Genomic DNA, 56989 nt, shown 5'->3' with positions numbered 1-56989 from the left:
TACGCACGCGGCTGAGCGCGCCGGCGACGGGTGGGGGCGGGCGATGACTCGGCCTGCGGCCGGCGCTGCGGGCCCTGACGCGCGGGCCTTCGCGGTGGCGCTCGCGGCCGTGTTCGCCGTTGCCGTTGTTGCGACCGTGGCGCAGCACGCGTCGATGGCCGCGATGGGCGGCGCACCGATGTCCGGCGGCTGGATGATGTCGGCGGCCCGGCAGCGGCCGTGCGGATGGGGCGCCGGCCGCACGTTCGCGGCGTTTGCCGGCATGTGGGGCGCGATGACGGTGACGATGATGCTGCCCGTGCTGGCGCCGGTGCTGTGGCGGTTCCGGCAGCGCGTTGGCTCGCCGCCGGCGGCGCGTTCGGTCGGGCTCGTCGTCGTCGCGGGCGCCGGGTATTTCGCCGTGTGGATGGCAGTCGGAGCGCTCGTGTTTCCGGCCGGCGCCGCGCTGACGAGCGCCGCCGCGCGGCTGCCGGCGCTCGCTCGCGCAATGCCGTTCGTGGCCGGCACGGTCGTACTGGCTGCCGGCGTCCTGCAATTCTCCAGATGGAAGGCGCGCCGGCTGACGTGCTGCCGGCGCGCGGCGACCTGCGTGCATCCGCCGCACGCGCAGGCCGGTGCGGCATGGCGGCACGGCGTGCGAGCCGCCATTCGATGCGGGGCGTGTTGCGGGAACCTGATGGCGGTCGCGCTGGCGGCCGGCATGATGGATCTGCGCGTGATGGCGGTCGTGACGGTTGCGATCGCCGCCGAGCGCCTCGTGCCGGCCGGCGGGCGGGTTGCGCGGATCGTCGGCTGCGTCGCGGTCGGCGGCGGCGTGGTGATGATCGTCCGCGCGGCCGGGCTGCCGTGAGGCGGCGCGGTAGGCCCGTTCGGCCCGTTGCCGGGCCGCGCTTCACCGTCGCCGCTACCGCCGCGTGGCCCGTCCGCAACAGGCGGAAGGGCCGTTTCGCGGCCGGCTGCGCGAATGGCTCGATGCGGCGGTGAAACGAAAGGCGATCGAAAACGAACCGAACGGCGATCCGAACGATTCGGCCCCCGAACGGCCGAAACCGGCTAAGCCGTTGTTCGTGTTGTGAAAATTCACGGCGCTTCGCGTATAATTCGCTTTTGCGCCCATAGGATTTGCCATGCGTCTGATCCAAAAAGCACTCACTTTCGATGACGTGCTCCTCGTTCCCGCCTTCTCCGACGTTCTCCCGCGCGACACCAGCCTCAAGACCAAGCTGACCCGCAACATCTCCCTGAACATGCCGCTCGTGTCCGCCGCGATGGACACGGTCACCGAAGGTCGCCTTGCGATCGCGATGGCACAGCAGGGTGGCGTCGGTATCGTCCACAAGAACCTCACGCCGGCCGAGCAGGCCCGCGAGGTCGCGAAGGTCAAGCGTTTCGAATCGGGCGTCGTCCGTGATCCGATCACGGTGCCGCCGCAAATGAAGGTGCGCGACGTGATCGCGCTGTCGCGCCAGCATGGCATCTCGGGCTTCCCGGTCGTCGAAGGCCCGCAGCTCGTCGGCATCGTCACGAACCGCGACCTGCGTTTCGAAACCCGCCTCGATGAACCGGTCAAGTCGATCATGACGCCGCGCGAGCGCCTCGTCACGGTCAAGGAAGGCACGCCGCTCGCCGAAGCGAAGGCGCTGATGCACAGCCACCGCCTCGAGCGCGTGCTGGTCGTCAACGACGCGTTCGAACTGCGCGGCCTGATGACCGTCAAGGACATCACGAAGCAGACCGAGCACCCGGACGCGTGCAAGGACGAACACGGCAAGCTGCGCGCAGGCGCGGCGGTCGGCGTCGGTCCCGACAACGAAGAGCGTGTCGAGCTGCTGGTGCAGGCCGGCGTCGACGTGATCGTCGTCGATACCGCGCACGGCCACAGCAAGGGCGTGCTCGAGCGCGTGCGCTGGGTCAAGCAGAACTTCCCGCACGTCGAAGTGATCGGCGGCAACATCGCGACGGCCGCCGCCGCGAAGGCGCTCGTCGAATACGGCGCGGATGCGGTCAAGGTCGGTATCGGCCCGGGCTCGATCTGCACGACGCGGATCGTCGCCGGTGTCGGCGTGCCGCAGATCAGCGCGATCGCGAACGTCGCGGAAGCGCTGAAGGGCACAGGCGTGCCGTGCATCGCCGACGGCGGCGTGCGCTTCTCGGGCGACGTGTCGAAGGCCCTCGCGGCCGGCGCGAACGCGGTGATGATGGGCAGCATGTTCGCGGGCACCGAAGAGGCGCCGGGCGACGTGTTCCTGTACCAGGGCCGCCAGTACAAGTCGTATCGCGGCATGGGTTCCGTCGGTGCGATGAAGGACGGCGCGGCAGACCGCTACTTCCAGGACAACTCGGCGAACATCGACAAGCTCGTGCCGGAAGGCATCGAAGGCCGTGTCGCGTACAAGGGCTCGGTCAACGCGATCCTGTTCCAGCTGGTCGGCGGCGTGCGCGCGAGCATGGGCTACTGCGGCTGCAAGACGATCGACGAGTTGCACGACAAGGCCGAATTCGTCCAGATCACCGCGGCGGGCATGCGCGAGTCGCACGTGCACGACGTGCAGATCACGAAGGAAGCGCCGAACTATCACGTGGACTGATCGCCGATGAAACCGCTGCTGCGAGCCGTGCTGGTCATCGATGCCGTACTGCTGCTGGCGTTCGGCGTGCTGTTCGTGCTGACGCCCTGGCAGTCGCTCTTCAACGCGCTGCAGCTTGCGAACGTCCAGCCGGCGATGCTCGGCCAGGCGTTCGGCATCGCGTTGCTCGGGCTCGCGTGGCTCGCGTTTCATGCAGCGTTCAACGGGGATCTCACGGCGCCGGTCGCGCGTTCGGTCGGCCATGTGTATTGGCTGACCGGCGCGCTGACGATCGTCTGGTCGATCGGCACCGGCAGCGGTCCCGCGCTCGCGGCCGCCGGCCGCGTGCTGTCGGCCGTGGCCGGCGTCGCGCTGATCGTGCTCGGCCTCGGCGGCGTGCGACTCGCATCGGCGGTGCGCCGGCGCGAAAAGTGCAGGCGCTCGAGGCGCGGGAGCAGGCGCTCGAGGCGCGCGCGCCTGCGCAGCGTCCGGCCGAGCCGGCGATGGCGCCCGCGTCGTCGGCCGCCCCGCAACGTGTCGAACCCGTCGTCAGCCGTCCCGCGGCATCTGCCGCACCGTCACCGGCTTCATCCGGCTCCAGTCAATCGTCAGGCGGCGTCGCACTCGACGAGCGCCCGCCGATGCAGGATTGACCGGCCATGCGTCGAGCGTGCTGCCTTCCGCCCGACGCCGCTGTCCATGCTATTGACGCAGCGCATGATGAAAATGATGCGCTGCTTTTCTTATTCTCTTCATCCCGTCCGCAGCCATGCACGACAAAATCCTGATTCTCGACTTCGGTTCGCAAGTCACCCAACTGATTGCGCGACGCGTGCGCGAAGCGCACGTCTACTGCGAAATCCATCCGAACGATGTGTCCGACGACTTCGTCCGCGAGTTCGCGCCGAAGGCGGTGATCCTGTCGGGCAGCCACGCGAGCACGTACGAAGACCATCAGCTGCGCGCGCCGCAGGCCGTGTGGGATCTCGGCGTGCCGGTGCTCGGCATTTGCTACGGCATGCAGACGATGGCCGTGCAGCTCGGCGGCAAGGTCGAGTGGAGCGACCACCGCGAATTCGGTTACGCGGAAATGCGCGCCCACGGCCATACGCGCCTGCTCGACGGCATCGAGGACTTCAAGACGGACGAAGGCCACGGGATGCTGAAGGTCTGGATGAGCCACGGCGACAAGGTTGCCGAGCTGCCGCCGGGCTTCGCGCTGATGGCGTCGACGCCGAGCTGCCCGATCGCCGGCATGGCCGACGAGGCGCGCGGCTACTACGCGGTGCAGTTCCATCCGGAAGTCACGCACACGGTGAAGGGCCGCCAGATCATCGAGCGCTTCGTGCTGCAGATCGCCGGCGCGAAGCCCGACTGGATCATGAAGAACCACATCGAGGAAGCCGTCGCGAAGATCCGCGAGCAGGTCGGTGACGAGGAAGTGATTCTCGGCCTGTCGGGTGGTGTCGATTCGAGCGTCGCGGCTGCGCTGATCCATCGCGCGATCGGCGACCAGCTCACCTGTGTGTTCGTCGACCACGGCCTGCTGCGCCTGAACGAAGGCAAGATGGTGCTCGACATGTTCGAGGGCCGCCTGCATGCGAAGGTCGTGCACGTCGACGCGTCCGACCAGTTCCTCGGCCACCTGGCCGGCGTGACCGATCCGGAAGCGAAGCGCAAGATCATCGGCCGCGAATTCGTCGAGGTATTCCAGGCCGAGGCGAAGAAGCTGTCGAAGGCGAAGTGGCTCGCGCAGGGCACGATCTATCCGGACGTGGTGGAATCGGGCGGTACGAAGACGAAGAAGGCGACGACGATCAAGAGCCACCACAACGTCGGCGGCCTGCCGGAAACGCTCGGTCTCAAGCTGCTCGAACCGCTGCGCGACCTGTTCAAGGACGAAGTGCGCGAGCTGGGCGTCGCGCTCGGTCTGCCGCCGGAGATGGTGTACCGCCATCCGTTCCCGGGCCCGGGCCTCGGCGTGCGGATTCTCGGCGAAGTGAAGCGCGAGTTCGCGGACCTGCTGCGCCGCGCGGACGCGATCTTCATCGAGGAGCTGCGCAACACGACCGCGACCGCGCAGGATGCGGCCGCCGGCCTGTGCGGCGAAGCCGATGTCGGCAAGAGCTGGTACGACCTGACGAGCCAGGCGTTCGCGGTGTTCCTGCCGGTGAAGTCGGTGGGCGTGATGGGCGATGGCCGCACGTACGACTACGTGACGTCGCTGCGCGCCGTGCAGACGACCGATTTCATGACCGCACACTGGGCGCACCTGCCGTACGCGCTGCTCGGCCGCGCGTCGAACCGGATCATCAACGAGGTGCGCGGGATCAACCGTGTGGTGTACGACATCTCGGGCAAGCCGCCGGCGACGATCGAGTGGGAGTGAATTGACGTCCTTCGGGGACTATCGCCAGTTATCGAAAAATCGCTGTAAGTCGTTGATTCATAAGAATTTACGTCTCGGCGGCTATCGGTGGCTATCGCCGGCCAGCAAAATGGGTTGACGGTAGAGCTGACGGTAAGAACCGGAGGTCGGATTAAGACCCTCCCGTTTACTATTGAGACCAAATCGGTCTTTGACGGTAAAAGGCTCCCCTGGAAAGCTTGTTTCATGCGGCTTTCCGGGCATCAGCAGGTCTCCTGACCCCTGACGGTAAAAGCCGTCACGAAACAGGAGGAAAACCTCGATGCTTACCGACACAGCACTGCGCAATCTGAAGCCTAAGTCGTTGACTTATAAGGCTTCTGACCGGGATGGGATGTACGTGACGGTATCGACCGCCGGTACCGTCACCTTCCGCTACGATTACCGTCTCAACGGGCGCCGTGAGACCCTGACCATCGGCCGCTATGGACCCGGTGGCATTTCGCTGGGGCTGGCCCGCGAAAAGCTGCTCGACGCCAAGAAGGCCGTCGCTGCCGGCCGTTCCCCTGCACTGGAAAAGCAGCGCGAGAAGCGCCGGCTGACCGCGGCCAAGAACTTCGGCGACGTCGCCCTCAAGTGGCTAGCGGAGGCCCGGATGGCCGAGAGCACGCGTGCGATGCGCAAGCATGTCGTCGACCGCGACATCCTGCCGGTGTTCCAGAACCGGCTGCTCAACGAAATCACCGCTGATGACCTGCGGGCCTTGTGCAACAAGGTGAAGGCGCGCGGGGCGCCTGCCACGGCAGTGCATGTCCGCGACATCGTGAAGCAGGTCTATGCCTTCGCCATCCTGCATGGTGAGAAGGTGGACAACCCGGCAAATGACGTGGCGGCCGCCTCGATCGCGACCTTTGTGCCTAAAGACCGGGCGCTGTCGCCAGTCGAGATTCGGCTGGCGTTCCATCAGTTGGAGTCCATCGCGACCTACCCGACGATCCGCTTGGCCCTTCGCATGGTTCTGCTGACCCTGGTGCGCAAGAGCGAATTGATTGAGGCCACCTGGAGCGAGATCGACTTCGAGAACGCTACCTGGACGATTCCGAAGCAGCGCATGAAGGGGCGTAACCCCCACGTGGTCTACCTATCGCGGCAGGCCCTGGACATCCTGGTGGCGCTGCACACCTGCGCGGCTGGCTCGAAGTTCGTGCTGCCCTCGCGCTACGAGCCGACTCGTTGCATGTCGCATGCGACCCTGAACCGGGTGACCCAACTCATCGTGGAGCGTGCCAAGGCGGCCGGACTGCCGCTGGAGCCTTTTACTGTGCATGACCTGCGCCGCACCGGCTCGACGCTGCTCAACGAAGTGGGCTTCAACGGCGACTGGATCGAGAAGTGCCTGGCGCACGAGGAAGGGCGCTCCTCGCGCTCGGTTTACAACAAGGCCGAATACGCAGAGCAGCGACGCCACATGCTGCAGGAGTGGGCAGACATGGTCGATGCCTGGATAGACGGGCGAACCCATGTGCCGAAGCTGCTGCCGGAGAACGTATCGGTCCCGGTGCTCAGTGCGGCGTTGTGAAGGAGGCACGTGATGACCCCATCGAGACTCTCTGTCGGCGGCCAGCACAAGGTTTGCACACATGGCGAAAGGATCACTTTGGGTGATCTTTTTCAGTTCGTATCAAACTGGTCGGCCTTGGCGAGGGTTTGTAAATCTGTTATTTTGAGCACCATGGATGCTCAAAATTCAGGAAAGCTGAACCGCTTGCTGGCCGAACTGGGCGATACGCGCTTGGTGTCCAGCCGCTGGCTACGGGCGCACGGCTACTCCAACAGCCTTGTGGCGCGCTACGTGGGCAGCTGCTGGCTGGTGTCGCCGGCGCGTGGCGTCTACATGCGTAGGGGTGGGCGGCTGCAATGGGATGGAGTGGTCCGCAGCCTGCAGGTCGGGGAGGGTATACCGCTGCACGTCGGGGGACGCTTCGCACTCGGCATGCAGGGTCACGAGCACTACCTGCGCCTGGGCGATGCCGGGACGATCACGCTGTATGGGCCACAGCAGCCGCCGGGCTGGGTGGGCAAGCTTTCACTGGAGCAGCGCTTCGAGTACCAGGGCAAGGGTCCGCTCGATCTCCCGGCCGTGCCCGTTACTGCGGAAGTCTCAGAGAAGGCGTTGTCGGGAGCGGGCCTTGCTTGGCATTCAGCGGCGCCTGGGACCGATGCGGTGGTTTGCTCGACGCCCGAGCGGGCCATGCTGGAACTTTGCGACAGCGTATCGGATGCGGCAGGGGTCTACGGGGTCGATGCGCTGATGCAGGCCATGACCACCCTGCGGCCGCAGCGTGTCGGCCTGCTGCTGCGGCAATGCCGCAGCATCAAGGCCAAGCGGCTGTTCCTGGCCCTGGCCGAGCGCCATCGGCATGCGTGGCTGTCGCACGTGCCCCTAGAGGGCGTTGATCTGGGCCGTGGCAAGCGCGCGTTGGTGCCCGGCGGACGCCTGCATCCGACCTACCAGATCACCTTGCCGGGAGACCTCGATGAGCACCTGGCTTGACCACTGGGACCGGCGCTACACGGACCGCGTGCGGCTGCTGGTCGAGATCCTGCCGGTGTTGGCCTCGGAGCCGGGCTTTGCACTCAAGGGCGGCACGGCCATCAACCTGTTCGAGCACGATCTGCCGCGCCTGTCGGTGGACATCGATCTGGCCTGGTTGCCGGTGCACGACTATGCCGAAGATGCGAAGCTGATCGCCGAAGCGTTGGGGCGACTGGCCGATGCGCTGCGCGCCCGGCCTCTGCAATTGCAGGTGCAGACGTCGGCGGGCGAGGGCGGGGTGGTCACCCGGTTGGTGGCCAGCCGGGGCCGTGCGCGTGTGCAGATCGAAACGACACCGGTGATGCGCGGCACGGTGCATCCGGTGCGAACCATGATCGTGCGGCCACGGGTGGAAGATGCGTTCGGCTTCGCTGAGGTGCAGATACTGGACTTCGCCGACCTCTATGCCGGCAAGCTGGCGGCGGCGTTATCGCGGCAGCACCCGCGCGATCTCTTCGACGTGGGCCTGCTGCTGAAGGATGAACGCGCGGATGCCGATCTCTGGCGAACCTTTCTCGTGTACCTAACGTGCAGTCCCAAGCCGGCCTGGGAAATGCTGGCGCCGCGCGAGCTGGCGGATTTCGAGGCCACTTTCGATGCCCACTTCAAGGGGATGACGTCCGAGCCTATCGGGGTAGGGGCCTTGCTGGAGAGCCGCGAGCGCCTGTTGGCGCGTGTGGCATCGTGGCTGGACGAGCCGTCCTGCGCCTTCCTGCGGTCCGTGGAGAGCGAGCAGCCAGATTTCGGCTTGATCGGGTTCGAGCATGCAGCAGAGCTGCCGGGTGTGCGGCGCAAGCTGCATAACCTGGGGCAGCGCACGGCCGCGAAGCGGGCGACAGATCGCCAACAGCTTGAAGAGACGCTGGCGCGAGTCGTCGGTGCCAGGTGAGCAGAGAGGCCGACGGCCGAAGCTGTCGGCACGGCGTGTCCATTGGGATTCCAAGAAGCGTGAGCGCGTCCATCCTCGCCATCGAGATGATCGCTCAATCTGCTGCTGAGGCCTTGGTCGAGGCGCTCACCGCAGGGTGCTATGCTCGCGCCTTAAGGTACGCAGTCAGCTTCGCATCGGTAGCGTAAACGTAGCACCCTTTCATTCCTCGCGTCATCAGCGTGCGGTAGGTGTTTTTGATGATCATGTCGGCCTGCCGAGCCGCCTCAGACGGCTGCTCTTTCGACATCTTCACGAACCCCTTCATGGTTTTGTCGTGCCGGTCACGGGCTCTGGGGGAGGACTTCAGGATCTCTCCGTCCATCACCAGGTCGGGGCCGATGATCACACCCACGTAGTCCACTTCTAGTCCTTGGCAGGTGTGGATGCAGCCCACCTGCTGGACTGAGTCGGGCGCCACGATCCAGAGGCTCCCATCCTGGTCAAGGTTCCATTGGCGCTCGTAGTCACCAATGACCACGTCCATCTGTTTCGGGTTCTTCTTGCTGTTCCAAGGCCAGCAGTAGCCGGCGACCACCCGCGCGCGGTTGTTGCCGTTTTTCGCCTCGATTGCCGCATGCAGCGCCGCCGGATTATCGAACACCTGAAAGTCAAACGGGATGTCGTCGAGGCTGTTGTTGGCCGTAGGGCGGATCTGCAGAACGTCGTCTACCCATGCAAGATAGCCGTCGGAACCCGCGCAGCGGAACTGCGAGGTCAGCGAGTACTCTTCAACCTCTGCTCCGCGGGCAGCTGCAAATTCACGGATGACTGCCTTGGACCCCACGTCCTTGAGCGTCACGCGCTGATCTTCGTCAATGAAGAAGATGCTGCACTTGGCAGAGTTGATCAGTTCTTTGACTTGGTGAGTGCCCAGATTTCCATAGAAGCCGCTCTTCTCAGTCAGGCGGTGGGCCTCATCGACCACGAGAACATCGAACGCATCTGTCTCCGTCTCAGTGAAGGAGCCGGATCCCCCGAACAGATTGACGAGATGCGCGTTCTTCGGCGTCTGGATGAGCTTGTCGCTGTAGACCGCACGAGGGGCAGCGTTCTTCGAGATGTACTTGACGGTCAGGCCTTCACGCAATGCCGCCAGCAGGTTGACTGCGACCACTGATTTTCCCGTTCCTGGCCCACCCTCGATGATCACGACACGAGGTTTTTTAGAGGCGTTGGCCTGACGACACGCCGCTTTGGCAGCCTCGAAGATTTCCTTCTGATCGTCGATCAGTGCGAATTCCTCGTTGCCCTTGAGCAGCTTGCCGACGACGTCCGCTAAGGCCTTGGAGGGGCGCAGACGACCGCTTTCCAGGTCGAACAGCACCTGACGACCGCGTCCATGGCGGATGTGCTGCTTGATGAACTCGCGGAGCCGCTTGCGGTCCTCGTCGCCCTTCAGGAACAACGGAGCGCGCTCGATGTAGGGTTGGTAGTGGGGCGCATCGATGACGCCATCAGCTGCATAGTTGTGCAGGTAGGCGCAGGGGCGCAACTGAAGTCCGCCGTCATAGACTGCCTCGTTGAAGCCCTCCAGGAACGCCGTGTATGACCACGCCTGATAGCTGGGATGGACACGCACCTGGTCTGCTCGGCCGCCGCCGGGCAATAGCACGATCGCATCCCGATCCGTTGCACCGACCGATGACCACTGCTTCAACTCGACGACGATCAGACGCCGCGAGCCATCGTCAGCATGTCCCGCGAGGATCACGTCGATGCGTTTGGCCGATTGGGGGAGGATGAACTCAATGGCGACCCCCACGTCATCGGCAATGTCCGGGTCACTTAGAACTCGGGCGACGTACCCCAGTGATTCACGCCAGGACCTCACTTCTGCCTGGGCGACCTTGCGGCTCGTCGCTGCTCGGTACTTGGCATGGATGACGTCCTCAATGTCGCGGTCGTTGTAGTCGAGCAGGAACTCCTTCTTGTCGGCTTGGTAGACGATCATGGCTTAGGCAGCTGGTCGTACTTGGTGCTGACGCCCCGGGAGGCCTCGATGGGGTATTTGGCGGCGTTGGATGCGAGCTTGCTGGCAACGGCCGCATTGAGGTCAACGCCGAGGACATCCGCGAGCCGAATCAGGTACAGAGCGACATCTGCGAGTTCATCACGCACGGCGTTGGCCGTCTTCGGGGAGGACGCCGCAGCGTGCGAGTCTGCTTCCGTCATCCACTGAAAGATTTCGGTGAGCTCGCCGACTTCGCCCGAGAGGGCCATGACCAAGTTCTTGGGGGAGTGAAACTGGTGCCAGTCTCGCTGTTCGGCAAACTGCCTGAGCGCCTGTGCCGCTCCGTCAATGTCAATCAGAATCTTTTCCACGTCTTGCGCCTTTCAAGACAGATTGTTAGCTAAGCTGCCCATGGCGGTCGAGCATCCGCATTAAGACGCCGTTCGCATGCCTGAAATTCTCTCGCTGGTCGCGAAGCTCGTAAGCCCATTTCGAACCGTGGAAGAGGTTGTTGCGCAGCCGCCAGACGATCATCAGAAGGGTCAACATCCGGTCGCGGGGAGCGTCGTTCGTGCTCTCGATAACCGCATGGACGAGAGCTGGGTGATCTGTGGGGCGAAGATTGAGATGAGGGAAGTGACAGGTCAATGCGCCATCGGCGAAGTAACGGTTCCGAAAGTAGGCCAGCTCTGCGTCGTATAGATGAGCTTCGAGCGTGCCGTTCGCCGCCCAAGCATCGACTTGCTCCCGAATCCCATCAGCACGGGCGAAATTGCCCATGATCTGTGCCTCGAAAAGACTCCAGAGAAAGGCGAAGTCAAATATTGCGCGGCGATCGGGTTCAGGAAGATCCACAAAGCCGGGCGCGCGCGCCTCGAGCCATTGCTCACTTGCACTCTGTTCTTTCTCATTCATCGCTCAGGAGTCCAGTTCTTCGTTGCGTCTTGATCAACTGGTTTGTGCCAAACGAGCCCGGCTTGCTGTACGCCAGGCGAAGCGCGTAAACCTGCGCTCTGCGTCCAATTCACTTAGGCAAATGTCCTGTGCGGTCGCATCAACGACGACGCTGAACCGCGGTGGGTTGGAATGGGGAAAATGCATTAGATCGCCGACCTTAATGCCTTCTCGGTCTAGGTAGGCCGTGGCAGGGGCCGTGGCGACTTCCAGACCCGTCATGATGTGATGCGTGAGCCAGCTTTCGCCATTGGCGCTTTCGTCAGCCGTTGGCGTATTGGTCATTCGCACGCTGGAAGCAAGTTGCGCTGTGTCCTCGTCATCGACGGCGATTGCCGGGAGCAGGTCGTAGAGATATGCGTAGGTCGCAACCAAATCGTCCTTTGTTGCTTTCGGCGCCATGGGCTCGATGCGTTTCATGAGGCTGTGACCGATGTCCCAGGCGAGCCAGGCAAGCAGTGCCCGCACTTGACCGAGTTCCACGACCTCGTCCTCTCCGTCGTGGGCGCGGATATCGCGCGCGATGCCCTGCGCACGCCCGAAAATGATGACCATCGACTGCGACAAGAGATCCTGACGGGTCTCCGAGTCGATGAACCCTCCCATGCGGCGCCATTGGGGCTGGTGCCGAAGGCGCCGGAACTCCCTTACCAGTGACAGCACGGCAACGAGCTGGACCACGCCGGTTCGTGCCTTGGCCGCACGCACGTCAGGCTTGGTCTCACTTTGGGCCGCTTTGAGCTGCTTGATCATGCGACGAACTACTTGTTTGAGCCGCTTTCTCACTGCTTCGACGGCCTGCAGGGTCAGCGCAGGGGGAGGTTCTTGGCTGGCCTCCTCGTTTTCAGTGCCGACAAGCTCCTCTTCCGAGAACGCCGGCGTCTCGGGGTTAGATGCGGCCGATCTTGGCAGTCCCTGGCCCAAGCGGTAGAGAAGGGCATCAAGCACATCCAGTAGGCTTCCCGCTTGGAGAAGGCGCTTCCTCTTGCTCTTCTTCGCGCGGGAACTATCGTCGATATGAACGGCGAGCGATGCCGGGCGTGCCGAGGCGATCGGGGTTTGTTCTCCCGCGCCAGACCGCACAGCGCTCGGCGGTGGCGACACCACCTGTTCCGGGTCGTCGAAGATGGCCCTTTCGATTTGCTGGATGAGCGATTCGATGTTGGCACCGCTGAAGTCCAAGCCGGCCAACGCATCCTGAAGCGCGGCTCTGTGCGAGCGCACCACTCCACGGCCCAGAGCCGAATCGTGGTGGATGATTACGCGAAGGAGCTTGCTACCGCGGCCACTCAGCTCCAGCCAGCGCACTTCAGACGCCCTCTCACCCAGCTCAACGATCACGTCCCCATCCTCTGAACGTCCAAGACTCACAAGTGCGGTGTGGGAACCATCCTGCAGGTGCATGACGAAATCCGCGAATCCCGCAGAGTCCGACGCGGGGATCGGGACTGCAGAAGTACCCGCAGCAAGAACGGCGATCCGCATCGGAGCGCTCGGTGCTTCAGCGTCGTTCTCGTCATCCTGATGTGTGATCGGAATCGAGCGCAGGTCGGCGTCATCCATTGCGCGGGCTGCAAAGCCCTGAGCAAGATCGCTGGCGAAGCTGGAGGTTGCCACTTCAACGTTTGGCCGAACAAGCATGGCCTCGAAGTTGGCGCGCGTGCCTCCAAGCCACGCTGGCCGGCTCGGGTTCGCGCTGCCTGCAACAAGCATGTGCGAGTCGCCGAAGTCGAGAAGGAGCGCCTTCGCGTGAAGGTAGTGCTCTGCCTTCTCCATCCAGAGCTTTCGCGAATCGACGAACTGCGAACGAATCCCCTTGGGGCGGCCACCGAGCTTGACGGTCTTGGGGTCGATGATCACCTTGATCGAGGCGCCGGGCCAACGGGCCTCCAGCGCTTTAAGGAAGGCGTGCTGGGTATCGAAGAACGCCCCCATGACCACCACGCGCCTGGGTGCAGCTGGGATCGCGTGGTCGAGTTGTTCGAGCAACGATGGCCCGCTGGTGGACTGTCCTAGCAGGCGGATGTCGGAGAGCTTCGATTGAGCGCCATCGGCCTCCGGAACGAGTTCGCCGATCCTATGCGCGGCCTCTAGTACGGACGGCGCCAGTGTCCCCTCTTGAGTTCGAAGCCACTCGCTCACCAGGCTCCAGACATGGCTCAGCACCAGCCTGTGAGCAGGGTCGCTGTCAGGACGCACGTCGATGCGCGTCGTTACCTCCCGGTTGAAACCGAAACCGGACAGCGTGAGGTTGTGGCTGCCGATGAATAGAACGCAGCGCTTCTTGCTAGCAAGTAGGCAAATTTTTGGGTGAAAGGCTCCAGGCACGGCCATAGGGATGAGCGCATACGCCGAACCGGCCAGGCGCGGCCTCAAGGATGGCGTGGCCCACGAACGCGCGCATTGGACGGCGTCCATGAGCACCACGTTGTGCCGCGAATCGGCCGCCTGCAGGCGCCTCAGTACGACCTCCTCATAAAACGGGAGCGTGGCATTGAAGGTCGTCACCAGAGACGCCTCGAATTTCGCACCTTTGAGGGCGGCCAGCAGCGAGATGTCGTCGTTGGCCTCACGCATGGGCGGCTTCGAAGAGCTGGATGCCAATCGCGGTAGCCCGCAGATCTCCGCTGCCATCAGGCTCACGGGCCAGGGCGCCGACATCCCACAGCATCTTGATCGCTTGCCGGATGCGTGGATTGGTCTTGGCGGGCACGGGCACGTCACCGTGAGCCTCGATTCCTCGCTCAGTGGGGTGGATTCGGAAGGTGGCGGTCGAGCTCTGTCGCAGCTTGCGCAGTGCGACTCGCAGATGGGTCTCCAGGATCCAGCCGACCAGGTCCGCGACGACGGCTGAAAGCGCCATGTCATTCCATTTCACGCAGCGCTCCCGAAACGATCTCAGGTTGATCGGGGAGTCCTGGAGCTGCGTCGGGTCCATGGCCAGATGGCCATAGGCGGGGGCACCCTGGTTCTCCCGCATCCGAAGAAGCGCGAGCACATTCACGACGGACGCCAGAAAGGCAGGCTCCCGGTCCAGTTGCTGGCGCTCCCTTGAAACGCGGGCAGCAGCCCAGGCCAGTTCGTGCCCATCGGCCATGAAGTCGCCGAGCGCCGGTGCGCCGGCTTCCAGAGAACTGCACAGCGCGCCAAAGGTCTTCGCCTTCAGCTTGTCCAGTGCCTTGACAAGTTCGGGGCGGCTCGCCATAGACTGGCTGAACTCTTCTATGGAGGTCGGCGGAGCTGGTTGTGTCGCCAGCGCGGTGAGCGAGATGGCGAAGGCCTTCTGCATCGCAACGGACATCAGGTCATTCCGAACGTAGTAGGCCCAGGCCGACCGAGTGTGGGCCAAGGGGGCTGGCGGGCGCCATGCCGTGCCGTCGGCGAGGCTTTCCGTGTAGACAGCTGCGCGGAAGGTCGGTTCGTCGATAGCTGAGAGTTCTGCCGCCTGCAAGGCGCCGGCCAGGTGCAGCAAGAGCGCCAGGCTCTTACGTCGCTGGACCCCTTCGGCCTCGAACTCTGACTTCCGGTCGAAGAGGATGTCGAGCAAGGCATCGCGTTCGCCTTGCCGGTTGGGCAGGCAACAGGGGCAGAAGTCTTGGAGCGCATCCAGCGTCTGCGCCGAAACGATATCGGCGTCCACGGCTTGCCAGAAGGACCGGCCGTCGACGCCCATGTCGAACGCCCGTGCGATCGGCTCGCCGCGCTCATGCGTGTAGCTCAGCCATGGCCTTTCGACTACGGCCAAGATGTCGAGCTGCGTCAGTGTTCCCGCATAGTACTGGCCGAGGCCGCCAAGCTTGTTGGCAAAGTAGCGCTCGCCGGATTCCTCTCGGGTCGCGTAGGTCGAGAGGCGGACAGACTTTCCTTCGCCGATCAACCTGACTGCATCGTTGAGCGTGTCTCGCCCGACCATCGCGGGCCCGTGGCGTGCTGCGTCGTCACCCATGACTTGCGCATGACGCTCGGCAATCATCGTGAATAGGCAATCGGCCTTTCGGTAGGCCTCCAGGAATGCGTTGAAGTTCTCGCGGTGGCTGTCACGCTCCGCGTAGGATCGGATCAGCCATGGATAAAAACTGTAGTACCGGGCTCTGTCGGTGACGTTTGTTATGCCGGGGAGCAGTTGCGAGTAGATCAGGATGCAGGGGCCTTGCGTACCAATGTGGTCTAGACCACCTATGGTGTGCGGAGGCAATACCCAGCTGGTTTTGATTGCCATGGATTCTCGGTTCAAATTCAACACTGATGGTCTAAAGAGAAGTCGCCTTCGCTACTGGCGACCAAGCGCCTGCAACTCGTCAACAGCCGACGTCGCGCTTGGATCTAGCCGGACTTCCGCAAGCGGCGTTTCCCAGTGATCCGCCTGTAGGCCTGGCCAGTACTCCTCGGGCGTCTGAGACCGCGTTCGCACCATGACCGCGACTACGGATGCAACCCCTCGTTGGAGATGCGTCGAATCTATGCTTGCGGCCAGCCGGCCAACGATTTGTCCAGAGGTCGAATGGACGAATCGTCCTTTCACCTCGACTACATCTCCGGTTTGCAAATCGGCGATCGCGCGATGAATTGGATGCGCCAACGACGTGCGTCCAGCAAATCCAATGTCCATGCTAGTTGGGCCTAGCATGATGTACCGACGCTCAATTTCTGGTCGGTACTGCGGTCGGATGCGAGGCAACTGATCCTGTACACCGTCTGTGGTCCCAAGGTCAACGAGGTAGGGGTTGCGTCCGCCCTCCGCGCGCATCAAGCTCAACGACTGACGGGCACGTGTCATCGCCACATAGAGGAGCCGCCGTTCATCTTCTTCGCCCCAACGCCAGTCGGCGCAGTCCATCACGATGACGTGGTCGAACTCCAAGCCCTTCGCAGCATGTGCGGTCATCAGCTTGATGGCATTGTCGCGACCATCCCGTCGCATTTCACTCGCAGCTTCATAGAACAGGTCCAGCGCTTCGGCGGCAGGAACGATGTCAGCCTGGAGCGTGGAAGCGACGTCATCCAAGATGTCTAGAAGATCCAGCAGCGCAGCGTTTCTGGGCTGAGTGCACTGCAGATAGGTCAGGGATCTGCGAAGGGCGCTGAGGCGCACCATACGCGACTGACGCCGCCGCAGTGCTTGCGCCAATGCCCAGCCTTCGCGGGTCCGCATCAGCGCGATCTGTCCTTTGGCTGCCTCTGGACCGGTGACTTCGCAGGGCAGTCCTTCGACATCGCAGATAGCCCTCATCTTTTCCAAGGGAGCGTGCGAGCGGCAAAGAACAGCGATCTCTGAAAGCCTGACCATTGGATCGATGCGTCGGATGCGCTCGATCTCTGCGTGGATCAGTTGGGCCTGAAGGTTAGGGGAAGCTGGGCTGGTGATCAACCGTACGGCGCCGCGGCCTTCCTTGTCGAGCGCTGCCCAGTGGCCGCCCGGCAGATCATCCTTGCGTCTCGCGTCGATCCGGATCGGGTGATCGACCTTCATGCGGTCGGCACCGCGCTGGATCACGTGGTTGGCGGCCGAGATGATGTTCTGGGTGGAACGGAAGTTCTCCACCAGGTAGGTGAGGTCGGCCTCATAGTCGACCCTGAAGCGCCGAATGAACTCGATGTTCGCGCCTTTGAAGGAGTAGATGTTCTGGTCATCGTCTCCCACGGCCATGATGCTCAGCTTGGTGTCGGCGTCCGCTCGCCGGCGACCAGCGAGGGCGCTGACCAGGGCGTACTGCTGCGCGTCGATGTCCTGGTACTCGTCAACGAAGATGTATTCGTAGCCCTGCAGCAGGCGATCGCGTACCTCGTCTGCGTCGATAAGTGCCGAACTCTTGCCTTCGAGCAAGTCGATGGCGTCTTGCAGCATCTTCTTGAAGTCGACATTGCTGGCGGCGCGTTCAGCGCCCGCCAAACTGGTCCCGGTCAAGCGCAGCGCCATGGCGTGGTAAGTCATGACCAACACGCCCCGTGCGTCGTCCCCGGCGAGCGTCAGAAGTCGGCGGCGCAGTTGGATGGCCGCGCTTCGGTTGTAGGCCAGCGCGATGATGCGTCCCGGATTCACGCGCTGCACCCGCAGCAAGTAGGCGATGCGGTGCACGATGACCCGTGTCTTTCCGGAGCCCGGCCCCGCCAAAACCAGATGGTTTCCCGTCCGCGGCTGTGTGACCAGGGCCTGCTGCACGGGGTGCTGCAGGTCATCAACAATGCGCTGGTAGGACTCGTCGGTGGTTTTGCGTTCCAGCAGGTCTGAGCGTCCGCGGAAGAATTCCTTGATGAACTGCTTATGGGGTAGTGTGAAGTACGCTTTGACCAGGGCGAGCGCTTTCGCCGGATCTTCCTCGCCCAGCTTGGCATACTCGTGCATGACGTGCGTCTGCAACGTCCGTTCCTTGTAGAACTCTTCTAGGGGCGCGAACGAGGCTTGGTTGAAGCGCCTGGACGTGTCCTCTTCCATCTGGATGGTCATTGCAGATCGGAAGACGGATCGACCTTTGTCCAGCTCAAGTACACGGGTCTGGTGGAGGTAGAGCAGCGCATTTTCCAGCGCCACGTCGGGCTCGCGCAGCTGGGTCTTAAGAAAGATGTCGTCGGAGAGTGCGTCGATCAGTGCCTGGGCCTTGCACTCCACCAGGCATGCGCCCTTGACGCCGTCGGGGACCTCCGTAAGTAGCCGCGTGAGCGTGACCTGGGCGACGGCACGGCGCAGTTCGCAGATTCTTCGAATCTGAGACCAAGGGCGACGCAAGGTCACTCGCAAGGTGTCATCGCCCAGGGACTGCAGCTGGATCATGCTGCGCTTGTCGTTACCGGAGCCGAATCCGTCGGCCATGGATCGCAAGCAGGCTCGGACCTGGGTGGGGTCGAGTTGCCCCTTCTCGTTATCAAGGTTTAGACGGCTGCGCAGTTCCGTGCAAACCGCTCGGAGATTCAGGTGCTGCTGGGTGTCGTCCTGGTCTGCGTCGGGCGCGTTCTCGGCCATGAGCTCGACGAGCTCTTTCTCCATCGCACTCAGATATTCCAGGCGGGATGCGGACGCGCCCCTGACGCCGCGCATCAGGCGCACAGTCAGTCCCAGGTCATTGACCAGGATGCCCAGCTTGGCCAACTGATGCACGATGCGGAAGCATTCCTCAGGCCGTATGCCCGCATCGAGCATGAGCTCGTCGGTGCTCAGTCCCTCAGGGGTGTCGGAGCGGAAAAGGGCGGTTGCGACGGCGAGGAATTTCTGTTGCACGCTGGCGGAGAAATCCGCCTTTTCGATGCGCTCCTTGGCTTCCTGTAGTGAGGTCACCCGAAGACTTGCTGGGAAGACTTTGGTGGCGTTCTCATTGCGTTTCAAGAAGCCATGGCGCTCCAGCCACGATAAGGCGGTGGTGACTTTGGTGGAGGCGTCAGGGGCATCGATTTCGATGCCCGTTCCGACGCTTTGCGCAAGCAGCTCTTTTGCAGAGATGACGATCTCACCTTTGCCCAGCTTCTTGGCTTGGAATCGCAAGGCGCGGAGCAGTCCGATGAAGTCTCGCTGGGACAACTGAGACGTGGAGGAGAGGCGGAATTGGGTCTCCACGTCCTTCGGGTCGAACAACAGGACGCATTTGGCTTCGTTCCCATCGCGCCCAGCTCTGCCGGCCTCTTGAAGGTAGTTCTCCAGCGAGCCGGGGATTTCGGCGTGGATCACCAGCCGGACATTGGGCTTGTCCACCCCCATGCCGAAGGCATTGGTGGCGGCGATCACCTGCAGTTCGCCGTCGAGAAAGCGACGCTGCGTCTCCTTGCGGAGATCGGCGGAAAGACCACCGTGATAACAGGCGCACGCCACGCCTTGTTGCGTGACGATCTGTGCGATGGTCTCCGCGCTCCTGCGTGTGGCGCAGAAGACCACGGCGGCATCTTCGCGCCGTAAGCCATCTCGCAGCAGTTCCACGATGCGCTGTGGCTTCTCGCCTCCCGAGGTGGGTACAACGGCATAGGACAGGTTCGTGCGCTCGTGGCCGCCGAGGAATGTCTTCAGTTCGACCTGAAGGCCTTCCTGAAAGTGGTCGCACAGGTCCTCGATGACGTCCGGCTTGGCCGTGGCGGTGAAGCAGGCGATCGGTGCCTGTCCGGGAAATTGTTCCCGGATGAAGCGCGAGACGTACAGATAGTCCGTGCGAAAGTCGTGGCCCCACTTGGAGAGACAGTGGGCTTCGTCGAAAACCCAGGCCGCGATCTCCCGAACACGGATGGCTTCAACAAAGGTTTTGCTTCGGAACTGCTCGGGTGAGACGAGCACGATGCCGACGTCACCGAGGCGAATGCGGTCCAGCACATCACGCCGTTCCAGTGGGGTCAGCATTCCGTTGACGGTCGCCGCGCACTGGATATCGGCCTTCGTCAGATTGTCCACCTGGTCGCGCATCAGCGACTGCAGCGGCGAGATGACGATGGTCAGCCGGCCTGAGCGGCGGTAGTGGACGAGGGCAGGGAGTTGGTAGCAAATGGATTTGCCGCCGCCGGTTGGCAGGACGGCCAACAGGCTCTCGCGCGTCAGCCCAGCACTGACGATTGCGCGTTGCAGCGATGAGCCGTCGGTGGTCGTCGGCTGTGCCCGGAAGCTTGGCTTGCCGAACAAGGAGGACAGCAGCGCTTCGGGGTTGTGGTTCTCGCGGCAGTAGGGACAGTTGGTCTGACCGCAGTCGATCTCTCGTAGCTCTGCGATCAATTGCCTCACGGCGGGAAGTTCGTGGAACACCCAGTGGGGGAGGATGGAGTTGCCTCCCGCAACGCGGATCCAGCCCAGGGCAAACGCGACCGACCAAGGGTCGTGGCCGTCGAAGGACGTCACGATTTCGGCACCCAGTGCCTGCAGACGGGTGGCGCAGCAACGATCCGCAAACCGGCTGGCAACGATGGGGCCGATCGCCTCGCGAGCGGGTGTGGTCTCCTCGCGCACCTGGGCCAGCAATGTCGCCATGCTTTCGTCGTTGCGCAGCAGGAAGTGCAGCACGGTGAGCCACCAGGGCTCTTGATCGTTCGTCTCCAGTAGGGCTTCGACAGCCTCTTCGAACACGTTGAGTGCGACCCGGGCGTCTTTGGTGGGGTTGTTGCGCTCGTCCGAGAGCAGCTTGTAGCCTTTCACCAGTCGGTGATAGGGGTTGCTAGGGAAGGCGAGGGCGGACAACTCGAGCGTGTCCAGCACGGGCCATTGCAGGCACTCCAACTGCGGCAGCTGGGCGCGCATCAGAGGAATGTCGTGGCGCTTGAGGTTATGGCCCAGCAGTACTTGACCGTCACGGGCAAAGCTGTTGAGGGCGGTCGCTACCGACGCCGCTTTGGCTGGGGAACAGGTGCTGCGGAAGGTGTCCTGTCCGTCGGACCTGACGGCGCCGACGGCGAAGATCTGGTCGTCCTTTTCAGGGTGGGCTTCGACGTCGACGGAAACAATTCGACCCTCGGCGGCGATGCGCCGAGCACGTGCGCGCAAGGAGTCGAGTACAGGCGTTTCCAATGAAGGCCAGGCGAACCGCAGCAAGTGTGACAGGAGGCCGTTGTAACATAAAGTGTTTCATGTGCGCGATTCGGTCATCTTTTACTGTGATCCCATTGCCTCTGCACTGATGTTTGTTCCGCTGAAACGGATGTTTTAAAACCCTGATGGCTGTTGAACTCTCGCGCCTCCAAAGTCCAGCGGCCATTCAGGCCGCATTGGATGAGTTTTCTCGGCTGGGCCGGACGACATTTCTGGCGCGATACGGGTTTGGAAAGTCCCGTGACTTTCTGGTGCGCGATGGAAAAACAGGGCAGCTGTGCGACTCCAAAGCCATCGTCGGGGCCGCGTTCGGTTATCAATTTCCTGACGAGGGGCCGCTCAAGCCGGCTGATTTTTCCGGTGGGGAGGCCACCGTCGTTCCCAAGTTGCAGCGTCTCGGCTTCGATGTCGTGCGTATCGGCGAGGACTGGACCTCGGACGAGGTGCAGGCCACGGTCGCTTCGTACTTCGAGATGCTCCAAATGGAGGCTGCGCAGCAGCGCTACACCAAGACGGAGTTCAATGCGCAGCTTCGCCAGCAGCTGCGCGGGCGCAGCAAAGGTTCGGTTGAGCTGAAGTACCAAAATATCAGCGCCGTTTTGCACGATCTGGAACTGCCTTTCATCCGTGGCTATAAGCCTCGTAGTAACGCTCAACTTCTGTTGCGGCAGGCGGTCCAGCAGTTCGTCCTGGATCGGCCGAGCCTGGTATCCCAGGTTGTGGACGCGATGGAGGAGGTCAAGACGCCTGACCAGCAGGCCTTTCATGCCTCCTTGGTCGAACCGCCTGCCGTCGAAACGGTGGTGCAGCTGGCGAAAGAGGGGTCTAAGGTCAGACTTCCCCGCAAAACGAACTGGGCCCAGCGTGATGAAGCCAACCGAAATCTTGGTCGCGCCGGTGAGCAGTGGGTGATCGGGTTCGAGCAGCGGCGACTCATCGACGCGGGGTATCCGGAGCTTTTCCAGCAGTTGGACTGGGTCTCAGATCGGCTTGGCGACGGGGTCGGCTATGACATCCTCTCGCACGAGCGGCCAGGCGAGCACCGTTTCATTGAGGTCAAGACCACGAACGGTGGCCATGCCTCCTCTTTCATCATCAGTCGCAACGAGCTGGATTTTGCGAACGAGGCAGAAGATGCCTTCCATCTCTATCGTGTGTTCCAGTTCCGCGAGGAGCCGAAGCTCTACATCCTCAAAGGGCGGCTGGCAGACCAGCTTCACCTGGAGCCCATCGACTATCGGGCGTCGTTTCGGCGCTTGATGGGGTGACCTGAAATGACGACCCAGCCTTGTCCATTCTGTTCACTGTCGAAGGAGCGTGTCTTGGGGCAGAACGCCCATGCGCTCTGGATCCGTGATGGCTTTCCCGTGTCGCCGGGGCACAGCCTGATCATTCCTAAACGACACGTTGGATCATTCTTCGAGACCAGCCTGCAGGAGCGCGCAGCGTTGTTGGAGTTGCTAGATCAAGCCCATGCGGCAGCAGGTGCTGAATTTCACCCGGACGGATTCAATGTCGGGATCAACGACGGCGCCGCCGCCGGCCAGACCGTGCCGCACCTTCACATCCATCTCATCCCTCGCTTCGGGGGTGATCAGTCGGACCCGCGGGGCGGTGTGCGATGGGTGATTCCGGCCAAGGCCGACTACTGGAGTTCGCGCGATTGATGGTGAACCCGCCCCCTTCGGCAGAGCAGCAACTGGCGTTCTTGACCAAGCTGCAGCGCCTCTTCGCCGAGGGTGACTTCACGGCGACGTACAAGTTTGCGCTGCTGATCGCGCTTTCGGACCTCGCCGTGGAGTTGGGAGCAGACGATGGGGCTGAACTGCCGTTGATGACTCGGCAGATTGCCGAGCAATTCGTGCAGCAGTATTGGCGGCATGCGGTGCCGTATGGTACGGACCAGATCCACGCGACGCCGGGAGTGCTGGCTCAGAATCTGGGAACGCAGGCGGCCGTGCTCACGGCTATCGAGGAATTTCGATCGACATTGAGTTCGACGACGCTACAGAAAGCGCGGGGTGAAGTTGGCTACGGGCCCCTGCTGTCGAAGGTTGCCGCAGTTGTTTCCGCGCAGCCTCTAACTTACCTACAGAATTTCGGTGGTATGACCGACCCGTTCCTCTATGAGAGGCCAGGTCGAGGCATCGTGGTCCTCAGGCCAGGTGTCGCGTACTGCTTGCGCCGGTTTCATCCCTTGGTCCAGCAATTGGCCCGCAATCACTGGGTCGAGCACATCAAGGCCAATCGTCGGAATCAGGGCATTTTGGGCGACGCAGGGGATTTGGAGGATTTCCTCTTTGGTACCTCTCGGCAGTCACTCGGCATCATCGGTGCTAGCCTGCGGAAGCTGGATGGTTCGCGGTGCTTCTACTGCGGGCAAGGGTTGCAGGAGGCTGATGTTGATCACTTCGTTCCGTTCGCTCTGTATCCGCGCGACCTCGCACACAACTTTGTGTTGGCGCACGTCCAGTGCAATCGGAGCAAGTCCGACTCTTTGGCAAGCAAAGGTCATCTGCAGCGATGGCTGGAGCGGTTGACGACGAAGGCGGGGCAGCTCGGCGAGATTGGGATGGCCGCAGGGGTGGCGACAGACGACAAAACCGCACATCGCGTCGCGGCCTGGGGATATGCCAATGCGCATGCGGCGCAGGGAAGGGCTTGGATCAAGGCCTCGGACTACGAAGTGGTTAGTGCCGACTATTTAGCGCAGTTGACTCCCGGATGATTTCTCTGGCTTGTCTTAATCAAGATTCAGTGGATTCAAGCCGACGCTGCCGCAGGGCTGCATGGTGTGTCTGGGCCGCAGCACAGGGCCTGAACGGATGCCCCAGGTTGCAGCCCCTCAAAAAAAAGGAAAAGAATGTCTCACATTCCGGTGACGGACACGATCGCCCACGCGCTCATGCAGCTCGTGGACGACTCGAACAACAACGGCGTCTACCGAGAGCCTTCACACGCCGACATCGAGTTTCACGTCAACCAGGCGGGCCTTGCGGAGCACGACCCCAAACAGCAGGGGCAGCTGATTGGAAAGGCGAAGCGCGTACGCGCTGTCCTCTACGCGGTTATGGACTCAAGTCCGGCGGCGGCAAGCCGGTTCGCGTCAGGTTTGCTCGCGAAGGTGCGTGCTTGCGGCGGATTCCGAGAGGCGTCTACCAACTTTGTGGGTCGCGAGGCGATTGACAACGCAAAGGCAGCCTTCGATGCGGAAGGCTTTGTTTTGACCGACGACGGCACGCTGTCACCCAAGGTGCTCTCTTCTTTGCGCGGTGTAGCGCTAACCGATGCGTTGGCCGCCTACGCCCGACGCGCGCAGAAAGGCGCCGAGGATGCAGCTCTGATCGCGGGCACCGGAAAGGACTTGATGGAGGCCACGGCCGCCCATGTCCTCGGAACGTTACAGGGAAGATATCCGAGCGGCGCCAACTTCCAGGCGCTGCTCGGCATGGCCTTCATTGCCCTCGACCTCGCCGTCCCAGAAATGCCCGAGCATCCCGGCGAGCCTGCGGTTAAGTCGATGGAGCGGGGGCTCTTCCTCTCGGCTTTGGGTGTCAATCGGGTTCGCAACAAGCAGGGCTCTGGCCACGGCCGGCCGTGGCTGCCGACACTTGCTGATGAGGAAGCGAAAGCCGCGATCGAGGTCGTGGGAACGGTGTCCGCCTACTTGTTGTCGAAGCTCGCCAAACGCGAGCGCCGCAATCCATAGTCCTGACAAACCTGCCCTATGTAAACTGGGCAAGTGGCGGCAATGTCCCACAGACAGTTGAAGGTTGGGACGGCGGGTGCGGCATAGATTATGCGACCTTGCGATCATGGTCAATGTTGGATTTCGAGGGCGAACGCTTCAGGGCGGCGGCGAGCACCCAGAGCTCGCTCACGCCGAGGATTTTCCGGAAGTGCTTCTCGGCTTCCAGGAACCCCGCTGCTGCCCAGCGCACCGCCATGTCGGCATCGCGATAGCGCTTCACACGCCCCGCGACGCGACGTACCGCGCCGTTGGGGTTCTCGATGAGGTTGGTCGTCGACAGCCCGCGCATGAGCGCCGGCGTCAGGCCCAGCTCGTTGACCGTGAACGTTTCCTCCAGCCCTTCGAGCAGCGCCGCCGAGGCATCCGGGTGCTCGGCCTTGAGCCACGCTGCGTGCGTCTCGAGCTTGGCCATGCCGTCCTTGGCCGGCAGCTTGTAGGCCGCTTTCATGATCGCTGCGGTTTGCGAGATGCATTCTTTGGGCAGGCGATCGAGGACATTGCGCAGCTTGTGCGTTCGACAGCGCTGCACGTGGGCACGCTCGCCGAAGAGTTCGTCGATCGCCGAACGCAGCGCCTTGGAACCGTCGATCACGAACAGATATTCCAGCTCCGTGGACAAGCCGCGATCGATCAACCCGCGCAACAGATCCTTGACGACCTGGGCGTTCTCGCTCGAACCGCTCACGAGCCCCATCAGATGTTTCTTGCCGGCGCTGTCCACGCCGATGGCCGCGATAACGTGCCGCGTGCCGACGATGATGCCGTCCGGGTAGATCGCCGGAAGTCGTGATCGTCGAAGCGCCGGCCCATCAGCTCGGTGAGCGCCCTCTGGCTGGCCTGGATGAACTCGCGCGAGACGCTGCTCTTGGAGATGCCCACCGTGCCGGCCATCTCGGGCAGCACCTTGGCATATTTGCGCGTGGACACGCCCGTGACCATGATGTCGTGCACGCGCTCGGCGAGCCGCGGATTCTGGTTCAACTGCTCGTAGGCGGGGATCGGCACTTCGCCGCCGCCTCGCCGCCGCAGGCGTGGCCGCTCGACGTTCAATTTGCGCTCGTCCATCACGATCTGGCCGCGTTGCGAGCCGTGCCAACGGACTTCGCCGCCTTTGCGGCCAGGGTGCTTCTCGCCGGCGACTTCCGTCGCCGAGATCACCAGCAACTGCTCGACCAGGCCGCGGCCAGCGTCGTACATCAGCTCGTCAATGCTCGCGCGGGTGTTCTGGATCAGATCGAGTATTGGCAGCAGGAGCTGACTGTTCTCGGCGAAACAGGCCCGCAGCCGGTCTTCGTTCTGCTTGGCGACGATGTTCAACGGCGCGCTGGCCTTCGGGGCCTTCTTCTTGCCAGGCTTCATGTGGCGGTTCTCCTTGGTTCCCTGTTCGGGAGGTTGGTCCTGGAAACCCGATTCTCTCGGATTCCACTGGCGAACCGCCGCCTTCAACCTTCAACTACGCCTGGGACATTGCCCAAGTGGCAGACGACCGAAACAGTGCTCTCGGCGCGACCCGATTCATGTCTTTCTCTGCACTATGACCTTTGAAGAGTTCCACTCCGCGCCTCGGGGGACCTACGGAAACTCCTTGCTGAACTGGAGCAAGCATGCGCCGAGCGATGTGGTTTCCTATGCGGTGAGTTACCGGAACGCAGCACATTGTTTGATCGCCGATTACGAGCGCAGGGGCGTCGGTGATATTGACTATGGTGCTTGTCCGGTCATCTTTCTCTTTCGCCACGCGATCGAGCTCTACCTGAAGGCGATGGTGTATCGCTTGGCCAGGCTCAGTGCCGATGACCAGGAGCTTCGGTGGGTATTGCCAAGGCTGTGGAGAGAGCATTCGCTCATGAAGCTGCTGCGCATGGCACAACCCGTCCTTACCGCCATGAGAGACAGGCTTCCCCTTGCCCTGCGAGTCATTGACGAGGATGAACTGCAGTTCCTGTCCGATCTGGATCGCGTCGACCCTGGCTCGTATTCATTTCGGTATCCCGTGGCATCCACGGGCGGGGCCGCGCTGAAGGGGATACTCATGATGCGTATTTCGGCGAGCGTGATCAGCGATTTCGGTTGAACGTGATCAGTGGTTCCGATTGATGGTGATCGGTCGTTTCGGTCGAAGGTGATCACTTATCACCGGTTTCCGAAACGAGCGATCATCTTGCCGAAGCGGGTGATCACGTTCCCGGAATGAGTGATCAGCGAACCGAAACAGCTGATCACGCGACCGAAACGGGATAGCCGTTCCGGCTCGGCGGTGGTGTTGCGCATGTGATCAACGACGGGCGTTAGCCTTGATCCTTTTTAGGGGACAGGTTGATGCCGGCACATCGGATGAGCATGCGCAAACTGAAGGAAGTACTGCGGCTGAAGTGGGCGTGCGGCCTGTCGCACCGCCAGATCAGCCGCGCGATCGGCATCAGCGTCGGCGCCATCTCGGCATACGCCGCCCGCGCGAGCGCGGCGGGCCTCGACTGGGCTACCGTCGAACCGCTCGCCGACGACGAGCTCGAGATCAGGTTGGACCTGCCGGAGGAAACCGCGGTCCCGACCCGCCGGGTCGAACCGGATTACGCGGCGATGCACCGCGACCTGCGCCGCAAGGGCGTGACGCTGCAACTGCTCTGGGAGGAGTACGTCGAGGCTCACCCAGGCCAACGCACCTATCGCTATACGCAGTTCTGCCAGCGGTACAAGGACTGGGCTGCGGCGCTGAAGCGCTCGATGCGCCAGCAACACCGCGCCGGCGAGAAGCTGTTCGCCGACTTCGCCGGGCAAACTGTGCCGATCCTCGGTCGCGACGGCGGCATCGCGTTCAAGGCTCACGTGTTCGTGGCCGTCCTCGGCGCCTCGAACTACACCTATGCATGTGCGACGCGTTCGGAGGCCATGCCCGACTGGATCGGCAGCCTGATCGACGCGTTGGAATTCTACGGCGGTGTCCCCGAGCTGCTGGTGCCCGACAACCCCAAGGCATTGATCGCCAAGGCGGACCGGTACGAACCGGTGCTGGGCAACACCACGCAGGACTTCGTGAACCACTACGCGACCGCCATGTTGCCGGCGCGGCCGCGCAAGCCGCAGGACAAGGCGAAGGTCGAGGTCGGCGTGCAGATCGTCGAGCGCTGGATCCTCGCACGGCTGCGCAACCACCGCTTCTACAGCCTGGCCGAGCTGAACAAGGCGATCGGCAAGCTGATCACCGACCTGAACCGGCGTCCGTTCAAGAAGCTCGACGGCAACCGCCGCGAATGGTTCGAGCGGCTAGACCGCCCGGCGCTGCGCCCGTTGCCGACACGCCGATACGAGATCGCGACCTTCGTGAAGTGCCGCGTCAACATCGACTACCACGTCGAAGTCGATCACCACTATTACAGCGTCCCGCACAGCCTCGTGCGCCAGGAAGTCTATGCCCGCGTGACGCGCCACGGCGTCGAGATCTTGCACCGCGGCAAGCGCGTTGCCGCCCACGCCCGCAGCCGACTCCGGAACAAGCATACGACGTTGCCTGAGCATATGCCGGCGGCGCACCGCGCCCACATGGAATGGACGCCAGGCCGGTTGTTGAACTGGGGCGCCTCGGTCGGTCCCGGTGCCGAGGCGATCGTCAAACATCTGTTGACCAACCGGCCCCATCCCGAGATGGGGTACCGTGCCTGTCTCGGACTGCTGTCGCTCTCGCGCAAGTACGGCAAGGAACGGCTGGAAGCCGCCTGCCAGCGGGCGCTCGTGATCGGCTCACCGACCCGCCGCTCCGTGCTGTCGATCCTCGAATCCGGCCTGGACCGACAGCCGATGCTCCCGATTCCGCCCGCCGAATGGCATTCGCCCGATCACGAGAACGTGCGCGGGCCCGAGTATTACCACTGACCCAAGGAGGTCGCAATGTTGATGCAGCAAACCTTAACCCAGCTCAAGTCCCTGAAGCTCGACGGCATGGCCCGCGCGTTCGAGGAACAAACGGCGTTGACCGCCAGCACCAGCCTGTCGTTCGAAGAGCGCTTCGGCATGGTCGTCGAGCGCGAGCTCGCCTGGCGCGATACCCGGCGGCTCGAACGGCTGCTGAAGTCTGCGAAACTCAAGAATCCCCAGGCCTGCATTGAGGACATCGAATACCGGCAGAGCCGCGGCATCGACAAGAGCGTCGTCGCCGCACTTGCCGGTTGCGACTGGATCCGTAACGCGCAGAACCTCATCCTGACGGGGCCGACCGGCGCAGGCAAGACGTGGATTGCGTGCGCGTTCGGTCAGCAGGCCTGCCGACAAGGCTTCTCCGTGATGTACGTCCGCGTTGCCCGGCTGTTCGAGGAATTGAAGATCGCTCACGGCGACGGCAGCTTCACGCGGCGGCTCGCGCAGCTCGCCAAGATGGACGTCCTGCTGCTCGACGACTGGGGGCTGCAGGATCTCGATCAGGGTGCCCGAAACGATCTGCTCGAAGTGCTCGACGATCGCGTTGGCACGCGCTCCACGATCATTACCAGCCAACTGCCATTGGAACACTGGCACGCTTGGCTTCAGGACCCGACGCTCGCCGACGCGATCCTCGACCGGCTCGTCCATCAGGCCCACAAGCTGCCGTTGAAGGGCGAGTCGATGCGAAAGACCAACGCCAAGCAGTCCTCCGCATCCTGATCGTGATCACCTTCGCTATAATCCATTGACCGCGCAACACCACCTTCCAAACTGATCACGTTCGCCGAAACGCCTGATCACCATCACCGAAATCCGCACTCATGACGAACATCTTCGTGTTTGGCCAGATGGCGGATCGGACTTTGGACTCGCTCAATGCGATCTGCCGTCATCTCATCATCGAGGTACATGCCCTTGAACCCCAAATCCGCCTCAATCTCGGATCCATGGATTCACGCAAAAGGCCTGACACGTGATGGCATGCCAGACGAGGTCGTGGAGGGAAGATGGTCATCTTACGGGGCGATATTGGCGGAGCCTGACATCAGGGCCCGGGTTTGCGCTGGTTCTTGTTGATCGCGAAGCTTCTTTTCTTGCCTCGATCCAGCTCTCGACCTCTTCTAGGTCCCAGACGACACAGCGGGCGGTGAGCCTGAAGCGTCGCGGAAATTCGCCGCGATGCTCCATCTCGTAGATCGTGGTTTCGGCCAGGGGTACGATCTGGTGCAGTTCGTGGCGGCGGATGGTTCTGCGAAACGGCAAGGGCGGCTTCGTGAGGAACTGGGGTACTTCGTCATAGCCCGTCGCGCCTGGGGCTGGGAGGGGTAAATGTCTGTCCGGGGATTGCGGCAAGGGTGTCGACATGGCAGTGACCGTAGGCGGATGCGTTGTCACTCATGGTGGCTATTGCGGACGCTTGGTACAACCTGCTGGGGCGCAGCCCGGAGTAGGGCGCGACCGATCGCATTCCAATGCGCATATTCGCTTTGGTGACGATACTCGCTGCGCAGTGAATTTTTGCGGAATCCAGACCGCCAGTGTTCCGACGGGGCCGGAGATTACGCTTCCAACAAAACACCTCCAAGCCGCCCGGGTCCGCACGCTTAGGCTCCGGCGACGGCTATTGGTCTTATGACGGCTTGTGCTGCTCTAGCTCGATGAGGTTGGCATGGCTGCAGCCTCGACGATGAACTTGCTGCGCTCGTAGAGTTCGTCGAAGGTCATGATGTCGATGCCTGCGATGCTGTTGCGATACAGCTCGAAGGAGCGCATCTTGTCGGTGTTGACGCCGTGCTCGGAGACGAATTCGCTCAGTGAGCCTGCGACGATGAAGGCGCGCGGCCTGAAATTGAAGACAGACTCCCCGGTCGGATTGCCGTCCTTGTCGTTGGGCTGGATCAACCCGTACAGCCTTTGCATTGCAGCCGCTACGGTACCTTGAACCTGGGCCACTGCACCGGCCAGTTCGGAAGAGGGGGCCCAGCAGCCAGAACGATAGGCCGATGCATCCAGCAGTGGTGTGTTGTGCTTCTTGATTTCCACGAAGCACAGAGCATTGATGATGCCGCGAGTCTTCATCAAGCCATCAGCACGCTTGCCATGGCTCAACAGATCGTGCCCCTGTACCACCTGTTCCAGTTTGCGGTCGTCGAAGCCGGTGACGAAAAAATAGCTCAGGCCGTAGCCAAAGACCCATTGGTTCTTCTCGAAGAACATCTGCCATAAGGCTTCATCGCCGTGTGCGTGCTTGGCCTGCTTCACCTGGTCGAAGTAACCAGCATCCTCCAGCAACCGCTGGAAGATGGCCAACTGCTTCTTGCGGTAGCCTAGCGTGACTACATCCTCCTTTGTCAGCTCTGCCTGAACGACTTCGGCAAATACCTCCTGGTTGTCATGCACGAGGTTCGCAGCTTGCTCTTTGGAAAGTACCAGCCGGCGCAGGTCGGTGTCCGTGATGTTGACCTTCTGCGGGCCATTGAATTCCACCGCCGCGATATCTTGGAAGAAGCGCAGCAATGTGGGGATCTCGTTGCCGATGAACGAGAAGCGCGTGTTGTGCGGGGAGCCTGTGGTGCCGTTGAAGGCTTGCAGTGTCACAACGCGCAGATTCCTGTCGCTCTCCAGGAACTTCGCGATGATTTCCGTTCTGGCCTTCTCTGTGCGACGCAGCACCACCTCCTGCTTGACCTTGGCGTAGTGCAGGCCTTCTGAGTCGATGACCTTGGAGGCAATGCGTAGAGTTCCCTCGGCCGTCGCAACCGCGGGGCTGATGTAGGTTTTGCCGGGAATTTTTTTCCGATGTATCTCCGCCTCGTCGTCCATTGGTGCCCCCTTCCTGTGTCCGTAGTTTAGAGACATGGGCGACGCAGGCGCTCAAGAACGTGGTGGCACCGCCGGATGTGCTCGGTTGTCCGGTCGTGGCCGGGCTGTCGTTCGTGGAGCGCGGGCTGCCCTGATCCGCGTGTGTCCAGTTGTCCTGGGAGTCTCGGGAGAGGATGCGGCTTCAGCCGCCGCGTGGCCGATGGCGTAGTCGAGCAGATCGACGACCTGCTGAGGCCGCTCACGCCGTCCATGGGCATGGAAGGCCACGAGGTAGAAACACGCGGCCAGGATCAACGGCATCCACAGATACATGTTGCTGTCGTTCTTCAGCAGTGTCGATGCAGCCATGGCAGAAGCCGTCAATGCTGGGAATAGGCCAAGCTTGCGCAGATCACCGGTGAGCAATCCGACCCTGCCGTCGAAGACATTCCAGCGGTAGCGGTACTGTAGTAGCGCGTACTCCAGCGTGGGCTTGTCGTAGCTCTGCAATTGGGTCAGGAAGTTCGCATCGGCCTGGATGTCGAGCTTGATACGGGCAAGCAGTCCGGGAAAGCGTTGCTTGCGATGGCGCCATAGTACATGACCCGCATTGAAGGCGCTGGTCAGCAGATAGGCCAGGGCGCACAGGAGCACTGCCCCGTAGAGCGGCCAGATACTCGTGGCGAGTGCTTTCGAGGGCCACGCGCGCTGCACCCATGCAGCGATCACCAGGAGCGCCGTGGCGCCCAAGTAGCCGTAGAGCGCTGCACTCTCCAGGCGGCGCATTCGTGCAGGAGGCTGAAACGCGCCGTCTTCGCGTTGGACAAGCGTCATCTCTTCCAGCAGCGAGAACAGCGGAGCCAGGGACTCGATTTTGAGCATCGTTCTATTGGGGTGAGGGTGACGGGCTCGGCAGGAGCGCCGCTCTCGCATGGGCGACATAGGCAAGCGGCCGGTTTGCTACGGCGGCTCGACTGCCATGAATGCTCGCGATGGCTTGGTAGGCTGCACCTGAAAGGGCTAGTGCCGCGCCCGTATAGGCCACCGGATTCCCCGGGTCCGTCGAATGCAGGGAGAGTCCTGCCCCAAACAGCGGCGTGAGCGCTCCCAGCACGATTTTGCCGAAACTCGGTCGCATGGCCGCTTCGATCTCGGTGATCTGCTGCTGGCAGTCTTGAAGAAAGGCTTCGTTGGCCTCGATGCGGTCTTCTGGGTCCGGAAGCATCGCCACGCGCGTGCAATGGGCCTCGACCTTTGCGCGCAGCGGCGGAAGCAGATAACCATGGCGCTGCTTGAACAGCAATAGTTGGTCGATATCCACTGGCTCAGCGGGCGTTGGCAACAGGGATCGGAGCACCACCTCCCGAGCCTTGTGCTTGTGCAAGACTTGACCGGCAATCTGGCGCGCGCGCGGGCGCAGCAGCGAAGCGAAGACCATCTTGTCTGTCACGGGAGCAGCATTGACTTCGGGTATCGCTCCCAGACACATCGCCAAATAGGACATGAACTGATTGGCGACCGCTTCTTCTACCTCATACCAGGCCCAGTGGACTTGTCTGGCGAGCCCCACTTCAACCAAGAAGTCGGGTATGCGACCGAGCTTTTCTGCATGAATGAGTACGGTTTGGGCGGAGGGAGTATCTCTCTTTGCAGAGGGATGTTTCTTCAAGTGGCGGTGTTCCACCAAATCGATAAAGCAGTCGTCAAACCTGGGTATGTCGCGCACGAATGGGCCGGGGCTCAGTGGCTCCACTAGGCCTTCGCCAAGCAGTCTTCGCATGCGATCGCTCATCTGGTCGGGGCGATGCATATGGTCGAGGGGAACAATGGAGGACAGTCTGTCCCAATAGAGAAGCGCTCTGGTTGTCCACGCATCGCGCGGCAACTCTATATAGGGGAAATACAGCGCGTTGCTTCTCATATTGATGCCTCTCCTGCGTATCCTCAAAGGGGATAGCGTAATGCCTCGGAGATAAACGTTTCTCTTTAGTCATTTCACTTTGCTGCTATGAACCGCGCCGAACTCGTTGAAATCCTCGCGTCCAAGAACGACCTGTCCAAGACGGCCGCCAATGCCGTGCTCGACACCCTGATCGAAACCATCCAGACCGCCGTGAAGAAGGGCGATGCGGTGCAACTGGTCGGCTTCGGCACCTTCAAGTCCGCCAAACGCGCCGCGCGTGCCGGCAAGAACCCCGCCACGGGCGCCGCCATCAAGATCCCCGCATCCACGGTGCCCAAGTTCGTGGCCGGTGCGAAGTTCAAGGCCGTGGTCGATCACAAGGCCGCCAAGCGCAAGGCTGAGAAGGCTGGCAAGTAAATAGCGAGCCTCGCTGCAAACCGCCCGTGAGCATTGGCTTCGGGCGGTTTTTTGTTGGGGCCTGCTACGCTCCAGACCACCCATAGATTGGACTGAAACGATGACCGCTTTCTCTGACGCATTCCGGGCCGAAGTCCTGCGCATGGCGCGCAAGGAAATCAAGGGCGAACTGGGTAACCTGCGCAAAACCGTCACGGCGTAGCGCTCCGAGATCGCGGCGCTCAAACGAGATGTGAAGGAACTGGTGTCGCAGGTGAAGGGGCTGTCCAAGGCCGCAGCCCGTCAGGCCGCTCCAGGCAAGGCGCCGGCTCAGGACGCCGAGGTTCCGGCACGCCGTGGGCGCCGATTCCAGTTCAAGGCCAAAGTGCTGGCAGCCAGGCGAGAGCAACTGGGTCTCTCGCAGCAGGCCATGGCGGTGCTGCTGGAGGCCTCGACGCTTTCCGTAGCCCGATGGGAGAACGGGAAGGCGATGCCGCGGGCGGCACAGATTGAGAAGATTCGGGCCGTGCTCAAGATGGGCAAGCGGGAGGCGCGCGCCAAACTGCAGAGCTGACAACTTGAGGGATTGAGCGCTCCTCTTGGCGCCCCAGTCATTGGGCGGGGTGCCTTGCCCTGGACGATGGCGTTCAATCGTCCGGATGGAAAAGCCGGCGGGCCCGAACCTCTCCCTGGTCGACGGCTACCCTCAGCGCAGCTTGTTCCTCGGGTGAGGCGATCTCTTGTACCTTGGGTTTGCCGGGACGGATGTAGACCTTGGTCTTCGACCAGTTCTCCCAGTCATAGATGAAGATGCCCTCCAGGTAGCGTGCGATCTCGGCGTCGTAGAAGAGCAGGCTGGCGTCGCGGTTCAGCACGGTGCCGTCGTAGGACCAGTTGTGACTCCCGAGCAGCACGCGGGCCGAGTCGACGATGATGCCCTTGGTGTGCGTGCGATTGCGCCAGCGCACGCGGCCCATGTCGATGCCATGGGTCTTCATGAACTCGATGTGGCGCGCCTCCACGCCGTTCTCGGCGCGCAGGATGATGCGCACGTCCAAGCCCTCCTGTTGCTTGCGGGCGATGGCTTCCAGCAGCGGGATGTAGGTCTGTTCGGCCCGCGGGTCCAGCGATTCGTTGATGTACTGGTTCTGCAGGTAGATTCGCGACTTCGCGCCCTCGATCAGCGGGAGCACCACCTGAATGTAGTTGTCGGGCGTGAGCACGGGCTGCACATCCACTTCGCGGTCGATCTCCAGTGGGTCGAAGGTCCTGATCTCGGCAGCCGTCTCGCGCGGATCGGGCTCCAGCGGCGGCAGGATTTCGTAGGCTTGCTCAGCACCCTTGGGCACGAAGCCGCTCGATTGCTCGAAGTCGTACTGGAGGTAGGACTCGAAGATGCCGGCGAGCGTCGGGTTGTTGATCACGACGTGCCACTCGCGGTTGTAGTTCGTGAGGAGTGCCTTGGCGCTGGCATCGTCCGCGGGCGGCGCATCGGGCGGCTGGTTGGAACTCTGCCAATTGCCGCTTGAGAGCCAGAACGCGCGGGAGTCGCGGACGGCCACCTTGATGTGGTAGGCCGAGGCCCAGAGCGAACCAGTCTGACCGACGTTGGCCCATTGCATCTCGAAGTTGTTGCCTAGTGCACCTTTGAGGGTTCTCACGGTCTCTGCGTCGTCCGTGTCTCCGGCCTTGGTGCCCGTCCCCACCGAGGAGCCGTACTGAATCACCAACTCCAGCGTGGCGCTCTTTGCTTCGAGCCGCGTCGCAATCGCGTCAACGATATGCGGCGCACCGAAGTCATACATGCCCACCGTGAGCTTCGTGTTCGTCTGCTGCAGGAAGGCGTCGAGCACGGGCCAGCCTTGCTCGGGACTAACGTGTACCAAGACCTTCATGCGCTCCTTCACGCGGGGCAGCGAGAGATTCGGCGGCTTCTGGTAGACGGGGGTTGCCGTGCGCTCCGTGAACACGGCGCCACCGTCCAGGCGACTCAGTTCGTAGAGTTCCTCGGCGCTGGCCTGGCGCACATCCACAGGGAAGCCCTCGAAGGTTGTCGGCAGCTTGGGTATGCCTTGTTCGCCCAGCGTGGCGGTGGTCTTCTTCTCCTCGACGATTGCGACGATCGCGGCCTGATCGGTGATCCAGCCGTCGGTGAACTGCCATCCGGCACGGATGCGGAGCAGGCCTGGGATCGTCCGGAATGCGTCGCGCGCACGGCCGACGGCGCGCATTAGCTCAGGCGATGTCTCCGGTGTCACGGGGGCGGGCGGTGAGGGCAGGGCGGGGGGCACGGCCGATATGGCAGCGCCGCCTGACGGGACGGCTTGGCCGGACAGCCCGCCGAGGCGCACGCTCACGGACAGCGGAATGGTCCAGGTCGCCACGTCGCCCTCGATCGCGGGCTGGCGCGCGGCGCTCGCAACGTCACCGGCCACTTGCCGTGACGGACCTGCCGCTTCCAGTTGGGGGATGGCGCGCGACAGGTCGAATGCCTGGGCAAGCTGAGCCTGCTCTTCGCTGGTTCTGGCGAGCCCCTTGGCGCGCTCGACGAGAACCGACACGCGCACGCCCTCGTTGGCCTTCCAATGCACGCGGGCTTCGCCCTGGTCGCTGGTCCATGGCTGGCCATCGCGGTTGAGAATGCGGCCCTGCGCGTCGCGCTCCGGGACACCCGAGTGGTGCAGCGCGACCATCTCGAACTGGTCGTTGAAGACCGGTGCGCCCGAAGATCCCGGCGCGGTGTCGGCCGCATACTGTAGGTAGTTCGTGAGCACGTCCACGATGCGGTTCTCGCGCAGCGCGAACATCTTGGGCCCGCCGTTGGGGTGCTGGATCACGTTCACGAACTCGCCGTTGATGGCCTTGCCTTCCTGCGGGTTGAGGCAGATATAGCCCAGGTCGGCACCAGGCTGTCCGCGAGTGTCCGCCGGCGAAACCGCCACGAAGGTGAAATCCAACGCCTCGTCGGTGATGAAGAGCTTTTGCGGCACGAGGCGGAAGACGCGCTCCTCGGACGGCAAGGTCGTGTTCGTCTCGAAGCCGAAGGTCACTTCGCTTTGGACCGCATCTGCGGCCCGCTCGAGCACATGGTGGTTCGTCAGAAGAATGCCGGGGCCGACGAGCATGCCCGTGCCGTAGCCGAGCAGGGCGCCGCTTGCGCCACGCACGGTGATGCGGCCCACGCAGCGGGAGGCCGCGAGCGCCAGCTGAAGGAACTGGGGTGTGACGAGGTCGTCGCGGCCGATGACCCGTTCCTGCGCTAGTTGCGCGACCAGGGTTTCGGTGTCTGCGTGATCTGGAGAGGGCGCGAGTTCCCTGAGCATGGTTGCAGGAGCAACCATGGCACCTTCGGTGGTGCGCACGTGGGCGAGGCGCTTGGCCACCCGCTCGGGATCGTCTGCGGCCCAGATGTTGCCTTTGTTGGCTTCTTTCAGGCGCTTTTCGCGGATGCCGACGCGCTCTTCGTAGCGCGCTTCGGTCGCAGATGCCAGAACCATGACTCGATCAGAGATGTTCACGATCGCCTCCTCTTTCCTGCGAATTCATTATCGGAGGGCTTGTGACAGTGGTATTGCTTACCCCCTGATTTCGCTCGCCTTTGAATCGAGGAACGGCAGCCAACAAGTGGATTTCATCTTGAATCTGGGGCCGAAACGTTCGTCCAAGCTTGTATAGAGGTTCGGTGTCGGCCCGAATCCTGCTTGCTGAACCGGCCACGCTCGCTGCCAATGTGCTAACACGCCTCAGCCGCCGGACCATCCCGCACAATAATCAAATCAACGATTCGAGTCATTGAGATCAATCGACAACAACATCTTGGCTATCAGACGAGGAGCATTGATGGGTAAGAAGACTTCCCAGAGTGAGCACGCAGTCATGCAGCACGCTTCAGATATTGACTATGACGTTCCGCTGAAAGCCGACTCTGCCCTTCAGCGGGACAAGTTGTCGCGCAAAGGATATGCAGGGATTGCTGCGGCGGCCCTGCGTAAGGTGCCTTCGTCTGCGGGCTTGGTTGTCTCCATTGAAGGAGCCTGGGGAAGTGGGAAAACTTCCGCGCTGGCAATGATCGAGGCACTGCTGTTAGAGGACGAGGAATTGGCTTCACCGTTGATCGTCCACTTCAATCCGTGGCTTGTCGGCGACAAGGATGCGTTGCTACGCCATTTCCTCTCCAGAATCGCCAGCGCTGTCAGATTGAATGATCACAGCCGTGATGGCAAGAAGGTTGCGAAGGAGATCAAGGCCTACGCCAAAGTTTTCGACTTGGTCAAACTGATCCCGGGTGCGGAACCCTGGGCTTCCATGATCAAGTCTGTCGTCGAGGCAGCTGGCGAGGCAACTGGCGCTGTCTCCGAGTACAAAACCCCAGATATCGAGGCTTACAAGCTGCGAGTGGAGGAGGCGCTTCGGAAATTCGATCGCCCGATCATCGTCTTCATCGATGACATAGACCGACTGTTCCCGCTGGAAGTGTTCGAGATGGTCCGAATCATCAAAGCTGTGGGCGGATTGCCTCGTCTAGGCTACGTGGTCGCATGGGATTCGGTGTATGTCAGCGGCGCCCTTGAGAGGTTGGGCGTTCCTCAGGCCGCGAGCTATCTGGACAAGATCGTCCAAGTGAGAATGCCGCTTCCGAGTCTTTCATTGGTTGCGCGAAGAAAGCTGATCGAGGACGCTCTGGACGGACTCGATCCGGAAGCACTGCGCCAGCGCTTTCGCAATCAAGACGATCGACTGGGATCCCTGTACCACTCGGGCTTGCGTGATCTCCTGGAGCAGCCACGGGACGTTGCCCGTGTATTCAACGCAGTGCGGATGATGGAGCCATTGCTGCGAGACGAGATCGTCTTTGCTGACATTCTTGGACTGGCGGCTCTCTCTGTAAAGGCCCCGGCCGTGTTCGACCTGCTCCGGAAAAAGCCCCGTCTCTTCGTGGGCGCGTTGCCTGATGACGTCACTATCTTGAAGAAGCCAGAAGAGGTGATCAAAGAGGGGGCGGAAGAGCGGCAGATGGCCTTTGAAATCTCAGGGGCGGCGAGCGCCGCAAAAAGGGTGGTGCATCTTCTCTTCCCCGGAGTAGCCAGTGCTGATGACAGCTTCTCGCTCGGGAAGGGCACTTATGTAGAGGGCAACATTTCTCATCCTGCAAAGTTGGCCATCGCGCTGCAGCTCAGCGTGACGGACGGAGATGTCAGCATCAAAGCTGCCCGGCAGTATCTTCAGGACCCTGCTCAGCGGGAGTCGGTGGTGGCAGGGCTTGCAAGCGAGAACTGTGATGAGTTTATCGATCTGCTTGGAGAGGTTGGCGAATCGCTGCGGGGAGAAGGGATCACTGATCTCGATGAGCTCTGTGTGTCAATTGCGAGGTTGGTGGAGAAGCCGTTGTTCGTAGACCGCGCCACGTCAAACAGACGTGCACTCCGACTTCGGATTGAAGACATGGCGTTGCGTGCCGTGAGTCTGCTGGCTGGGGCGACGGATAAGGAGCGTATTCCGGCAATCTCGAAATTGATTGCTACGGATTCGGTAGCGCTCTCATGCGCTGCAGAGGTCGTGACTCGGAGCTATGTAGCGGGCCGAGATCGATACTCCGATGGCATTGAACTGCTAGCGAAAGACAGAGGCAAAGTCCTTCGGACCTTTTCTGAGAACGTCCTGGAAGCGGCAAGACTTGAGAAGCTGTTGAAGATGAATCACGCAGGATTCATCTTGTGGACGATGGCAAGGGTCGCTCCCCAAGAGTGTCCCGCGCTCTTCGGTGTTCTCAGAGCATCGGATTCCACCTTGGACCAGTTTGCTCTGTACTACCTTGGGGGAGGTTGGGACTCGTCGAAGGGGAACTCATACAGCCTGCCTCGGGACGTATCCTTGCACGAGGTGTATTGTCCTCTGGCTGACTTCAAGTCTCATGCGACTGCGCGGCTCCAGGATGCAAGTCTCCAATATCCCGAACGTGCTGCTTGGCGTTCTGTCGTTGAAGGTACCCGCTTGTATGGGATCGACGGTACTGAAGCCAGACACTAGTTGCCTTATGGCTAGGGAGGCAGTCAAGCCGAGGAGGAATCACTTAAATGATTGGATCGAGAACACGTCATTCGCTTGCGCAGTTCCTAGAAATACAGGAGCCTGCCGTCTCCATCGTGATGCTCAGCAAGTACGGGGTTCAGCACCTCTCGCTCTCGCGGGGGCACTTGTTGTTCGAACTGCTCAACATCGTGCGAGATCTGGACGATCGCACGTTGATGTTGGTCCTTGCCGAAATAGTGGCCACGCAGGGTGACCTGCAAATCAGAGTGAGCCCGAAATATCGATTCAAGGAACGCTGGCACGACCTGACACAGTGCATGCTGCTGGATGGTTATGCGGTGCAGAACGCTAAGCTGATACAAATCGACCCGTCGATCGAGGATGCCTCGCCTTTGGAGGACGATTTGGTCGTTGCGTTGCAGAATTCTGGTGTGCCTCGGGCAACCGAGATTGTTGCCAAGATCGCCGATTCGGCCCATGCCTTCCGCACGATGCCGCCCGACTACAACGCTGCGCTTGTGAACGCGCGTGTCGCACTTGAAACGCTCGCCGCGGATGTCGCCGCTGATGTGGCTGCAGCTCTCGTGCCTGCGCCTGGCTATAACCCTGCCAAGTGGGGCGAGGTGCTGACCTTCTTGCGCAACAGTGGAGAAATTACGCAAGAAGAGGAGAGAGGCTTGGCCGGCGTCTTCGGGTTTCTCAGTCCTGGTGCCCACCGTCCGGTCGGGATTCCCGAAGACCAGATGACCAGGCTGGGTCGTTCCTTTGCCTTGAACATGTGCTGGTTCCTGCTCAAGAACCATCTCGGGCAGAAATAGCTTGCCGCGCTCGAGCGCGGGCAACGATTGGTTCCTCGCACTAGAGCGGCTGGACAAGCTGGCCGCCACCGAATTTTTCTATCTCACATCACCTATGGCAAAAACCTGCATCTTCGGCGGCGGCCCGGCTGGCTCGGGCGAACACACATTTCCTGCCGCATTTGGCGGACGGCGAACGAACAAGGGCATTTATTGCACCAAGCACAACAACGAATTTGGTCGGCATGTTGCGGCATTGTTGGAGAGCATGGACATCATCAACGCGAAGCTGGGCGTGATCCCAGATCGCCACGACGAGGTTCGTCCAGCCCCTGCTGCTGCCCAAGACGGCGAACGGTTTCTCGTATCGAAGAGTTCAACCCACATCGCGCCTCCACTCAACCTCGATAAGACGCCTGAACTCGTGGGTAGGGGATCTCAGCAGCGTTTTGCCAATATGGAGCAAGCCCAACAATGGGCGGCGCAGCAGGAGAGGGCCGGATACAAGGTTACGCTCGGCAAACCCAGCGAAGTGAAAACGCAGTTCGTGGCGCGCCCGTTGAGCGCAGTGCGGATGTTCGGTGGTGAATCCTTCATGCGTGGTGTCGTGTACTTGGCTGTGACCTTTCTTGCCCACGCATTTCCTGAACTGGCCCGCTCGCAGTCGCTTGCAGCAGCGCGCGACTTGATCGAGAACGACGGGCCTGTGGGGGACCGCGTTTGGTGGGAGCCACCCGAGGTGGCCGCGCAGCGCTCGAAGAATCCATTCGACATAGGGCATTCAGTGGTGATTGCACCAGACAAGGAAGGACGGCGGGTGGTCGCGCTGATTTCGTTCTATGACGCGCTCCACCTGGGAGTCGACTTGGGTGAACTCACTGGCACGGATAGCCTAGCTGAGCGCTTCACGACGCATATTGATCCGATGGCCCGACGTCCTCCTAATGACATTGTGGAGTCGTGGGAGCCTGGGCTGTTCCTGTCGCTCAGTACGAGGGAGGTGGCCAAGAAATACATCCGTTTGCTTGCTACTGGTCAAGTTCCCAATCCCTTGGGACCAATTTTGAAAGCGGCCGACGAGACAGAGCGAAAAGATGCTGCGATGGCGCTGCTGCCGCAACTGCTGGCTGTGCCGAGTTTGACTGGGTACGAGCGTGACAGACGTCTCGATGAGATTCTGGCGACACAACAGCAGCGCGTTCTCAATTTGATGGTCGAATTCGTGACGGGCTTGCAGCAGGAGAAGAGCTTCCCCGAGCCGGTTCATACGATCTTCGGCGCTTTCATTGCGGTGGACGAGAATGCTCCACGGGGGATCAGTTTCCTCAGTGAAGCCGCACTGGGCTATGCGACTCATTCACTGCGCGCGAGGATTGAGGAGCACCTGGCGAGCGGGACTCTCGACGTTCCAGCCCTAGCTGAACTCCTCGGGGGAGCGGAAGGCTTCAGGATCGTTGCGGGTGCTCTGAACGAACTCTTTCAGCAGACGTTGCCGAGGGAGTTGTCGTAGGAAGTCCGCTCAGTGGAAATCCCGGCTTCCGCTCGCAACGTCCGAGAGCCGCGCTAGTAGGCGGCGTCAAATCTTCCAGCCCGCTCGCCACCAAGTTGCGGATGTCGCCTTCGCGCTGCCAGCAGCCATGCGCCAGCAGCAACTTGAAGTGCAGTAAAACTCATTGCGCAGGTGCTCGGTGACCTTGTTGTGCTGCGTATCGAACCCGTTGTCGGGGTTCACCCCCATGCGGGCGTCTATCTCACCGACGCCTTCGGCCCGGTTCGTAGACCCGTGGAGCGGCCCCCTGAATCTGAGGACACGGTTCCCCTCTTAAACTAAGAGGTAGTCAAATGACCGTGTTTATGACTAACACTAACAACGAGATCGCGGCGGAGGTTGTCGGGCCCGAGCGGCGCCGGCGCTGGTCACTGCAGGAGAAGCTGCAGATGGTCAGGGAAAGTTATGAATCAGGGAAGTCGGTCTCAATGGTCGCCCGGCGTCACGCAGTGAACCCGAACCAGCTGTTCCAATGGCGCAAGTTGCACCAGGAAGGAGCCCTGTCGGCGGTGTCCGCGGGCGAGGCGGTGGTGCCGGCCTCGCAATTGGCCGAAGCGCTGCGGGAGATCAAGGCGCTGCAACGGATTCTGGGCAAGAAGACGCTGGAGAACGAGATCCTGCGAGAAGCGGTGGAGTACGGCCGCTCAAAAAATCTGATTGCGCGCTCACCATTGCTGCCGGGGGACGACCGTTGAAGCGGGTCTGTGAAGTCCTCGGTGTGGCGCGCTCGGGGGCAACGAAGCGACGAGCTCGGCCTTCGGATTGGCGCGATGGCCGGTGTGCCCGCCGCATGGACGATGCGGGCCTGTTGACCGAGTTGCGCGAGGCGGTGGAACACCTGCCCAGCTACGGCTATCGGCGCGCCTGGGGCGTGCTGCGTCGCCAGCGCGAGGCCCGCCAGGCGCCCGCGGTCAACCTCAAGCGCGTGTATCGGGTCATGCGCATGCACGGGCTGCTGCTGGCACATCAGCCAACACCCCCGCGTTCGCGGCGCCGTCATGAAGGTCGGGTGGCCGTCGACACGAGCGATCAACGCTGGTGTTCCGACGGCTTCGAGTTCAGGTGCGACAACGGCGAGCCCGTGCGCACTACCTTCGCGCTGGACTGCTGCGACCGCGAAGCGATGAGCTGGGCGGCCACCACGGGTGCGCAGACGGGCGACATCGTGCGCGACGTGATGCTCGCAGCCGTCGAGCGTCGCTTCGAGCAGGCACTACCATGCGAGACCATCGAGTGGCTGACCGACAACGGCTCGCCCTACATTGCCGAGCGCACCCGCGCCTTCGCGCTGGACCTCGGGCTGCTGCCCTTGACGACGCCGGTGTGCTCGCCGCAGAGCAACGGGATGGCCGAGTCGTTCGTCAAGACCATGAAGCGCGACTACGTCGCCTTCATGCCCAAGCCCGATGCGCGCACGGCCATCCAGAACCTGGCACTCGCCTTCGAGCACTACAACGAGCATCATCCCCATAGCGCACTGAAGTACCGCTCGCCCCGAGAGTTCAGGCGCGCGAAATATTCCTTAAACCAAGGGTGACTTGGTGTCCTCGGATACGGGAAGCACTCCAGGTTCGTAGACCCGGGCCTGCGCGCTGCGCTTGCCAATACCGGGTGTAGTTGGGGGCGGCTGCTGTTCCCTTCATGGTGCCACGGCGTGCTCGCCGTCAAGGGCGGCGCGTGCCTTGCACGCTGGCGGCCTGCGGCCGTCTTGGCCCCTTGACTGCTTGCGCTGCGCCGTGACCCGGATGGGCTGGGCAATGCCGCCCGGCAACCTTTCAGGAGTTCACCACCATGAACAACGCACTCATCACAGACGAGCAGCGTGCGCTGCTGCTGGCCAACGGCCGCGAATCCCTGCAAAACCCCGATTTCGACCCGGCGCCCGTAGTCAGGCTGTTCACGCCGGATGCCGGCGCGACCTGGCTGTTAACCGAGATGGACCCGGACGAGCACGACCATGTGTTCGGCCTGGCCGATTTGGGCCTGGGGATGCCTGAGCTGGGCTGGACCAGTCTTTCCGAGCTGGCTTCGGTGCGCGGGCGGCTGGGCTTGCCTGTCGAGCGCGACCTGTACTTCCATGCCGAAAAGCGCTTGAGCACCTATGCGCGCGATGCGCGGCTGGCGGGGCGCATCGTCGTCTGATCCCGTACAGGGGGCCTCGCGCCCCTTTTTTTGCTTTCAGCGCTGGACGATCACCAGGGCTTCCAGCGCCGCTGGGCTGTTGGTGGCAACGCGCCGAGCAGGGGTGTCCGGGGAAGCGCTTGGGGCGCCACGCTCAGGGGAAAGCGCCGGCGCACCTCGCATTCCAGCTCGTGCGCCAAGCCGCGTGCACCTTTCTCGCCGCGCAGGGCCCGTAGCCGCCATTCACGGGCCTGGGCAACCAGCGCTTCGTCCTGTAGTTCTCGTATGTCCATGACAGGCACGATTTTGCCGATGGCGTGAGCAAGAGCGGTCCAGGAGGATCTTGCTGCAGGGACGCGGGCGTCCCCGGCCACTTGGGAGATGGCCGGTCGCGCTGTCGTGCGCGTAGCGCATCGAGCCACCTGCGGGCTTCCATCGTGCCCTCGCTCCGCTCGGCTGACGCCTCCGGCCCGGCTTCCAGCTTCGGGCCTGCGCGCTTCGCTTGCTGTGCGGTCGGCGTGAAGGGCGGCCGCTGCCTGTCCAGCCATCTTTCCTGACTCCATCACCTTCTCCGCGACTGTAGCCCGCGGCCTGGTGCCATCAAGGCGCGCAGGGCCGTGTCCTCGGCTGCGCCTGCGGGCCGCACCCACCCTGCGCTTGTCTCCTTGACGGCCCCCGTCCGCGCGCTCCCTTTCGTCGCGGGCGATGAACTCAGGAAAGACGGTGGCAACGAGGCCAACCGGGTTCTTCGTGCCGACCGCACCGAACAGCCACAAGGCTGGGCTCCGAATCTAGGAATCCGGTGTGCGGTTTTCTTCAACAGCCTTTTTGTTCAGGAGAAAGACATGCTTGCATCCCGTTTCGCTTCCCATTCCCCCGCGCTGCGCAGCGACACCCCGCTGTCCGATGACCAGATTCGCCGGGTGGCCCCGTCCATCTTCGCGGATGCCCCGCACCAAAGCCGCTCCGAACGGTACGCCTACATCCCCACGGTGGCGGTGCTGACCGAATTGCGCAAGGAAGGGTTTCAGCCCTTCATGGTGACGCAAACCCGCGTGCGCGATGAAGGCAAGCGCGAGCACACCAAACACATGCTGCGCCTGCGCCATGCCAGCCAGATCAATGGCACGGAAGCCAACGAAATCATTCTGCTGAACTCGCACGACGGCACCAGCAGCTACCAGATGCTGGCGGGCCAGTTCCGATTCGTTTGCAGCAATGGCCTTGTGTGTGGCGACACCGTGGCCGATGTGCGCGTGCCCCACAAAGGCGATGTGGCGGGCCAAGTCATCGAAGGCGCTTTCGAGGTGCTGCACGGCTTTGACCGCGTGAAGGAGTCGCGCGACCTGATGCGCAGCATCACCTTGGACGATGGCGAATCGCAAGTGTTCGCCCGCGCCGCGCTGGCCCTCAAGTACGACGACCCGGCCAAGCCCGCGCCCGTCACGGAATCGCAAATCCTGATGCCGCGCCGCTTCGACGACCGCCGCCCCGACCTGTGGAGCGTGTTCAACCGCATGCAGGAGAACCTGACCAAGGGCGGATTGTCTGGCCGCGCCGCCAATGGCCGCAGGCAGCAGACCCGCCCCGTGCAGGGCATCGATTCCGACATTCGCCTGAACCGCGCCCTGTGGCTGCTGGCCGATGGCATGCGCCAGTTGAAAGCCTGACCCCTTCCCGAGTTTTCCCCGCCGGAGGGGCGGTTCCCCTCCATTCCCTTGTTTCACTCGATTGGAGATTCACCATGAACGCCGTTACCTACACCGAAGCCCAAGCCGTCAACACCGCAGCCAGCAGCGTCGCCAACGTGCTGCAAGCCGCCGACCCGAGCAAGCACATGATCCTGGTGCCGCTGTCGCGGCTGGTGCTGCGCCCCACGGGCCGCAACGTGCGCAAGACCGTCCCGCGCATGTCCATCCCCGAACTGGCCGCAAGCATCCAGCGTGTGGGCCTGCTGCAAAACCTGATCGTGATTCCCGCTGCCGATGGCCTGCATTACGAGGTGGTCGCCGGTGGCCGACGCCTCGCGGCCCTCAAGCTGCTGGCGAAAAAGCACCGCATCGCCAAGGATTGGCAGGTGCCTTGCCTGCAAGTGGCCGATGGCACGGCCCGCACAGCCAGCCTCACCGAGAACGTGCAGCGCGAAGCCATGCACCCGGCTGACCAGTTTGAAGCCTTCGCGGCGCTGGTGGCTGAGGGCCGGCCCATCGAAGACATTGCGGCGGATTTCTCTGTCACGCCGCTGGTGGTGCAGCGCCGCTTAAAGCTGGCGAACGTCTCGCCCCGGCTGATGGACGATTACCGCGCCGATGCCGTCACGCTCGATCAGTTGATGGCTCTGGCCATCACCGACGATCACGCTGCGCAGGAGGCCGCGTTCTACGATGCGCCTCAGTGGCAGCGCAGTCCATCCACGCTGCGCGAGCGCCTGACCGAGCGCGAGATTGGGGCCTCGCATGCGCTGGTGCGCTTCGTCGGGCTGGACGCCTACGAAGCCGAAGGCGGTGGCATCCGCCGCGACCTGTTCGCAGAGGGCGATGCGGGCGTGTACGTGTCCGACACCGTGCTGCTGGAAACGCTGGTGCGTGAGAAGCTGACCGGCATTGCCGACACTATCCGCACCGAGGGCTGGGCCTGGGTGGATGCCACCCCCGCCATGACCCATGCCGACCTGCAAGCCTTCCAGCGTGCTCCGAGGGAACGGCGCACGCCGAACAAGCGCGAGGCACAGCGCATCGAGAAGCTGCAAGCCAAGATGCAGGGCATCGGCGAAGCCGTGGATGCCGCGATGGACGCCGACGACGAGGACAAGGCCGAAGCCTTGGAGGAGGAGGGCGAACGCTTGGGCGAGCAGTTGCAGGCGCTGGAAGATGGTTTGCTGGGCTACGGCGCGAACGTCCGCGCCGCCGCCGGCGCCATCGTCACCATCGACCGCAATGGGGAGGCCGTGGTTCATCGCGGGCTGCTGCGCGAGGCCGAGGCCAAGGCGTTGCGCACGCTGGAAAAGCTGCGCCAAGGCTTTGCGGAGGGCGAAGGCACGAACGACGACCACAGCGAGGCGGCGGAAGAAGCCCAGGCCCCCGCCGTCTCCGACCGGCTGGCGCAGCGCCTGAGTGCGCACCGCACCGCCGCGCTGCAAATCGAGGTCGCTCGGCATCCGCAAGCGGCGCTGGCCGCGCTGGTGCATGGCATGGTGCAGAGCGTTTTGCAGGGGCGTTACTACGGGCACGACCTGCCGATGGGGGTTCGCCTCACGGTGCAAAACCGGCTGGAAGGCATGGCCCCGGACTGGCCGGAATCACCCGCCGCCCTGGCGCTGCGCGAGATGCAGCAGGCATGGGGCGACAAGCTGCCCGAGGACAGCGCCGCACTGTTCGCCGCGCTGCTGGCGATGGAACAAGGCGAGCTGGTCCAACTGCTGGCCGTGTGCGTGGCGGGGGCGGTGGACGTGGTAACCCCGCGCGCCACGCCGCACCAGCCCGGCGCGGAACTGGCGCAGGCCGTGGGCCTCGACATGGCCGCATGGTGGAAGCCGAGCGCGGAAGGCTACTTCAAGCACGTTCCGAAGGCCGCGATCCTGCAAGCCGTGGGCGAGTTCGCGCCGGATCACGTCAATCGGCTGGGCAAGCTCAAGAAGGCTGACATTGCCAGCGAAGCCGAGCGGCTGGCCGGTGGCACGGGCTGGGTGCCTGCCATCTTCAAGGCCGAGGGGCCGCAGGAGGCCGCATCGGAGGAAGGCCCGGAAAAAGCCCCCGCCGTGGTGGATGAAGCGGCCGAAGCGTTGGCCGCTTGACCCTCGATACAGACCAGCGCCCCGGCCCCGGCTGGGGCGCTGGCTTGCAGGAGCCAGACCCATGCCTACCACCGACACTACGAGCCGCCCGCGGATGGCGGCGATCTATGCACCGGGCACGGTGCGCGCCCGCCGCTGGCACGGCGCGGGCGATGTGCGCGGCTACCGTCCACCCTCGGGCTGGACGGCCCGCGCCGACCTCACGGACGTTCACCCCATCACGGGCCGCGCCCTGGCGCGGGCCGTGTGGTGGATCATCGAGACGAAGGAATGACGCCAGCACCCGGCCCAGACCGTTCCGACCTGGGCCGGGTGGATTCAAAAATCCGGGCGCGGCGGTGGCCGCGCCCGGGGTTGAACCCCGAAGACCAGCCAGAACGCCGCAGCCTTCGCTACCGCCTCGGTTGCGGCGTTGGCGCGTCGGTCGATGGCGAGGGCCCGATCACACCTTGATCGGGCCAAACATTCCCGTGTAGATCAGCGTTTCCCAAACCTTCTTGATCCCCTGTCCGGTCTCCTGGCTCACAAACAGCGACGACCTGGCGCCGTGAGGGGCGCCCAGGAAATACGAACGCATCGACTCCCAGGTCTCCGCGACCTGTGACCAGGTCCAGCACGGAACTTCTTTCTCCAAGATCAGGGGCACAGCGATAGCCAGAGGGATCATCTTGTCCATCGGCAACAGCTCTTCCCAGTTGCACTTGACCAGGATCGGGGTTGCCTCCGCGTTGTAGAACTGCACATCCAGCTTCTCTGCCGTGATGTACGCGGCGTGGTGGCGAGGCAGGGCCAGCACGGAATCCAGGACCTTCTGGCCATCGCCATAGGGGCAGGTGATGAATCCGTGGGCGAAGTACCGCGTGTGATCGAGGCCCTTGTAGCCGCAGCGATCGCTGGGGGTGGTAACGGGATGGTGGTCATCGTGATTGCGCACCAGCGGGTGCCATGAGGGGTATCGGTCAACTACCGGCCCAAGTTCAGTCACGATGTCTTCTAGCGCCCTTTTGCTCCGGAGGCGCTGCGATTCGTCCGCATCCCGAGGGCGGGGGACAAGGTACTTCTCCACCTCTTCGTATCCTGCTTGTGCTGCTTCATCTGCTCGGAACGCCATGATTCACCTCGTTTTGTTGTGTTGTGCGTAAATTTATTGTTTTACGCATGAAATGTCAATATTGTGCGTAAATTGATTGATTCATGGTGGTTGGCGGTTCGTAGTTCGACGACCATGGGCGTGCCGGCGCAACGCGCCGTCGGGCTCTCGGGCTGCGCCCCGTGCCGACTTCGCTGTCACGGCCATTCGGCTTCCATCCCTCACGCCTTCGCGCCTGCGGCGCTGCGCGCTTCGCTTGCCTCCGGGGGACAGTCCTGCGGACTCTCCCCGCTGCGATGGACGGGGCGCTGGCGAACACGCCGGCGCTTGCTGCGGCAGGTTGTGCAAATGCGTGCTGTCCTCAACGCTGGCGGTTCCTGCCCATCACGTCGCGAAGGACGATTGACGCCAGTTCACGTCATCCCCGCCCGGCATCGCCATGGAGTTTCCACGCCACGCCTCAAGACCGGCGCCGCAAGGTGCGGCGGGGGCGTTCTCGCCTGTCGTCGGGGGGGCCTGGCCCGCGTTAGTGGGCGAGCCGGCGCAGCCTTCGTGCGGGGATGCCGAGCCGGCCCCGTCTCCTTGCGGTGCGGTTCGGCCCAAGGCGTCCTTGTGTTGTTGTGAATCCTGGCGGTGGCGCGGCTGCGCCTCGGGCTTCATGGCTGCAACCGTCCGGCGAAAACAATTTCCCCTCTGCTGCGCAGATTCCTCGCGCGACAAATTCTTTTCGCCTCCCGGCTCTCCACTGCGTTGCGACCGCAAGCGGTGCAGCCCGCCCGTCCCCCGCCGGCCGGATCACAACAAGGACGCGATGGGCGCGAACCTTGTTCCACCAAAAGGAGTTTCATCATGGCCAACATCGGCAGCTTCAACGCAGACAAAGACGGCTTCACCGGCACGCTTCGCACCCTGACGCTTAATGTCAAGGTCAAGCTGGTTCCCAACGACAAGGGCGACAACGAGAAGGCCCCCGACTTCCGCCTGCAGGCCGCCGGTCACGACATCGGCGCGGCGTGGAAGAAGACCAGCGAAGCCGGGCGGGAGTACATCTCCGTGACACTCGACGATCCTTCGTTCCCGGCCACGGTCTACGCCCGCCTGATCGAGGGCGAGAACGGCACGCACGACCTGATCTGGTCACGCAGCAAGCCCCAGGCGGCGTGACCGCCGCCCGCAGCGCCCCGCCACACGGCGGGGCGCTGCGCTGTGGGTTCGCCCCCAACGCGGCGGCAGCAGGTCGTGGCCCATGGCGGGCCGTGTCTTCCTGGTCTTCCTGTCTAGAGGCAGCGTCTGCAGTGGTTGTCTGGGCCTGGCGCGTCGGCGCGGTGCGCCACCGGGCTTTGCGGGCTGCGCCCCGTGCCGTCTTTGCCGTCACGGCCATTCGGCTCCAATCCCTCACGCCTTCGCGCCTGCGGCGCTGCGCGCTTCGCTTGCCCCCGGGGGAAAGCCCTGCGGGCTATCCCCGCCGCGCAGGCTTGGCGCCCCTGGAATACCGCCGAACCGGCTGAGCCGGATCGGCCTTGCCAGCGCATGCGCACACGCTATGGCGTGCCACCCTTTTTCGTCACCGTCTCCAGCTCCTGCCGCACCTGCGCCAGCAGCTGGTCGGCCTGCCGCAGGTCGTCACCGGCATAGGCCAGCGTCAGCAGCGTGAGCGGGTGGACCTCCATGACCTCGCACAGTTCGGCCAGCTTATTCAGCGTCGGGCTTTTCATGTCCCGCTCCAGCGTGCTCATGTAGGTGCGGCTGGACACGTCGGAGAACGCCTCCTGGCTCAATCCACGCGCTTTCCTGATGGTCTTTAGTGCCTCCGACAATGTATGTTTCGCTGCCAACCCTGGATCTCCCCAAAATCCAAGATGACAGTCGATTGCGTCCTATAGGGCTACAATCTATAGTGTTCATTCATGCCGGCTTGCCGCTTTTGTGCTTTTACGGAAATCCGCATCCACGGCTTCGCACAGAAGCGCAAAGCCGCTTGCGTGTTTTTCCTCCAATCCGCCGATACGTTTCTGTGCTTTCACGCTTCGGCGGCTTTGTGCGAATGAGGGGTAACCCGTGGACCGACTCATCACCGAGGACGAGCGCAGGCAACTGCTGGACCACGGCGCGGCTCGTGTCGCTGGCCAGGCCATCGATCCGCAGCCCGTCGTGCGGCTCTTCACCCCGGACGCGCACGCCACCTGGCTGCTGGCTTCGCTCAGCCCAGCCGATGGCGACACGGCCTATGGCTTGATCGACCTGGGGATCGGCATGCCCGAGCTGGGCGAGATCAAGCTGTCCGACCTCGCGTCCATCGTCGGGCCGCGGCAGCAGCCCGTGATGCGGGATCGGTATTTCCGGGCGGCACGCTCCCTGTCGGAGTACACCCGGCTGGCCCAGGAGAACGGTTCCATCGTTGATTGAGCCGTTCGCGCCACGGCCAAGCCGGGCGCATTGAGGCTATTTCGGTCTTGTTCCAGACCTGTCAAGCCTTAGTCGGTACTGTTGCACCAAATCAGTGACACTCTGGCGAAACCAGCCATGACGCAGCGCGCGTCATGGGGCACGGTGGATGGCGCAGGAGGCGGCATTTCCTCGCGCGCCACCGTCGCATTCAGACGATTCGCACAACGGACAGTATTACTTTTCGTCTTGACACGCAAGTTACCAATCTGCCAGTTTATTCACGATTGGATGCTGGTTTGATGTGGTGACGTTTGCGTGTGCCCGTGACGGCTTTCCTGCGATTCCAGGGGAGCTTGCGTCATGGCCGAGCCGCACCACCTAGCGCAGTGGTATCCCACTGCGGCGTATCTCTATGTCCTGTGCCTGGATACCCTTGCCCTGGCCTGGGAGTACCTGCGCCGCCATCCCGACTACCGGCTCGACTGGCTACGCCACCATCGCCGGCGACCAATGCATCCGGTCGCACAAAACGCGGCGCATCGCTGGGGCCTGCGCCTGCTGGAAGACCCGGTCCTGGATGCGCGCGACGCGCATCCGGCCTGGCTGCCTGGCCACGATGCCGTGGTGCAGCTCCATCCCGACGCCGATCCGCCGTCCGATGCGGCGGCCTTCGCGTTCTGGCACATCCCCGGCCACAAGCAACTGCTGCATGACGGCAAAGGGCTGGCGCTGATCGCCCATAGCCCCGGCCATTGCGCGCGCTTCGCGGTGGCGCCCGACCTGGAGGACGGCATGGCGGTCGCCTATGCCCATCGCGGAGGTCGCGGCAGTGCTGCGCCTGCGCGCGACTCGGCATCCATGCATGCAGCAAGGCCCCGGCCACCGCCCGCCGCCTTGCTGGAGTTGCACACACTTCAGGCGCTCGACGCGACCCTGGCGGGCGCGTCCTTGCGCGAGATGGCTGAAGGTCTGTTCGGTGCCGATGCCGTGGCCACCGACTGGCATGCCGATGGCGACCTGCGCGCCCGCGTGCGCCGCCTGGCGCGCCGGGGCGATGCGCTGATGCGCGGCGGCTATCGCCGCCTAGCACAGCCCCCCACTTGAGAAGGGACGTTTTTGAGAGGACGCAAAACGTCCCTGAGCAGCGGAGCTTCGTTTTCTGAGACTGCCTCCATCCGGTTGCGCTGTGTGGCCGGAACTTTGAAAGCTATGGAGGTACCCCCCATGCGTCCTGCTCCTTTGCGGCCTGCCGCCGCTCCCGCAATCGCTTCGACCGCTGCCGCGCAGCCGCAGCGCTATCTCACCAACGACGAAGCCGCCGACTATCTGCGCCTGTCGCCGCGCACGCTGGAGAAACAGCGCGTGCTGGGTGGCGGCCCCAAGTTCCGCAAGTTCGGCCGCCGCGTCATGTACGCCGTGGCCGACCTTGACGCCTGGGCCGCCGAGCGCAGCTTCGACAGCACCTCCGATCCCGAGTACGCCGAGCACCATGCGGCGGACAGCCGTGCGCGCTGATCTCTGGCGCGCGGGTGGCCTTCGCCATGTCCAGCCCTCCAGGGGCAGTCAGGCAAGAACGCGAACAGCTCGACCTGTTCCGCGCCTTGCCGGGCGACATGGCGCCGCGCGACAGCCAGGACCTGATGGCCTTTCCGTTCTTCTCGCTGGCGAAGTCGCGGCGCACGGCGCCGATCGACTTCCAAGCCAGCGGCGTGACGATCCGCGTGGAGGGCACGCAAGAGCACGGCATCGCCACGATCTGGGATGCGGATGTGCTGATCTGGGCGGCCAGCCAGATCGTGGAGGCGCGCGACGCGGGCTTGCGCCCGTCGCGGCTGATGCAGGCCACGCCCTACGAGATCCTGCGCTTCATCGGGCGCGGTACGTCGCTGCGCGACTACCAGCGCCTCAAGGCGGCCCTGGATCGCCTGCAGTCCACCACGGTGGCCACGTCCATCCGCGAGACCACGGGAAGGCGTCTGCACCGCTTCTCGTGGATCAACGAGTGGAAGGAGCTGGCCGACGTCCGCGGCACGCCGCTGGGCATCGAGCTGATCCTGCCGGACTGGTTCTATGGCGGCGTGCTGGATTCGGCACTGGTGCTGACCATCGATGCGGGGTATTTCCGGCTGACGGGCGGCATCGAGCGCTGGCTGTACCGCCTGGTGCGCAAGCACGGCGGGCACCAGCCCGGCGGCTGGCAGTTCGACTTCCGTCACTTGCACCGCAAGTCGGGCAGCACAGCGAAGCCCTACGACTTCGCCTGCGACCTGCGCGCGCTGGTGGCGCGGCAGTCGCTGCCCGGCTACGTCCTGGGCATCGAGCGGATGGACGGGGCCGAACTGCTGACGTTCCGCCCGGTGCGTCCCGTGCCGTAGACGGCACGGGGATAAACGGTGCGAATCCTGTGGACGGGCTCGTGCTATCAGGCGTGCCAGGTCTCGTGCTATCAGGCGTGGGACTATCGTGCTATCAGGCGTGTCCATCGCCCGCCAAGCCAATGCTGGCGCGGGTTTCGGCCTCCCTTAACTTCCCTAACTTAAATGCTCTAACTTTTAGTAGAAGCGCCGCACCTCGGTGGACAACCGCCGCGCGGCCACAGAGGCAGCGGCAACAGCCGGGCTTTCCAACGCGGAGGGCCAGGCCATGATCGTCGCGCTGCTTAACCAGAAAGGCGGCGTGGGCAAGACCACACTCGCCACCCACATCGCCGGCGAACTGGCGATCCGCGGCCAGCATGTCGTGCTGCTGGATGCCGACCCGCAGGGCTCCGCGCTGGACTGGACGCAGCGCAGAAGCCAGCAAGGCTTGCCACGGCTGTTCAGCGCCGTGGGCCTCGCTCGCGAAACGCTGCACCAGGAAGCGCCAGAACTCGCCAGGCGGGCCGACCACGTCATCATCGATGGGCCACCCAGGATCGCAGCGCTGGCGCGCTCCGCGCTGCTGGCGGCCGAGCGCGTGCTGATCCCGGCGCAGCCCAGTCCCTACGACCTGTGGGCCAGCGCCGAGATGGTGGCACTGATCCGAGAGGCGCAGGTGTTCCGGCCTGCGCTGCGCTCGGCCTTCGTCATCAACCGACGCGTCAGCACCACGGTGATCGGGCGCGAAGCACGAGGAGCGCTGGCCGACCAGCCGCTCCCTGCGCTGCGCACGGAAGTGCATCAGCGCATCGTGTTCGCTGACAGCGTGGCCGCTGGCCGGCTCGCACGCGAGGCGGCGCCGGACAGCGCTGCGGCGCGTGAAATCACCGCGCTGGTGGACGAACTGCTGCGGTGGCCGGAATGAGCAACGGCAACACGTCCAGCAGCAAACGCGCAGGCAAGCGCGTCGGCATCGGCGCGCGCCCGCCGGCGAATCCTCACGCCGAGGCGTGGATTCGCCAGGGCAGCGCCGACGACCTCCAGAAAGGCGATGTCTACACGGCTCGCCTCACCCTCGACATTACGCCCGCCATGCGCTCGCGCATCAAGGTCTCCGCCTTCACGCAAGGCGTGACGGTGACCGACCTGCTGCGCAGCCTGCTGGAGCGGGAGTTTCCCGAACGACGCAGGGAGAACACACCATGACCGCATCCGCTTCGCCTGCCTGCGCGCCTGCCGCTGACGCGGCCACGGCTGCGCCACAGCCATCCGTCATCGCGCCTTGCGGCCGGCCCGCTGGCGCGCCGCTGACGCGCGTGGCGCTGGCATACATCGAGGCCCGTTTCAAGCTCTACCTGCGCTTCGGCGAACCCGTGCGCACGCACCAGCTCGACCGCTGGCGGCGCAGCGCGGTGTTCCTGCCGGGCGTACTGTTCTGCCGCATCCGCTGGCAAGCCAATGACTACGGCACCGTGCGCTGGCAGCTCATGGTGATGCAGGCCAGCACGCCGCTGGACGACGCGCAGCGCATCCCTGGCGTGCAGCCGGGGGCGCACCTGCTGCTGCACGCCGAGGGCGAGGGGCAAGTGCGCGCCGTGCTGGAGCGCATCGACGCCATCGAGGCGCTGGGCATCGCGCCCGCCGCCGTCTCGCCCGCGTACTGGCGCACGCTCGCCAACCGGCTCGCCGCGCGCCTGCCGCTGCCCGAATACAGCGCTGAGCGGCACGCCGCCTGGCTGGCTGGGAGCGCGCTGCCATGACTGCCGTTTCCACCATTGGCGCGCCGCGTCCTCGCTCGCACACCCGCTCACGCCTGCGCGCTCGCATCGTTCTCGCAGGCTTCGCCGCCTGCGGCCTCGCTGCGCTGGCCTGGGCGTCCTTCGTGCATCCGCTGCCGCGCCTGACCTACAACCCGTCCGACAGCGTGGCGGTCGGCTGGTATCGGGTCGATCCGCTCGATCCGCGCACCAGCTCGCTGCCACCGTCATTGCACGTTGGCAGCATCGTCCTGACCCGCTTGCCGGCAGACGCCGCCGCGCTCGCTGCGCAGCGCGGCTACCTGCCGACGCGCGTGCCGCTGCTCAAGCGCGTGGGTGCCGTCGCGCCGCAGGAGGTGTGCATCGCGGGCGGCAGCGTCCGCATCGACGGCGTGCCTTCGGCCGCCGTGTTGTCCGCCGACCGGCTGGCCCGTCCGCTGCCGTCCTGGCCGCAGTGCCGTCAGCTTCGGCAGGGCGAGCTGTTCCTGCTCAGCGTGACCAATCCCGCGTCGTTCGACAGCCGGTATTTCGGGCCGATCAGCGCATCCGGCGTGATCGGCATCGCGCATCCGGTCTGGCTGGAGAAACGCCCGTGATGGCCACCGACTCGTTGCAAGTCGCCGTGCATCTTGTCGTGCCATCGGGCGTGTCGTTCCGTTGGCAGACATTGCGGTGCTGGCCATGTCGTCGCGCGTGCAGTGCGGGTGTCAATCCTGCGCATTGGGCACCGCACTTCGCGCTGCCTTCGGCGCAGCCGTCCAACGTGCAGGCGTCTTGCCTCGAACGCGCCGGGCCGAAGGCCCTGACCGCGTTCGCCGGGGCGCTGGCTGCCAGCAGCCCAGCGTCACCGGGCCGCCGCTGCCGGGAGCGCGAGCGGGAGGCAAAGGCGGAAGGCAAGACAAAAGGATGCGGCACCGGGCCACGTCGAAAGCCAGTCTGCACGTGGGGTTGGCGCAGCACGGAGCGGCTTCGCCGCCGTGCCGCTTGGGGCGCGTGGCCCGCACCAATACGGGCATGTCCGCGTGCTCCGCACGACCGGACACGCCGCAGCTTTCAGGGAGAGCGACCATGACCGACCGCCGTGATGACGATTTCCGCGTGCGCCCAAACCCGCCAAAGGCCCCGAAGAACCGGGGCAAGGGCCAGGGGCAGAGCTTTGTTTCCAAGGTGCTCAAGCAAACCGGCAAGGCCAGCAGCGGCAAGTCCACGGTGCGCCCGCGTGGCACCGGCCAGCGCCCCGGCTCACGCCTAGGGCGCGGCCACACGGCCGCGCGCTTCGCGGGCGCAAAGCTCACGCCCATGTCGCGGCGCGTGACGATCAAGACGCTGCTGGTCAACCAGCGCCAGGCCAGCCCGCAGTCGCTCGCCAAGCACCTGCGCTACATCGAGCGCGATGGTGTGGGGCGCGATGGCGAGCCGGGACAAGCCTACGGGCCGCAGACCGACGTGGCTGACCTCGGCGCTTTCAAGGTACGCTGCGCCGATG

At 63.2% G+C, this 56989-nt stretch carries 50 protein-coding genes and 3 pseudogenes (2 of these 53 only partly in view); 36 read left to right on the top strand and 17 right to left on the bottom strand.

Translation table 11 applies throughout. The features are described 5' to 3' along the window. From LXE91_RS16285 to guaB, 3 genes are all read left to right on the top strand, one after another. On the top strand, positions 1–15 hold the 3' end of the coding sequence (locus LXE91_RS16285) for a DUF899 domain-containing protein (RefSeq protein WP_039342770.1). The gene continues 750 nt to the left of window position 1, outside the view; the window shows 15 of its 765 coding nt (coding positions 751–765); its start codon lies off the left edge, out of view; the stop codon is at positions 13–15. Between the two features lie 28 nt (positions 16–43). Then, entirely contained in the window at positions 44–850 is an 807-nt protein-coding gene (locus tag LXE91_RS16280; protein WP_278068132.1) for a DUF2182 domain-containing protein, read from the top strand. Between the two features lie 277 nt (positions 851–1127). Next, positions 1128–2588 carry an IMP dehydrogenase gene (gene guaB, locus LXE91_RS16275; protein ID WP_011352433.1) on the top strand — a complete coding sequence of 487 codons (1461 nt, stop codon included), beginning with the start codon at positions 1128–1130 and terminating at the stop codon, positions 2586–2588. On the opposite strand, the gene LXE91_RS16270 is transcribed toward guaB, so the two are convergent. Then, entirely contained in the window at positions 2576–2746 is a 171-nt protein-coding gene (locus tag LXE91_RS16270; protein ID WP_278068133.1) for a hypothetical protein, read from the bottom strand. The two genes, guaB and LXE91_RS16270, sit on opposite strands and share 13 nt — an antisense overlap. Here LXE91_RS16270 and LXE91_RS16265 point away from each other — a divergent pair. The 5 genes and pseudogenes from LXE91_RS16265 to LXE91_RS16245 all read left to right on the top strand — a co-directional run bounded on the left by LXE91_RS16265 (position 2664) and on the right by LXE91_RS16245 (position 8420). Beyond that, a pseudogene (locus LXE91_RS16265) lies at positions 2664–3220 on the top strand (hypothetical protein). The gene LXE91_RS16270 and the pseudogene LXE91_RS16265 sit on opposite strands and share 83 nt — an antisense overlap. Positions 3221–3336: 116 nt before the next feature. Then, a complete protein-coding gene (gene guaA, locus LXE91_RS16260) occupies positions 3337–4956 on the top strand; it encodes a glutamine-hydrolyzing GMP synthase (protein WP_039342775.1) in 1620 nt (539 codons plus the stop codon). A gap of 301 nt (positions 4957–5257) precedes the next feature. Then, positions 5258–6514, top strand: a complete 1257-nt coding sequence (locus LXE91_RS16255; RefSeq protein ID WP_046543561.1) for a tyrosine-type recombinase/integrase — start codon at positions 5258–5260, stop codon at positions 6512–6514. 153 nt (positions 6515–6667) lie between these two features. Beyond that, positions 6668–7489 (top strand): type IV toxin-antitoxin system AbiEi family antitoxin domain-containing protein, encoded by an 822-nt coding sequence (locus LXE91_RS16250; RefSeq protein WP_046543583.1) that lies wholly within the window; start codon positions 6668–6670, stop codon positions 7487–7489. Then, positions 7473–8420, top strand: a complete 948-nt coding sequence (locus tag LXE91_RS16245) for a nucleotidyl transferase AbiEii/AbiGii toxin family protein (RefSeq protein WP_046543560.1) — start codon at positions 7473–7475, stop codon at positions 8418–8420. The genes LXE91_RS16250 and LXE91_RS16245 overlap by 17 nt, the downstream gene beginning before the upstream one ends. Positions 8421–8559: 139 nt before the next feature. Here LXE91_RS16245 and LXE91_RS16240 read toward each other — a convergent pair whose 3' ends face one another. Genes LXE91_RS16240 through LXE91_RS16215 form a run of 6 tightly spaced genes read right to left on the bottom strand, consistent with a single transcriptional unit; the run spans position 8560 to position 20857 of the window. Continuing rightward, complete coding sequence (locus tag LXE91_RS16240) at positions 8560–10413, bottom strand: DNA/RNA helicase domain-containing protein (RefSeq protein ID WP_046543559.1); 1854 nt, start codon at positions 10411–10413, stop codon at positions 8560–8562. Beyond that, positions 10410–10784 (bottom strand): nucleotide pyrophosphohydrolase, encoded by a 375-nt coding sequence (locus LXE91_RS16235; RefSeq protein WP_046543558.1) that lies wholly within the window; start codon positions 10782–10784, stop codon positions 10410–10412. The genes LXE91_RS16240 and LXE91_RS16235 overlap by 4 nt, the downstream gene beginning before the upstream one ends. 25 nt (positions 10785–10809) lie before the next feature. After that, entirely contained in the window at positions 10810–11328 is a 519-nt protein-coding gene (locus LXE91_RS16230) for a hypothetical protein (protein ID WP_046543557.1), read from the bottom strand. Positions 11329–11361: 33 nt separating this feature from the next. Next, complete coding sequence (locus LXE91_RS16225; protein ID WP_046543556.1) at positions 11362–13944, bottom strand: phospholipase D-like domain-containing protein; 2583 nt, start codon at positions 13942–13944, stop codon at positions 11362–11364. Next, complete coding sequence (locus LXE91_RS16220; RefSeq protein WP_046543555.1) at positions 13937–15586, bottom strand: hypothetical protein; 1650 nt, start codon at positions 15584–15586, stop codon at positions 13937–13939. The genes LXE91_RS16225 and LXE91_RS16220 overlap by 8 nt, the downstream gene beginning before the upstream one ends. Before the next feature lie 51 nt (positions 15587–15637). Continuing rightward, complete coding sequence (locus LXE91_RS16215) at positions 15638–20857, bottom strand: RecQ family ATP-dependent DNA helicase (RefSeq protein WP_052760015.1); 5220 nt, start codon at positions 20855–20857, stop codon at positions 15638–15640. A 122-nt stretch (positions 20858–20979) separates the two neighbouring features. Between LXE91_RS16215 and LXE91_RS16210 the strand changes: the two genes are divergently transcribed. From LXE91_RS16210 to LXE91_RS16195, 4 genes are all read left to right on the top strand, one after another. Next, positions 20980–22122 carry a protein NO VEIN domain-containing protein gene (locus LXE91_RS16210; protein ID WP_046543554.1) on the top strand — a complete coding sequence of 381 codons (1143 nt, stop codon included), beginning with the start codon at positions 20980–20982 and terminating at the stop codon, positions 22120–22122. A 6-nt stretch (positions 22123–22128) separates the two neighbouring features. Continuing rightward, entirely contained in the window at positions 22129–22521 is a 393-nt protein-coding gene (locus LXE91_RS16205; protein ID WP_046543553.1) for an HIT family protein, read from the top strand. Next, a complete protein-coding gene (locus LXE91_RS16200; RefSeq protein ID WP_225935931.1) occupies positions 22521–23582 on the top strand; it encodes an HNH endonuclease in 1062 nt (353 codons plus the stop codon). The genes LXE91_RS16205 and LXE91_RS16200 overlap by 1 nt, the downstream gene beginning before the upstream one ends. Before the next feature lie 135 nt (positions 23583–23717). Continuing rightward, the gene (locus tag LXE91_RS16195) at positions 23718–24563 is read left to right on the top strand and encodes an abortive infection family protein (RefSeq protein WP_046543551.1); all 846 of its coding nucleotides are present in this window, start codon (positions 23718–23720) and stop codon (positions 24561–24563) included. Positions 24564–24651: 88 nt separating this feature from the next. Here the strand turns inward: LXE91_RS16195 and LXE91_RS16190 are convergent. After that, positions 24652–25964: pseudogene (locus LXE91_RS16190) on the bottom strand (IS256-like element IS931 family transposase). Positions 25965–26190: 226 nt separating this feature from the next. Here LXE91_RS16190 and LXE91_RS16185 point away from each other — a divergent pair. Further along, on the top strand, positions 26191–26679 hold the full coding sequence (locus tag LXE91_RS16185) for a hypothetical protein (RefSeq protein WP_143274590.1): 489 nt from the start codon (positions 26191–26193) through the stop codon (positions 26677–26679). Between the two features lie 59 nt (positions 26680–26738). On the opposite strand, the gene LXE91_RS16180 is transcribed toward LXE91_RS16185, so the two are convergent. Next, the gene (locus LXE91_RS16180; RefSeq protein ID WP_006400880.1) at positions 26739–26876 is read right to left on the bottom strand and encodes a hypothetical protein; all 138 of its coding nucleotides are present in this window, start codon (positions 26874–26876) and stop codon (positions 26739–26741) included. A gap of 48 nt (positions 26877–26924) precedes the next feature. Between LXE91_RS16180 and istA the strand changes: the two genes are divergently transcribed. The 3 genes from istA to LXE91_RS16165 all read left to right on the top strand — a co-directional run bounded on the left by istA (position 26925) and on the right by LXE91_RS16165 (position 29497). Continuing rightward, positions 26925–28475: an IS21-like element ISBmu3 family transposase gene (istA, locus tag LXE91_RS16175; protein ID WP_012213865.1), complete on the top strand. Its 1551-nt coding sequence runs from the start codon at positions 26925–26927 to the stop codon at positions 28473–28475. Positions 28476–28490: 15 nt separating this feature from the next. After that, positions 28491–29240 (top strand): IS21-like element ISBmu3 family helper ATPase IstB, encoded by a 750-nt coding sequence (istB, locus tag LXE91_RS16170; RefSeq protein WP_009687279.1) that lies wholly within the window; start codon positions 28491–28493, stop codon positions 29238–29240. 101 nt (positions 29241–29341) lie between these two features. Beyond that, positions 29342–29497, top strand: coding sequence for a hypothetical protein (locus LXE91_RS16165; protein WP_158077541.1), 156 nt, complete (start codon positions 29342–29344; stop codon positions 29495–29497). Positions 29498–29531: 34 nt separating this feature from the next. Here the strand turns inward: LXE91_RS16165 and LXE91_RS16160 are convergent, their stop codons facing one another. From LXE91_RS16160 to LXE91_RS16145, 4 genes are all read right to left on the bottom strand, one after another. Next, positions 29532–29885 carry a helix-turn-helix transcriptional regulator gene (locus tag LXE91_RS16160; protein WP_076841615.1) on the bottom strand — a complete coding sequence of 118 codons (354 nt, stop codon included), beginning with the start codon at positions 29883–29885 and terminating at the stop codon, positions 29532–29534. Between the two features lie 285 nt (positions 29886–30170). Further along, positions 30171–31343 carry a Shedu immune nuclease family protein gene (locus LXE91_RS16155; RefSeq protein WP_046543548.1) on the bottom strand — a complete coding sequence of 391 codons (1173 nt, stop codon included), beginning with the start codon at positions 31341–31343 and terminating at the stop codon, positions 30171–30173. A 51-nt stretch (positions 31344–31394) separates the two neighbouring features. Then, the gene (locus LXE91_RS16150; protein WP_052760014.1) at positions 31395–32204 is read right to left on the bottom strand and encodes a hypothetical protein; all 810 of its coding nucleotides are present in this window, start codon (positions 32202–32204) and stop codon (positions 31395–31397) included. 4 nt (positions 32205–32208) lie between these two features. Further along, positions 32209–33243, bottom strand: coding sequence for a hypothetical protein (locus LXE91_RS16145; RefSeq protein WP_046543547.1), 1035 nt, complete (start codon positions 33241–33243; stop codon positions 32209–32211). An 87-nt stretch (positions 33244–33330) separates the two neighbouring features. Between LXE91_RS16145 and LXE91_RS16140 the strand changes: the two genes are divergently transcribed. After that, positions 33331–33642: an HU family DNA-binding protein gene (locus tag LXE91_RS16140; RefSeq protein WP_046543546.1), complete on the top strand. Its 312-nt coding sequence runs from the start codon at positions 33331–33333 to the stop codon at positions 33640–33642. A gap of 232 nt (positions 33643–33874) precedes the next feature. After that, the gene (locus tag LXE91_RS16135; protein WP_226292508.1) at positions 33875–34195 is read left to right on the top strand and encodes a helix-turn-helix domain-containing protein; all 321 of its coding nucleotides are present in this window, start codon (positions 33875–33877) and stop codon (positions 34193–34195) included. A gap of 73 nt (positions 34196–34268) precedes the next feature. Here LXE91_RS16135 and LXE91_RS16130 read toward each other — a convergent pair whose 3' ends face one another. After that, complete coding sequence (locus LXE91_RS16130) at positions 34269–37139, bottom strand: phospholipase D-like domain-containing protein (RefSeq protein WP_143274589.1); 2871 nt, start codon at positions 37137–37139, stop codon at positions 34269–34271. Between the two features lie 322 nt (positions 37140–37461). On the opposite strand from LXE91_RS16130, the gene LXE91_RS16125 reads away from it, so the two are divergent. The 8 genes from LXE91_RS16125 (at position 37462) to LXE91_RS16090 (ending at position 48185) form a co-directional block, all read left to right on the top strand. Beyond that, positions 37462–39648 (top strand): KAP family P-loop NTPase fold protein, encoded by a 2187-nt coding sequence (locus LXE91_RS16125; protein WP_046543545.1) that lies wholly within the window; start codon positions 37462–37464, stop codon positions 39646–39648. A 47-nt stretch (positions 39649–39695) separates the two neighbouring features. Then, positions 39696–40469 (top strand): hypothetical protein, encoded by a 774-nt coding sequence (locus LXE91_RS16120; RefSeq protein WP_046543544.1) that lies wholly within the window; start codon positions 39696–39698, stop codon positions 40467–40469. Position 40470: 1 nt separating this feature from the next. Next, a complete protein-coding gene (locus tag LXE91_RS16115; protein WP_143274588.1) occupies positions 40471–41958 on the top strand; it encodes a hypothetical protein in 1488 nt (495 codons plus the stop codon). Between the two features lie 344 nt (positions 41959–42302). Then, positions 42303–43534, top strand: a protein-coding gene (locus tag LXE91_RS16110) for an IS3 family transposase (RefSeq protein WP_218618809.1) whose coding sequence is annotated in 2 segments (ribosomal slippage) — positions 42303–42642 and positions 42642–43534 — 1233 coding nt in all. Because the reading frame shifts where the segments join, the coding sequence is not laid out codon by codon here. A gap of 254 nt (positions 43535–43788) precedes the next feature. Next, positions 43789–44139, top strand: a complete 351-nt coding sequence (locus tag LXE91_RS16105) for a DUF2958 domain-containing protein (RefSeq protein ID WP_046543541.1) — start codon at positions 43789–43791, stop codon at positions 44137–44139. A gap of 824 nt (positions 44140–44963) precedes the next feature. Next, on the top strand, positions 44964–45788 hold the full coding sequence (locus LXE91_RS16100; RefSeq protein ID WP_046543540.1) for a DUF932 domain-containing protein: 825 nt from the start codon (positions 44964–44966) through the stop codon (positions 45786–45788). A gap of 74 nt (positions 45789–45862) precedes the next feature. Then, complete coding sequence (locus LXE91_RS16095; RefSeq protein ID WP_046543539.1) at positions 45863–47911, top strand: ParB/RepB/Spo0J family partition protein; 2049 nt, start codon at positions 45863–45865, stop codon at positions 47909–47911. 61 nt (positions 47912–47972) lie between these two features. Beyond that, positions 47973–48185, top strand: a complete 213-nt coding sequence (locus tag LXE91_RS16090) for a hypothetical protein (protein ID WP_046543538.1) — start codon at positions 47973–47975, stop codon at positions 48183–48185. Between the two features lie 168 nt (positions 48186–48353). Here LXE91_RS16090 and LXE91_RS16085 read toward each other — a convergent pair whose 3' ends face one another. After that, complete coding sequence (locus LXE91_RS16085) at positions 48354–49022, bottom strand: hypothetical protein (RefSeq protein WP_046543537.1); 669 nt, start codon at positions 49020–49022, stop codon at positions 48354–48356. An 828-nt stretch (positions 49023–49850) separates the two neighbouring features. Here LXE91_RS16085 and LXE91_RS16080 point away from each other — a divergent pair. Next, complete coding sequence (locus tag LXE91_RS16080; protein WP_046543536.1) at positions 49851–50165, top strand: DUF736 domain-containing protein; 315 nt, start codon at positions 49851–49853, stop codon at positions 50163–50165. A gap of 377 nt (positions 50166–50542) precedes the next feature. Here the strand turns inward: LXE91_RS16080 and LXE91_RS16075 are convergent, their stop codons facing one another. Both LXE91_RS16075 and LXE91_RS16070 read right to left on the bottom strand, forming a co-directional pair. Next, positions 50543–50836 carry a helix-turn-helix domain-containing protein gene (locus LXE91_RS16075; RefSeq protein WP_076841609.1) on the bottom strand — a complete coding sequence of 98 codons (294 nt, stop codon included), beginning with the start codon at positions 50834–50836 and terminating at the stop codon, positions 50543–50545. Positions 50837–50902: 66 nt separating this feature from the next. Then, positions 50903–51025: a hypothetical protein gene (locus LXE91_RS16070; RefSeq protein ID WP_257009630.1), complete on the bottom strand. Its 123-nt coding sequence runs from the start codon at positions 51023–51025 to the stop codon at positions 50903–50905. 34 nt (positions 51026–51059) lie between these two features. On the opposite strand from LXE91_RS16070, the gene LXE91_RS16065 reads away from it, so the two are divergent. The 9 genes and pseudogenes from LXE91_RS16065 to LXE91_RS16025 all read left to right on the top strand — a co-directional run. Beyond that, a complete protein-coding gene (locus tag LXE91_RS16065) occupies positions 51060–51407 on the top strand; it encodes a DUF2958 domain-containing protein (RefSeq protein WP_046543534.1) in 348 nt (115 codons plus the stop codon). Positions 51408–51749: 342 nt separating this feature from the next. After that, a pseudogene (locus LXE91_RS16060) lies at positions 51750–52509 on the top strand (DUF7011 domain-containing protein). A 104-nt stretch (positions 52510–52613) separates the two neighbouring features. Next, positions 52614–52904 carry a helix-turn-helix transcriptional regulator gene (locus LXE91_RS16055; protein ID WP_046543532.1) on the top strand — a complete coding sequence of 97 codons (291 nt, stop codon included), beginning with the start codon at positions 52614–52616 and terminating at the stop codon, positions 52902–52904. Between the two features lie 26 nt (positions 52905–52930). After that, positions 52931–53764 carry a replication initiator protein A gene (locus tag LXE91_RS16050; protein ID WP_046543531.1) on the top strand — a complete coding sequence of 278 codons (834 nt, stop codon included), beginning with the start codon at positions 52931–52933 and terminating at the stop codon, positions 53762–53764. Positions 53765–54032: 268 nt separating this feature from the next. Beyond that, the gene (parA, locus tag LXE91_RS16045) at positions 54033–54671 is read left to right on the top strand and encodes a ParA family partition ATPase (RefSeq protein ID WP_046543530.1); all 639 of its coding nucleotides are present in this window, start codon (positions 54033–54035) and stop codon (positions 54669–54671) included. Next, positions 54668–54952, top strand: a complete 285-nt coding sequence (locus tag LXE91_RS16040; protein WP_046543529.1) for a hypothetical protein — start codon at positions 54668–54670, stop codon at positions 54950–54952. The genes parA and LXE91_RS16040 overlap by 4 nt, the downstream gene beginning before the upstream one ends. Further along, positions 54949–55506 carry a DUF2840 domain-containing protein gene (locus tag LXE91_RS16035; protein ID WP_046543528.1) on the top strand — a complete coding sequence of 186 codons (558 nt, stop codon included), beginning with the start codon at positions 54949–54951 and terminating at the stop codon, positions 55504–55506. Before LXE91_RS16040 ends, LXE91_RS16035 begins: the two co-directional genes overlap by 4 nt. Then, positions 55503–56099 (top strand): S26 family signal peptidase, encoded by a 597-nt coding sequence (locus tag LXE91_RS16030; protein ID WP_046543527.1) that lies wholly within the window; start codon positions 55503–55505, stop codon positions 56097–56099. The genes LXE91_RS16035 and LXE91_RS16030 overlap by 4 nt, the downstream gene beginning before the upstream one ends. Before the next feature lie 472 nt (positions 56100–56571). Beyond that, a protein-coding gene (locus LXE91_RS16025) for a relaxase/mobilization nuclease domain-containing protein (RefSeq protein ID WP_046543526.1) crosses the window boundary here: on the top strand, positions 56572–56989 show its start. 1586 nt of this gene lie beyond the right edge of the window; 418 of the gene's 2004 nt are visible here — the first part of the coding sequence; the start codon lies at positions 56572–56574; its stop codon lies off the right edge, out of view.

This window comes from Burkholderia contaminans (assembly GCF_029633825.1).
Lineage (GTDB): Bacteria > Pseudomonadota > Gammaproteobacteria > Burkholderiales > Burkholderiaceae > Burkholderia > Burkholderia contaminans.
The sequence above is the reverse complement of the archived record's forward strand: the minus strand, read 5'-3'. Positions and strand labels throughout refer to the sequence as shown.

What these genes read in the sequence shown, in the direction of transcription:
- LXE91_RS16280 (WP_278068132.1), top strand. Translation starts at nt 44, where the DNA reads ATGACTCGGCCTGCGGCCGGCGCTGCGGGCCCTGACGCGCGGGCCTTC.
- guaB (WP_011352433.1), top strand. Translation starts at nt 1,128, where the DNA reads ATGCGTCTGATCCAAAAAGCACTCACTTTCGATGACGTGCTCCTCGTT.
- LXE91_RS16270 (WP_278068133.1), bottom strand. Translation starts at nt 2,746, where the DNA reads ATGCCGAACGCCTGGCCGAGCATCGCCGGCTGGACGTTCGCAAGCTGC.
- guaA (WP_039342775.1), top strand. Translation starts at nt 3,337, where the DNA reads ATGCACGACAAAATCCTGATTCTCGACTTCGGTTCGCAAGTCACCCAA.
- LXE91_RS16255 (WP_046543561.1), top strand. Translation starts at nt 5,258, where the DNA reads ATGCTTACCGACACAGCACTGCGCAATCTGAAGCCTAAGTCGTTGACT.
- LXE91_RS16250 (WP_046543583.1), top strand. Translation starts at nt 6,668, where the DNA reads ATGGATGCTCAAAATTCAGGAAAGCTGAACCGCTTGCTGGCCGAACTG.
- LXE91_RS16245 (WP_046543560.1), top strand. Translation starts at nt 7,473, where the DNA reads ATGAGCACCTGGCTTGACCACTGGGACCGGCGCTACACGGACCGCGTG.
- LXE91_RS16240 (WP_046543559.1), bottom strand. Translation starts at nt 10,413, where the DNA reads ATGATCGTCTACCAAGCCGACAAGAAGGAGTTCCTGCTCGACTACAAC.
- LXE91_RS16230 (WP_046543557.1), bottom strand. Translation starts at nt 11,328, where the DNA reads ATGAATGAGAAAGAACAGAGTGCAAGTGAGCAATGGCTCGAGGCGCGC.
- LXE91_RS16225 (WP_046543556.1), bottom strand. Translation starts at nt 13,944, where the DNA reads ATGCGTGAGGCCAACGACGACATCTCGCTGCTGGCCGCCCTCAAAGGT.
- LXE91_RS16220 (WP_046543555.1), bottom strand. Translation starts at nt 15,586, where the DNA reads ATGGCAATCAAAACCAGCTGGGTATTGCCTCCGCACACCATAGGTGGT.
- LXE91_RS16210 (WP_046543554.1), top strand. Translation starts at nt 20,980, where the DNA reads ATGGCTGTTGAACTCTCGCGCCTCCAAAGTCCAGCGGCCATTCAGGCC.
- LXE91_RS16205 (WP_046543553.1), top strand. Translation starts at nt 22,129, where the DNA reads ATGACGACCCAGCCTTGTCCATTCTGTTCACTGTCGAAGGAGCGTGTC.
- LXE91_RS16200 (WP_225935931.1), top strand. Translation starts at nt 22,521, where the DNA reads ATGGTGAACCCGCCCCCTTCGGCAGAGCAGCAACTGGCGTTCTTGACC.
- LXE91_RS16195 (WP_046543551.1), top strand. Translation starts at nt 23,718, where the DNA reads ATGTCTCACATTCCGGTGACGGACACGATCGCCCACGCGCTCATGCAG.
- LXE91_RS16180 (WP_006400880.1), bottom strand. Translation starts at nt 26,876, where the DNA reads ATGCGCAACACCACCGCCGAGCCGGAACGGCTATCCCGTTTCGGTCGC.
- istA (WP_012213865.1), top strand. Translation starts at nt 26,925, where the DNA reads ATGCCGGCACATCGGATGAGCATGCGCAAACTGAAGGAAGTACTGCGG.
- istB (WP_009687279.1), top strand. Translation starts at nt 28,491, where the DNA reads ATGTTGATGCAGCAAACCTTAACCCAGCTCAAGTCCCTGAAGCTCGAC.
- LXE91_RS16165 (WP_158077541.1), top strand. Translation starts at nt 29,342, where the DNA reads ATGACGAACATCTTCGTGTTTGGCCAGATGGCGGATCGGACTTTGGAC.
- LXE91_RS16160 (WP_076841615.1), bottom strand. Translation starts at nt 29,885, where the DNA reads ATGTCGACACCCTTGCCGCAATCCCCGGACAGACATTTACCCCTCCCA.
- LXE91_RS16155 (WP_046543548.1), bottom strand. Translation starts at nt 31,343, where the DNA reads ATGGACGACGAGGCGGAGATACATCGGAAAAAAATTCCCGGCAAAACC.
- LXE91_RS16150 (WP_052760014.1), bottom strand. Translation starts at nt 32,204, where the DNA reads ATGCTCAAAATCGAGTCCCTGGCTCCGCTGTTCTCGCTGCTGGAAGAG.
- LXE91_RS16145 (WP_046543547.1), bottom strand. Translation starts at nt 33,243, where the DNA reads ATGAGAAGCAACGCGCTGTATTTCCCCTATATAGAGTTGCCGCGCGAT.
- LXE91_RS16140 (WP_046543546.1), top strand. Translation starts at nt 33,331, where the DNA reads ATGAACCGCGCCGAACTCGTTGAAATCCTCGCGTCCAAGAACGACCTG.
- LXE91_RS16125 (WP_046543545.1), top strand. Translation starts at nt 37,462, where the DNA reads ATGGGTAAGAAGACTTCCCAGAGTGAGCACGCAGTCATGCAGCACGCT.
- LXE91_RS16120 (WP_046543544.1), top strand. Translation starts at nt 39,696, where the DNA reads ATGATTGGATCGAGAACACGTCATTCGCTTGCGCAGTTCCTAGAAATA.
- LXE91_RS16105 (WP_046543541.1), top strand. Translation starts at nt 43,789, where the DNA reads ATGAACAACGCACTCATCACAGACGAGCAGCGTGCGCTGCTGCTGGCC.
- LXE91_RS16100 (WP_046543540.1), top strand. Translation starts at nt 44,964, where the DNA reads ATGCTTGCATCCCGTTTCGCTTCCCATTCCCCCGCGCTGCGCAGCGAC.
- LXE91_RS16095 (WP_046543539.1), top strand. Translation starts at nt 45,863, where the DNA reads ATGAACGCCGTTACCTACACCGAAGCCCAAGCCGTCAACACCGCAGCC.
- LXE91_RS16090 (WP_046543538.1), top strand. Translation starts at nt 47,973, where the DNA reads ATGCCTACCACCGACACTACGAGCCGCCCGCGGATGGCGGCGATCTAT.
- LXE91_RS16085 (WP_046543537.1), bottom strand. Translation starts at nt 49,022, where the DNA reads ATGGCGTTCCGAGCAGATGAAGCAGCACAAGCAGGATACGAAGAGGTG.
- LXE91_RS16080 (WP_046543536.1), top strand. Translation starts at nt 49,851, where the DNA reads ATGGCCAACATCGGCAGCTTCAACGCAGACAAAGACGGCTTCACCGGC.
- LXE91_RS16055 (WP_046543532.1), top strand. Translation starts at nt 52,614, where the DNA reads ATGCGTCCTGCTCCTTTGCGGCCTGCCGCCGCTCCCGCAATCGCTTCG.
- LXE91_RS16050 (WP_046543531.1), top strand. Translation starts at nt 52,931, where the DNA reads ATGTCCAGCCCTCCAGGGGCAGTCAGGCAAGAACGCGAACAGCTCGAC.
- parA (WP_046543530.1), top strand. Translation starts at nt 54,033, where the DNA reads ATGATCGTCGCGCTGCTTAACCAGAAAGGCGGCGTGGGCAAGACCACA.
- LXE91_RS16040 (WP_046543529.1), top strand. Translation starts at nt 54,668, where the DNA reads ATGAGCAACGGCAACACGTCCAGCAGCAAACGCGCAGGCAAGCGCGTC.
- LXE91_RS16035 (WP_046543528.1), top strand. Translation starts at nt 54,949, where the DNA reads ATGACCGCATCCGCTTCGCCTGCCTGCGCGCCTGCCGCTGACGCGGCC.
- LXE91_RS16030 (WP_046543527.1), top strand. Translation starts at nt 55,503, where the DNA reads ATGACTGCCGTTTCCACCATTGGCGCGCCGCGTCCTCGCTCGCACACC.